The organism is Streptomyces sp. NPDC059003 (genome assembly GCF_042740445.1).
In the GTDB taxonomy this organism is placed as follows: Bacteria; Actinomycetota; Actinomycetes; order Streptomycetales; family Streptomycetaceae; genus Streptomyces.
Window position 1 is genome coordinate 1 of record NZ_JBHYJH010000063.1, and the last position, 49,972, is coordinate 49,972.

The 49,972-nt window shown below is 73.1% G+C and carries 38 protein-coding genes; 18 read left to right on the forward strand and 20 right to left on the reverse strand.

The features are described from left to right. Positions 1-31 precede the first annotated feature (31 nt). The 3 genes from ACFWZ5_RS22210 to ACFWZ5_RS22220 all read right to left on the reverse strand — a co-directional run bounded on the left by ACFWZ5_RS22210 (position 32) and on the right by ACFWZ5_RS22220 (position 4,446). Positions 32-2,908 (reverse strand): peroxidase family protein, encoded by a 2,877-nt coding sequence (locus ACFWZ5_RS22210; protein WP_384803176.1) that lies wholly within the window; start codon positions 2,906-2,908, stop codon positions 32-34. Positions 2,909-3,260: 352 nt separating this feature from the next. Then, positions 3,261-3,671 carry a YchJ family protein gene (locus ACFWZ5_RS22215; RefSeq protein ID WP_384803173.1) on the reverse strand — a complete coding sequence of 137 codons (411 nt, stop codon included), beginning with the start codon at positions 3,669-3,671 and terminating at the stop codon, positions 3,261-3,263. A gap of 73 nt (positions 3,672-3,744) precedes the next feature. After that, entirely contained in the window at positions 3,745-4,446 is a 702-nt protein-coding gene (locus tag ACFWZ5_RS22220; protein ID WP_384803170.1) for a FadR/GntR family transcriptional regulator, read from the reverse strand. Positions 4,447-4,584: 138 nt separating this feature from the next. Between ACFWZ5_RS22220 and ACFWZ5_RS22225 the strand changes: the two genes are divergently transcribed. Together ACFWZ5_RS22225 and ACFWZ5_RS22230 are read left to right on the forward strand one after the other, a co-directional pair. Next, a complete protein-coding gene (locus tag ACFWZ5_RS22225; RefSeq protein WP_384803192.1) occupies positions 4,585-5,106 on the forward strand; it encodes a gluconokinase in 522 nt (173 codons plus the stop codon). A 78-nt stretch (positions 5,107-5,184) separates the two neighbouring features. Next, positions 5,185-6,582 (forward strand): gluconate:H+ symporter, encoded by a 1,398-nt coding sequence (locus ACFWZ5_RS22230; RefSeq protein ID WP_384803167.1) that lies wholly within the window; start codon positions 5,185-5,187, stop codon positions 6,580-6,582. 99 nt (positions 6,583-6,681) lie between these two features. Here ACFWZ5_RS22230 and ACFWZ5_RS22235 read toward each other — a convergent pair whose 3' ends face one another. The 3 genes from ACFWZ5_RS22235 to ACFWZ5_RS22245 all read right to left on the reverse strand — a co-directional run bounded on the left by ACFWZ5_RS22235 (position 6,682) and on the right by ACFWZ5_RS22245 (position 11,102). Beyond that, a complete protein-coding gene (locus ACFWZ5_RS22235; RefSeq protein ID WP_384798851.1) occupies positions 6,682-8,307 on the reverse strand; it encodes an APC family permease in 1,626 nt (541 codons plus the stop codon). A gap of 65 nt (positions 8,308-8,372) precedes the next feature. Beyond that, positions 8,373-9,329 (reverse strand): hypothetical protein, encoded by a 957-nt coding sequence (locus tag ACFWZ5_RS22240; RefSeq protein ID WP_384798854.1) that lies wholly within the window; start codon positions 9,327-9,329, stop codon positions 8,373-8,375. A gap of 117 nt (positions 9,330-9,446) precedes the next feature. After that, positions 9,447-11,102: an FAD-binding dehydrogenase gene (locus ACFWZ5_RS22245; protein ID WP_384798857.1), complete on the reverse strand. Its 1,656-nt coding sequence runs from the start codon at positions 11,100-11,102 to the stop codon at positions 9,447-9,449. A gap of 182 nt (positions 11,103-11,284) precedes the next feature. Between ACFWZ5_RS22245 and ACFWZ5_RS22250 the strand changes: the two genes are divergently transcribed. From ACFWZ5_RS22250 to ACFWZ5_RS22265, 4 genes are all read left to right on the forward strand, one after another. Continuing rightward, positions 11,285-12,169 (forward strand): DMT family transporter, encoded by an 885-nt coding sequence (locus tag ACFWZ5_RS22250; RefSeq protein WP_384798860.1) that lies wholly within the window; start codon positions 11,285-11,287, stop codon positions 12,167-12,169. Positions 12,170-12,344: 175 nt separating this feature from the next. Next, positions 12,345-12,899, forward strand: a complete 555-nt coding sequence (locus ACFWZ5_RS22255; protein ID WP_384798863.1) for an NUDIX hydrolase — start codon at positions 12,345-12,347, stop codon at positions 12,897-12,899. 80 nt (positions 12,900-12,979) lie between these two features. After that, a complete protein-coding gene (locus tag ACFWZ5_RS22260; RefSeq protein WP_384798866.1) occupies positions 12,980-13,372 on the forward strand; it encodes a YidH family protein in 393 nt (130 codons plus the stop codon). Continuing rightward, positions 13,360-13,707, forward strand: a complete 348-nt coding sequence (locus ACFWZ5_RS22265; RefSeq protein ID WP_384798869.1) for a DUF202 domain-containing protein — start codon at positions 13,360-13,362, stop codon at positions 13,705-13,707. Before ACFWZ5_RS22260 ends, ACFWZ5_RS22265 begins: the two co-directional genes overlap by 13 nt. A gap of 20 nt (positions 13,708-13,727) precedes the next feature. Here ACFWZ5_RS22265 and ACFWZ5_RS22270 read toward each other — a convergent pair whose 3' ends face one another. Then, the gene (locus ACFWZ5_RS22270; protein WP_384798872.1) at positions 13,728-14,678 is read right to left on the reverse strand and encodes an NADP-dependent oxidoreductase; all 951 of its coding nucleotides are present in this window, start codon (positions 14,676-14,678) and stop codon (positions 13,728-13,730) included. 138 nt (positions 14,679-14,816) lie between these two features. On the opposite strand from ACFWZ5_RS22270, the gene ACFWZ5_RS22275 reads away from it, so the two are divergent. From ACFWZ5_RS22275 to ACFWZ5_RS22285, 3 genes are all read left to right on the forward strand, one after another. Then, a complete protein-coding gene (locus tag ACFWZ5_RS22275; protein ID WP_384798875.1) occupies positions 14,817-15,113 on the forward strand; it encodes a hypothetical protein in 297 nt (98 codons plus the stop codon). Positions 15,114-15,264: 151 nt separating this feature from the next. Beyond that, positions 15,265-16,299, forward strand: coding sequence for a phosphotransferase family protein (locus ACFWZ5_RS22280; RefSeq protein WP_384798878.1), 1,035 nt, complete (start codon positions 15,265-15,267; stop codon positions 16,297-16,299). A gap of 6 nt (positions 16,300-16,305) precedes the next feature. Next, the gene (locus ACFWZ5_RS22285) at positions 16,306-17,520 is read left to right on the forward strand and encodes an acyl-CoA dehydrogenase family protein (protein WP_384798881.1); all 1,215 of its coding nucleotides are present in this window, start codon (positions 16,306-16,308) and stop codon (positions 17,518-17,520) included. Between the two features lie 148 nt (positions 17,521-17,668). On the opposite strand, the gene ACFWZ5_RS22290 is transcribed toward ACFWZ5_RS22285, so the two are convergent. Together ACFWZ5_RS22290 and ACFWZ5_RS22295 are read right to left on the reverse strand one after the other, a co-directional pair. Then, positions 17,669-18,262 carry a TetR/AcrR family transcriptional regulator gene (locus ACFWZ5_RS22290; protein ID WP_384798884.1) on the reverse strand — a complete coding sequence of 198 codons (594 nt, stop codon included), beginning with the start codon at positions 18,260-18,262 and terminating at the stop codon, positions 17,669-17,671. Between the two features lie 111 nt (positions 18,263-18,373). Further along, entirely contained in the window at positions 18,374-19,141 is a 768-nt protein-coding gene (locus ACFWZ5_RS22295) for an SDR family oxidoreductase (protein WP_384798887.1), read from the reverse strand. Positions 19,142-19,346: 205 nt separating this feature from the next. Between ACFWZ5_RS22295 and ACFWZ5_RS22300 the strand changes: the two genes are divergently transcribed. Then, positions 19,347-20,720 carry an erythromycin esterase family protein gene (locus ACFWZ5_RS22300; RefSeq protein WP_384798890.1) on the forward strand — a complete coding sequence of 458 codons (1,374 nt, stop codon included), beginning with the start codon at positions 19,347-19,349 and terminating at the stop codon, positions 20,718-20,720. Positions 20,721-20,735: 15 nt separating this feature from the next. On the opposite strand, the gene ACFWZ5_RS22305 is transcribed toward ACFWZ5_RS22300, so the two are convergent. Next, positions 20,736-21,755 carry a LysR family transcriptional regulator gene (locus ACFWZ5_RS22305; RefSeq protein WP_384798893.1) on the reverse strand — a complete coding sequence of 340 codons (1,020 nt, stop codon included), beginning with the start codon at positions 21,753-21,755 and terminating at the stop codon, positions 20,736-20,738. A gap of 214 nt (positions 21,756-21,969) precedes the next feature. Here ACFWZ5_RS22305 and ACFWZ5_RS22310 point away from each other — a divergent pair, with 214 nt between their 5' ends. Further along, on the forward strand, positions 21,970-22,602 hold the full coding sequence (locus ACFWZ5_RS22310; protein ID WP_384798896.1) for a hypothetical protein: 633 nt from the start codon (positions 21,970-21,972) through the stop codon (positions 22,600-22,602). Between the two features lie 132 nt (positions 22,603-22,734). Next, a complete protein-coding gene (locus tag ACFWZ5_RS22315) occupies positions 22,735-24,045 on the forward strand; it encodes a serine-threonine protein kinase (RefSeq protein ID WP_384798898.1) in 1,311 nt (436 codons plus the stop codon). 117 nt (positions 24,046-24,162) lie between these two features. Here ACFWZ5_RS22315 and ACFWZ5_RS22320 read toward each other — a convergent pair whose 3' ends face one another. Next, entirely contained in the window at positions 24,163-27,018 is a 2,856-nt protein-coding gene (locus ACFWZ5_RS22320; protein ID WP_384798901.1) for a penicillin acylase family protein, read from the reverse strand. 326 nt (positions 27,019-27,344) lie between these two features. Between ACFWZ5_RS22320 and ACFWZ5_RS22325 the strand changes: the two genes are divergently transcribed. Then, positions 27,345-27,953 carry a hypothetical protein gene (locus ACFWZ5_RS22325; protein ID WP_384798904.1) on the forward strand — a complete coding sequence of 203 codons (609 nt, stop codon included), beginning with the start codon at positions 27,345-27,347 and terminating at the stop codon, positions 27,951-27,953. A gap of 3 nt (positions 27,954-27,956) precedes the next feature. Here ACFWZ5_RS22325 and ACFWZ5_RS22330 read toward each other — a convergent pair whose 3' ends face one another. Continuing rightward, entirely contained in the window at positions 27,957-28,478 is a 522-nt protein-coding gene (locus ACFWZ5_RS22330) for a hypothetical protein (RefSeq protein ID WP_384798907.1), read from the reverse strand. Between the two features lie 463 nt (positions 28,479-28,941). After that, positions 28,942-29,403 carry a redox-sensitive transcriptional activator SoxR gene (gene soxR / locus ACFWZ5_RS22335; protein WP_384799056.1) on the reverse strand — a complete coding sequence of 154 codons (462 nt, stop codon included), beginning with the start codon at positions 29,401-29,403 and terminating at the stop codon, positions 28,942-28,944. Positions 29,404-29,498: 95 nt separating this feature from the next. On the opposite strand from soxR, the gene ACFWZ5_RS22340 reads away from it, so the two are divergent. Further along, positions 29,499-29,963, forward strand: coding sequence for a MaoC family dehydratase (locus ACFWZ5_RS22340; RefSeq protein WP_384799053.1), 465 nt, complete (start codon positions 29,499-29,501; stop codon positions 29,961-29,963). A 44-nt stretch (positions 29,964-30,007) separates the two neighbouring features. Here ACFWZ5_RS22340 and ACFWZ5_RS22345 read toward each other — a convergent pair whose 3' ends face one another. Then, a complete protein-coding gene (locus tag ACFWZ5_RS22345; RefSeq protein ID WP_384799050.1) occupies positions 30,008-30,652 on the reverse strand; it encodes a TetR/AcrR family transcriptional regulator in 645 nt (214 codons plus the stop codon). Between the two features lie 67 nt (positions 30,653-30,719). Continuing rightward, positions 30,720-31,871, reverse strand: coding sequence for an acyl-CoA dehydrogenase family protein (locus tag ACFWZ5_RS22350; RefSeq protein WP_384799047.1), 1,152 nt, complete (start codon positions 31,869-31,871; stop codon positions 30,720-30,722). Between the two features lie 72 nt (positions 31,872-31,943). Here ACFWZ5_RS22350 and ACFWZ5_RS22355 point away from each other — a divergent pair, with 72 nt between their 5' ends. Beyond that, complete coding sequence (locus tag ACFWZ5_RS22355; protein WP_384799044.1) at positions 31,944-32,618, forward strand: TetR/AcrR family transcriptional regulator; 675 nt, start codon at positions 31,944-31,946, stop codon at positions 32,616-32,618. 107 nt (positions 32,619-32,725) lie between these two features. Here ACFWZ5_RS22355 and ACFWZ5_RS22360 read toward each other — a convergent pair whose 3' ends face one another. The 5 genes from ACFWZ5_RS22360 to ACFWZ5_RS22380 form a co-directional block, all read right to left on the reverse strand. Next, a complete protein-coding gene (locus tag ACFWZ5_RS22360) occupies positions 32,726-33,814 on the reverse strand; it encodes a Zn-dependent alcohol dehydrogenase (protein ID WP_384799041.1) in 1,089 nt (362 codons plus the stop codon). 36 nt (positions 33,815-33,850) lie between these two features. Then, positions 33,851-35,248: an aldehyde dehydrogenase family protein gene (locus tag ACFWZ5_RS22365; RefSeq protein WP_384799038.1), complete on the reverse strand. Its 1,398-nt coding sequence runs from the start codon at positions 35,246-35,248 to the stop codon at positions 33,851-33,853. An 18-nt stretch (positions 35,249-35,266) separates the two neighbouring features. Further along, positions 35,267-36,706 (reverse strand): flotillin family protein, encoded by a 1,440-nt coding sequence (locus tag ACFWZ5_RS22370; protein ID WP_384799035.1) that lies wholly within the window; start codon positions 36,704-36,706, stop codon positions 35,267-35,269. A 107-nt stretch (positions 36,707-36,813) separates the two neighbouring features. Continuing rightward, entirely contained in the window at positions 36,814-37,335 is a 522-nt protein-coding gene (locus ACFWZ5_RS22375; RefSeq protein WP_384799032.1) for a hypothetical protein, read from the reverse strand. A 172-nt stretch (positions 37,336-37,507) separates the two neighbouring features. Beyond that, positions 37,508-37,753 carry a response regulator transcription factor gene (locus ACFWZ5_RS22380; RefSeq protein WP_384799029.1) on the reverse strand — a complete coding sequence of 82 codons (246 nt, stop codon included), beginning with the start codon at positions 37,751-37,753 and terminating at the stop codon, positions 37,508-37,510. A 250-nt stretch (positions 37,754-38,003) separates the two neighbouring features. Between ACFWZ5_RS22380 and ACFWZ5_RS22385 the strand changes: the two genes are divergently transcribed. The 3 genes from ACFWZ5_RS22385 to ACFWZ5_RS22395 are packed head-to-tail and all read left to right on the forward strand — an operon-like array spanning position 38,004 to position 49,935. Beyond that, positions 38,004-39,347 carry an MFS transporter gene (locus tag ACFWZ5_RS22385; protein ID WP_384799026.1) on the forward strand — a complete coding sequence of 448 codons (1,344 nt, stop codon included), beginning with the start codon at positions 38,004-38,006 and terminating at the stop codon, positions 39,345-39,347. Continuing rightward, on the forward strand, positions 39,344-42,613 hold the full coding sequence (locus ACFWZ5_RS22390; protein ID WP_384799023.1) for a type I polyketide synthase: 3,270 nt from the start codon (positions 39,344-39,346) through the stop codon (positions 42,611-42,613). The genes ACFWZ5_RS22385 and ACFWZ5_RS22390 overlap by 4 nt, the downstream gene beginning before the upstream one ends. After that, positions 42,610-49,935: a MupA/Atu3671 family FMN-dependent luciferase-like monooxygenase gene (locus ACFWZ5_RS22395; RefSeq protein ID WP_384799020.1), complete on the forward strand. Its 7,326-nt coding sequence runs from the start codon at positions 42,610-42,612 to the stop codon at positions 49,933-49,935. The genes ACFWZ5_RS22390 and ACFWZ5_RS22395 overlap by 4 nt, the downstream gene beginning before the upstream one ends. The last annotated feature ends 37 nt before the right edge of the window (positions 49,936-49,972 follow it).

A 49,972-nucleotide genomic window follows, 5' to 3' on the forward strand; every position in this document is an offset into this window, starting at 1 on the left:
CCCCTTCTTTCCGGCGCTGCGCGCCTCGTCCTCAAACGCCGGACGGGCTGGATTCAGGTCGTACTTCCCGCCAGGGGGCGAAGGCCGTGGTTCCCCGTGGGAGGAGGGCCGCCAAGTCCGGGCAGTGGCGGAGGATTACCTCGTTCATGCCGCTCTTCTGGACCCAGTCGATGCCCAGGGGGGTGTAGATCTCCGGGCGGAAGTCGACGGTGAGGAAGCGGTCGCTCTGGAGGCGCCTCGTGGCCATCAGGATGAAGATGCGGAACGCCGTGTCGCTGAAGCCGAAGCCGGTCGGGGGGTTCTCGGCGAACAGGCCGACCATGGTGTCGATCTCGTCGACGGAGCTGTAGACGTCCCTCAGGCGGGCCACGGTCTCGGCGTCGCCGGTGAGTTCCTCGAAGTCGCGGATGCGCGGCTTGTGCAGGCCCGCGCGGAAGTCGTTGTAGCGCGGGACGCCACGGCGCCGGGTGCGGACCAGGTCCACGACCGACAGGTCGATGATCTCGCCCTCGCGCTCGAACCGCTGGAGCGCGCGCGGGAAGTTGTGCAGCGTGATCGCCCCGGGGTGCGCGATGCCGAAGGAGTACAGGGTGTTCGCCAGGCCCGTCTTGCGGAGGGCGCCCTCGGCCGCGCCGCCGTGGATGTCGAGGAAGCCGACGGTCTCCAGGCGCTGCCCGAAGTGGTGCTCGCGCAGCTCGAAGTCGTCGGGGATGAGCGGGTGCATGCGGTAGACGGTGACGAAGTCCTCGGTGAGGGAGTACGGGGCGCCGTGGTGGTCGGGCAGGGTCTTCGGGATGCCGGTGAGGGCGTGGGACTCGAAGAGCCACAGGCCCAGCTTGTTGAGCCAGTTGGACGGCGGTCCTTCCCAGTTGGTGCGCAGGCCGATGTCGATGGCCTCGGTGGCGAGGATCGCGGGGGTCCACTCCACGGTGTGGATCTTGGCGATCAGGGCGGAGACGACCAGGCGGGCCGTCTGGTAGACGGACTCCTCGCCCATGGACGGGTAGGCGGCGCGCAGCGCTTCGCAGACCGCGTTGTGCTCGCGGGCGAAGAGGGTGTGCATGACGCTGAGGCCGAGCCACCAGTTGTCGGTGAAGCCGCTGAGCGGCACGCCGTTCTGGCCGGCCGGCAGGTGGCCCTGGTCCAGGCGCAGCTGGGCGCTGCCGTCGGGTGCGCGCAGGGACTTCGCGGTCGTCTCGTCGGCGCCGTACACCTCCGAGCCGTCCCACCAGTGGGACGCGGTGTTGCCGAAGAGGACGGGCGGGCGGTCGGCGGGGACGGGCAGCGGTTCGTTCTCGGCGAAGCGCATGACGTTCTCGGCGGGGCCGCCCGGCGTGTTGTGCCAGGCCATGCCGGCGGGCAGCGGCACCTCGACGGACTTGGTGCCGGCCGGGTAGCGGCGGTGGTTGACCCAGTCGTGGACCTGGAACTGGATCCAGGCGGCGGCGAGCACGTTGAGGGACGTCGCGGGCAGGAAGCTCTCGCGCTGCAGGAGCTGGCGGCTGACCGTGACGGGGTTCGGGGTGTCGAAGAGGTCGGGCCGGTAGACCGGTGCGAGGTTGCGCCCGAAGGCGGCGCCGACGGAGCCCATGGCGGGCGCGGACAGGTCGTTGTACGTCCCGTCGTAGGACCGCGCGCCGCGCAGCCGCTCGTCGGCCGGGAGCGGTACGGGGACGGCCTGGGGCGGCGCCTCGTGCACGTCGGTGTCGATGAGGTTGAAGCGGCGCAGCGCCTTGCGCAGGAAGACCAGGTTGAGCAGGCTCGCCGCCAGGGGCAGGCGGTGCCAGGGCACGGTGCGGTTGAGCAGGTGGAAGGCGGCGCCGACGGGGCCGCTCAGGATCCGGTTGCGCAGCGGCTCCTCGGGCAGGAAGCGCAGGCCCTGGCGGTGCGCCGCGCTCGCTTCGTACGCCGCTTTGCGGGCCCGGTTGAGGTTGCCGAGCGGGCGGAAGTCGTCGGTGGTGTACCAGGGGTTGAAGGCGAGGTCCTCCACGCGTCCGGCGGCCGAGCGGGCCTCGGCGGAGTCGAGGTCCTGGCTCGGCACGGTGAGCCGGGCGACGGGCACGGCGGGGGCGACGGCCTCGCGCCACTCGACGGAGCCGTCCTCGATCGGCGTGCGCGTCTCGTCGACGTACCGCTGGACGCACAGGTCGAACGCGACGTCCGCGGTGGCGAGGCGCAGGGAGAGCTCGCGGTGCAGGTGGTTGGGGTCGCGGCGGTCGGGCCGCGGGGCGGGGGCGGCGCCGCCCGCGGGGCGCAGCAGGTAGCGCACGGGTCCCGCGGCGCCCCACAGCAGGGCGCCGCGGCTGAAGTACGTCTCGCTCGCGAGGCTGGTGACGGTGTGCCGGGTGGCGGCCTGGACGTTGCGCCGCATGCGGTTCGCAGTGGCGAGGCCGACGGCGAGCGGGAGCTTGACGAACAGGCCGAAGGCCCGCTCCAGGGGGCTGCGGGCACCCGCGAGTGCCTTGGCGAAGGCGACGAACTCGGTCGCGTCCTTGGCGTGCGACACCGGCCAGTTGGTGGCGAGCAGGTCGTGGCTCTCCTCCGCGGACACGCCGACGCGCACGGCGATGCCGCGCAGGTCGGGGGCGCCGTCGGCCTGCCGGATGCCGCTTGCGTTGGAGAGCCGTACCGTCGCCGGGTACTCGGCGCCGGGCTGCGCGTAGCCGCAGCGCAGGGCTTCGGGCAGGTCGTCGTGGAAGCGCAGGTGCGCGTTCTCGACGCCGAGGGCGGCCTTGGCGTGCTGGGTGCGCGCGAGGGAACCGGCGCCCGCGGCACGCTTGTTGGCCGCCTGGACCTTCATCAGCTCGCGGGCGAGCCGTTCGAAGACGACGCGCTCGGCTTCCGGGCTGCCGCCCAGATAGCGCTCGTAACTCTGCTCGTACCGGGCTGTGGGTGCGGTGTAGGTCATCGGGCGCTTCCCTTCGCACGAGGACGAGGACGCGTACGTCGGCGGGGGGCGTCGAGGCTACTGGCGGCGGTGGGCCGCCGCAGGGGGCGATCCCGCCTATGTACGCGGGGAGCGCGGGGTCGAACTGGCGCGCGGGCCCGGGTGTTCGGGCCCGTCAGGGGCTCGGGCGGGTCGCGTCTGGCCTGGGCCAGGCGTCCCTCGCGGGTCCCCGGTCCCAGGAACCCCACCAGGTGCCCGCCCGGCGGTGGCCGGGTCGCGGCGGTCGTTGGAGCACGGCGGTCGTCGGCGGGGCGCGGCGGCGGTCGGCGGGGCGCGGCGGCAGTTGGTCGGCGTCGGACGCGGTCAGGCGCCGTCAGTCGATGAAGTCGCCGTCCACGTACACCCAGGCGCCGTCGACGCGTTCGAAGCGGCTGCGCTCGTGCAGCGCGTCCGGGCGGCCCCCGTCGGTGTAGCGGGCGCGGAAGGTGACGGTGCCGGTGCTGTGGAACGCCGTGCCGTCGGTGGTGTCCTCGATGTCCAGGCCGGTCCAGCGCAGCGCCGGGTCGAAGGCGACGCGCGGCGGGCGGGTCCGGGGGTGCCAGGTGCGCAGCAGGTACGCCTCGTCCCGTACGGCGAAGGCGCTGTAGCGGGAGCGCATCAGCTCCTCCGGTGTCGCGGCGGCGGCCTCGCTCCGGTGCAGCCTTCCGCAGCACTGGTCGTACGGCAGGGCGTGGCCGCAGGGGCAGGGTTCGGGGCGTGTGGTGCGTGGGGACATGCGGGCCATTGTCTCCGACGCTCCCCCGGCGCGCCCCCGGCCCCGGCGTGTCCTGCCCTGCTCCGCCCCGCCCCTCCCCGGCCTACGGCGCCAGGATGTCCAGCTCCTTCAGCGCGCCCTCGGCGATCTCGCGGGTCAGGGCCTCCGCGCGGGCCGCGTCGCCCTCACGGACCGCCTCGGCCACCCGCACGTGCAGCGTCACGGCCGCCGGGTCCGGGTCCTCGAACATCACGTCGTGGTGCGTGCGGCCGGTGAGGACCTCGGCCACCACGTCGCCGAGCCGCGCGAACATCTCGTTGCCGGAGGCGTTCAGGACGGTGCGGTGGAAGGCGATGTCATGCACGAGGTAGCCCTCGAGCTGGCGGCCCCGTGAGGTGGCGACCATGCCGAGCGCGCACTCCGTGAGGGCGGCGCACTGCTCCGCGCTGGCGTGGCGCGCGGCGAGGCCCGCGGCGGCCGGCTCGATGGCCGAGCGCAGCACGGTCAGGGAGCGCAGCTGGCGCGGGCGGTCGGTGCCCGCGAGGCGCCAGCGGATGACCTGCGGGTCGTAGACGTTCCACTCCTCGGTGGGCCGCACGGTCACGCCGACGCGGCGCCGGGACGCGACCAGGTGCATGGACTCCAGGACGCGCACCGCCTCGCGCATCACCGAGCGTGACACCTCGAAGCGCTGAGCGAGCTCGTCGGTGCGCAACACGCTGCCCGGTGGGTACTCGCCCGCGGTGATGGCGGGCCCGAGGCTGTCCAGTACGCGGGCGTGAAGGCCTCGGGCCTGTGCGGTCATGGGGTCAGCGTACGAGGGGGCACCCTCACCCAAAAAGTCAGACTTTTAAGTCACAGGGTCTTGAATTCGTCTGACCTTATGGGTTTCAGTGACGTGAACGTCGAAGAAGACGAAGAGGACAGCGAGGCAGCAGCAGCGATGAGCACCCCCCACGTCGTCGTAGTGATGGGCGTCGCAGGTACCGGCAAGACCACGGTCGGCGCCCTGCTCGCCGAGCGGCTCGGCGTCCCGTACGCCGAGGGCGACGGCTTCCACCCCGAGGCGAACATCGCGAAGATGTCGGCGGGCACGCCGCTCACCGACGACGACCGGTGGCCCTGGCTCGACGCCATCGGCCGCTGGGCGCACGGCCGGGCCGGGCTCGGCGGTGTGGTCAGCTGCTCGGCGCTGAAGCGGAGCTATCGCGACCGGTTGCTCGCCGCGGCCCCCGGCCTGCTCTTCGTCCATCTCACCGGCGACCGCGAGCTCATCGAGGACCGGATGGCGCACCGCACGGGCCACTTCATGCCGACCGCGCTCCTCGACTCGCAGTTCCGCACGCTCCAGCCACTCGGCCCTGACGAGCCGGGCGTCGCCGTGGACGTCTCGGGCAGCCCCGAGGAGATCACGGAGCGGGCGGCGGCGGCCCTGGCCGAGCTCGTCGGCCGACAGCCGGTCTGACCCGACCCGTCCACGTACGCATCCGTATACGCACCCACACGCACGCCTCACGCCCCCGTACACGCACAAGGAACCACCGTGACCAGTCTCAGCGTCGAGATGCTGGCAGCGGACCCCGTCGAACCGATCACCTCGGCGGGCCATGCCCAGCTCGGGATCGCCGTCCTCGCGGGCATCGCCGTCATCGTCCTGCTCATCACCAAGTTCAAGGTCCATGCCTTCCTGGCCCTGACCATCGGCTCGCTGGCGCTCGGCGCCTTCGCCGGTGCGCCGCTCGACAAGGCGATCAGCAGCTTCACCACCGGGCTCGGCTCCACCGTCGCGGGTGTGGGCGTCCTCATCGCGCTCGGCGCGATCCTCGGCAAGCTCCTCGCGGACTCCGGCGGCGCGGATCAGATCGTGGACACGATCCTGGCGAAGGCGGGCGGGCGCGCCATGCCGTGGGCGATGGTGCTCATCGCCTCGGTGATCGGGCTTCCGCTGTTCTTCGAGGTCGGGATCGTGCTGCTCATCCCGGTCGTCCTGATGGTGGCCAAGCGCGGCAACTACTCGCTGATGCGCATCGGCATCCCCGCCCTCGCCGGGCTCTCCGTGATGCACGGGCTCATCCCGCCGCACCCCGGCCCGCTCGTCGCGATCGACGCGGTGCACGCCAACCTCGGCGTGACCCTCGCGCTCGGCGTCCTCGTCGCGGTCCCCACCGTGATCGTCGCGGGGCCCCTGTTCTCCAAGGTCGCCGCGCGATGGGTGGACGTGGCGCCGCCGGAGAGGATGATTCCGCAGCGCGCGTCCGAGGAGCTCGAGAAGCGGCCGGGGTTCGGTGCGACCGTCGCCACCGTGCTCCTGCCGGTGGTCCTGATGCTCGCCAAGGCCCTCGTCGACATCGTCGTCGACGACCCCGAAGCGGGGGTGCAGCGGGTCTTCGACGTCATCGGGTCGCCGCTGATCGCGCTGCTCGCCGCGGTGCTCGTGGGCATGTTCACGCTCGGGCGGGCGGCTGGGTTCACGAAGGAACGGCTCTCCACGACCGTCGAGAAGTCCCTCGCGCCGATCGCGGGCGTTCTGATGATCGTCGGGGCGGGCGGCGGCTTCAAGCAGACGCTCATCGACGTCGGCGTGGGTCAGATGATCCTGGACTTCTCCGAGGACTGGTCCATTCCCGCGCTGCTGCTCGCCTGGCTGATCGCCGTCGCGATCCGGCTCGCCACCGGGTCCGCGACGGTCGCGACGATTTCCGCGGCAGGGCTTGTCGCGCCGCTCGCCGCCGACATGTCGACGGCGCACACGGCGCTTCTTGTGCTGGCGATCGGGGCCGGGTCGCTGTTCTTCAGCCATGTGAACGATGCCGGGTTCTGGCTGGTGAAGGAGTACTTCGGGCTTGACGTGGGGCAGACGGTCAAGACGTGGTCGGTGATGGAGACGATCATCTCTGTGGTGGCTGGTGGGTTGGTGCTGTTGCTGTCGCTGGTGATTTAGCCCCCACCCCGCCCCTTCCCGAAACCGGGGCTCCGCCCCGGGCCCCGGTTCGGATGGGGCTTCGCCCCTTTCCCCCTTTTGGCGCTTCGCGCCTCGTCCTCAAACGCCGGACGGGCTAGACGCTCCCGCCGCCTTCTCCAGTTGGAAGGCCTCGTTGCCCAGGCCGATCCTCGCGTGGGCCTCCGGCCTGCGGGTGCGCAGGAGGGTGCCGTGGGCGAGGCCCACGGCCGCCGCTGCGGCGATGATGCCCGGGAGGAGCCAGCTCAGGGGAGAGTCGGGGCCCGCGGCCACCAGGACGTCGAAGTCCTTGACCGTGTAGCCCGCGATGGTGAGGAGCGCCGCCGCGGCCAGGGCCGACGCGATGATGCGCCACAGCTGGGCGCGCGCGGCGCCGCGGCGGACGAAGAAGACGATCACGGCGACGGACGCGGTGGCCATGAGCAGCAGGACGCCGAGCGCGCCGACGTTGCCGAGCCAGGTGAACAGGTGCAGGACCGGCGCGGTGGGGTCGCCCGCGGGCTTGTCGTCGGTGACCGCGAAGGCCACGACCACGACGGCGGCCACCACGGTCTGCAGCAGGGAGCCGGTGCCGGGCGCGCCGCTCGCGCCGGTGGTGCGGCCGAACGCTGCGGGCAGCAGCCCCTCGCGGCCCATGGCGAAGGCGTACCGCGCGACGACGTTGTGGAAGCTGAGGACCGCCGCGAACATGCCCGTGACGAAGAGGACGTGGAGCACGTCGGTGAAGGTGCCGCCGAGCCGGGACTCGGTGAGGCCGAACAGCAGGCCCGCGCTCTGCTTCCGCGCGGCGGGGACGATGCCGCCGGGCCCGGCGGCGACGGTGAGCGCCCAGGAGCTGAGCGCGAAGAAGACGGCCACGAATCCGACGGCGAAGAACATCACGCGTGCCACGACGACTTGGGGACGGCTCGTCTCCTCCGCGTACACGGGCGCCTGCTCGAAGCCGGTGAACGCGGCTATGCAGAAGCACAGCGAGGTGGCGACGCCCGCGCCGGTGAGCGTGTCCGGGTTGAAGGCGTGCAGCGACACGCCCTCGGCGGACGGGTCGGAGATCGCGGCGACGTCGAAGACGACGACGAGCGCGACCTCCACGAGCAGCAGCACGCCGAGCACGCGCGCGTTGAGGTCGATCTTCAGCCAGCCGAGCACGGCGACCAGGGCGACGGTGACGAGCGCCGGGATCCACCAGTCGACGGTGAGGTCGAGGTGCTGGTGCAGCAGGCCCGACACCTCGAAGCCGAGCATGCCGTAGAGACCGGCCTGGAGCGCGCTGTACGCGACGAGCGCCACCGCCGACGCGCCCGCGCCCGCGGTGCCGCCGAGGCCGCGTGAGATGTACGCGTAGAAGGCCCCGGCGTTGTGGACGTGGCGGCTCATCTCCGCGTACCCGAAGCTGAACAGGGCCAGGACGACGCCGAGCGCGAGGAAGAGCAGGGGCTGGCCCACGACGCCCATGACGCCGTAGGTCGTGGGCATGACACCCGCGACGACCATGAGCGGACCGGTGGCGGCGAGCACGGAGAGGAGCAGGCCCGCCGTGCCGAGGCGGCCCGCGCGCAGGGCGCGCTCCTGACCCATGTACGTGCTGATCCGGCCGCCTCCGCCCGGCGCGGGCCTGCCCCGGGTCCCCGTGCCGGCGCGCCCGGCGCGTCCGGCGCCGTGTGCGCTCGTACTCGAACTGCCCGTGCTCGAACTGCCCGTCGCCATGGCGCAGTTGTCCTTTCCGCTGGTCGTGCGTCGTCAGCTGTCGGTCCGTACCGGGGGGTACGTCGTCACGCCGTGCCCAAGGTCGCCGCGCGCGCCGCGAAGTACGCCTCGGCCGGATCGCGGTCCGGGTACGACCAGGGCGCCTCGGTCGCGTACCGGCCGATGCGCTGGAACAGGGCCGCGGCCTCGGCGGTCCTGCCCTCGCAGAACGTGGCGTGCGCGAGGAAGTTCAGGTCGACACAGGCCCGCGGGTGGGCCGCGGCGCCCGCTGTCTCCCACTTCAGCCACCAGTCGAAGGAGGCCTTCATCACCTGCCGGGCGCGGCGGCTCGTCCAGTGCCCGGAGGCGACCGGGTCGCGGCTCTCGCTGCCCGCGGTGGCGAGGACGCGGTAGCGCTCGGCGTGCGCGACGACCGGCAGGACCGCGAGCGGCGAGTGGTCCGGGGCCTGTTCGGCCGCCCAGGACGCGAAGTCGTACACCTCGTGCAGGGGGTCCTGGCCCGCGGCGGGGCGCCGCTCGGCGAGGCGCGCGACCATCAGGTAGTGGGCGTGGTGGTGGTCCGGGTGCCGGTGCCTGACCTCGTCGAAGAGCCGGACGACGTCCTCCTCGTGGCCGAGCGTGCGCTCCAGGAGCAGCAGGGCGAGCCACGGCGTCGGGTCGGCGGGGACGCGCGCCGCGGCCTCGCGGCAGGCGGCGCGGGCCTTCTCGGAGCGCTCCTTGCCGCGCAGCGCGCGGTGCACGGCGGCGTACGCGAGCAGCACGGCCGCGTCGGCGCTCTCCGGTTCCGCGAGCGCCCAGTCGCGGGCCCACGCCGTGGTGGTCGGCTCCCGGGCCAGTACGTCGGCCCGATGGCCCCGGCGGTCCCAGTCCGCGCCGGTGGCGGCGAGCAGTTCCCGCACCTCGGTCCAGCGCCCCTGGGCGAGCGCGGCGCGCGCGGCGCCGAGGTCCGCGTCGTCCAGTGCGGCGTCGAAGGCCTGCGCCGCACGTTTGCGGGAGCGACCGAGGGGCGGAGGTGGAGACACCGCGGGACGTCCTCCCCGTCGCGGTAGGCCAGCATGCGATCACGCACAGCCAACCGGTAGGCAACGCTCCGCGTCAAGGCCCGGGCGCGACGGCACCCCACCCCGCAAACGCCCCGGCTACCCCACGGACTTGGCGGCCGCCCGCCCCGCCGCGCGCCCCGAGAAGAGGCAGCCGCCGAGGAAGGTGCCCTCCAGGGACCGGTAGCCGTGCACTCCGCCGCCGCCGAATCCGGCGGCCTCCCCGGCCGCGTACACGCCGGGGAGCGGGGCGCCGTCCTCCTGGAGCACGCGTGAGGACAGGTCGGTCTCCAGGCCGCCGAGGGTCTTGCGGGTGAGGATGTTCAGGCGTACGGCGACGAGCGGGCCCGCCTTGGGGTCGAGCATGCGGTGCGGGGCGGTGGTCCTGATGAGCCGGTCGCCGAGGAACTTGCGGGCGCTGTGGATCGCCGTGATCTGGAGGTCCTTGGTGAAGGGGTTGACGATCTCGCGGTCGCGGGCGGCGAGGGTGCGGTGCAGCGCGGCCGCGTCGATGAGGGGCTCCTTGGTGAGGGCGTTCATGCCCCGCACCAGCGCGTTCAGGTCCTGCTCCACGACGAAGTCGACGCCGTGGTCCATGAACGCCTTGACGGGTCCCGGCACCTCGGACCGCGCCCGGTCGATGACGCCGCGCACGGACCTGCCGGTCAGGTCAGGATTCTGCTCGGACCCCGACAGCGTGAACTCCCTGCCGATGATGCGCTGGTTGAGCACGAACCACGTGTAGTCGTACCCCGTGCCCATGATGTGGCTGAGCGTGCCGAGCGTGTCGAAGCCTGGGAACAGCGGTACGGGCAGGCGGTTGCCGCGCGCGTCCAGCCACAGCGAGGACGGGCCCGGCAGGATGCGGATGCCGTGCCGCTGCCAGATGGGGTTCCAGTTCTCGATGCCCTCGGTGTAGTGCCACATGCGGTCGCGGTTGATGAGCCGCGCGCCCGCGCGCTCGGCGATGCCCAGCATCAGGCCGTCCACGTGCGCGGGCACCCCGGCGAGCATCTTCGCGGGCGGACTGCCCAGGCGCTTCGGCCAGTTGGCGCGTACGAGGTCGTGGTTGCCGCCGATGCCGCCGGAGGTGACGATCACGGCCTGGGCCCGGAACTCGAAGGACCCGGCGACCTCGCGGCTGCTGGCCTTGCCGCGCTCGGCGCCGGACGGCTCAAGGACCTCGCCGGTCACGGTGTCGACGGCGCCGCCCGTGCGCGCGAGCCCCGTCACCCGGTGCCGGAACTTCAGCTGGACCAGGCCGCGGGCGACCCCCTCGCGCACGCGCCGCTCGAAGGGCGCGACGAGGCCGGGCCCCGTCCCCCACGTGATGTGGAAGCGCGGTACGGAGTTCCCGTGCCCCTGCGCGTCGTAGCCGCCGCGCTCGGCCCAGCCCACCACCGGGAAGAACCGCACGCCCATCCCGTGCAGCCACGGCCGCTTCTCCCCCGCCGCGAAGTCCACGTACGCCTCGGCCCACTTGCGCGGCCAGTGGTCCTCCTCGCGGTCGAAGGCGGCGGTGCCCAGCCAGTCCTGGAGGGCGAGCTCCCGGTGGTCCTTGATCCGCATGCGCCGCTGTTCGGGCGAGTCCACGAAGAAGAGGCCGCCGAACGACCAGTGCGCCTGACCCCCGATCGACTGCTCCGGCTCCTGGTCGACGAGGATCACCCGGCGTCCCGCGTCGACGAGTTCGGCGGTCGCGGTGAGCCCGGCGAGCCCCGCGCCGATCACGATGACGTCCGCGTCGTAGGCCATGGCGGCTCTCCCTCTCGGCTCCGGGTGTTACTCGCGAGTCAGGTCCTGGTCAGATCCTGGAGAGCCGCGTGACGCACGTCAACCGGGCGGTACGGACAACTCGCGCGCCGGGTGGCCGGGGTACCGCTATCGTCGGCCGGGTACCCGCTGCCCGACCGCCCCCCAGTCCCGAGGTTCGTCCCGTGTCGGTCCTGGTCCTCCTCCTCGCCGTCGGCGCGGCCTGCTGTCTCGGCGTCGGCTTCGTCCTCCAGCAGAACGCCGCGCAGCACGCCCCGCTCAGCGACTTCCTCTCGCCGCGCCTGCTGCTCGACCTGATGCGGGTGCCGCGGTGGCTCGGCGGCATAGGGCTCATGGTGTGCGGCATGGCGCTCGGGGCGCTGGCCCTCGGCGAGGGCGAGGTCTCCCTCGTCGAACCGCTGCTCGCCACGAATCTGCTGTTCGCGCTCGTGCTCTCGCGGCAGCAGACCAAGCAGCCGCTCGGCCGCCAGGGCTGGGCCGGGCTCGCGCTGCTCGCGGGCGGCGTCACGGCGTTCATCGTCGCGGGCGAGCCGCGCGGCGGGGCGTCGGTCGCCGACCCGCTGCGGCACTGGCTCATCCTCGGCCTGATGGTGGGCGGCGCGCTGCTGCTCACCGGCTACGCCAAGAAGTCCCGGCTCGGCGCCGGGCCCGCGCTCCTCGGGGTGGCGGCGGGGCTGTTGTACGGGGTCCAGGACGCGCTCACCCGGGTGAGCGGGGAGCTGTACGTGGCGGGCGGGTGGCTGCGGCTGCTCGGCGGGTGGGAGCCGTACGCGGTCCTCGTCCTCGGGGTCGCCGGGCTCGTCCTCGTCCAGAGCGCGTTCGAGACGGCGCCGCTGCGGATGTCGTTGCCTGCGCTGACTGCCGCGCAGCCGCTGGCCGGGATCGCTTGTGGGGTCGGGTTCCTGGGGGACCGGTTGCGCACGGATGCGGTCGCCCTTGCGTGGGAGGCGGTGGGGCTTGCCGGCGTGGTCGCCGGGATCGTGCTGCTCGGGCTGCATCCGGCGATGCCGTCCGGCGCGGTCGCGCCGCCGACGGTGGCCCGGCGCTGACGCCGCGCTCTTCCCCCACCCACCCGCCCTTCCCTGTGACCGCGGCCCCAGCCCCCGCGTCCGCATGGGGCTCCGCCCCTTTCCCCCTTCGTCGCCGCTCCGCGGCTCGTCCTCAAACGCCGGACGGGCTGATTTTCCTGCGACCGTCGGAAGGGGGCGCGCGTACCGTGGAGGTATGGGTGCTGCCGCGGGGGATCCCGCCGATGAGGTTCTGGCCGTCGTCGACGAGTACGACAACGTCGTGGGAGAGGCGCCGCGCGGCGAGGTCTACGCCCAAGGACTGCGGCACCGTTGCGTGTTCATCGAGGCCCGCGACCCCCGAGGTCGCGTCTTCGTGCATCGGCGCACCCCGACCAAGCTGGTCTTCCCCTCCCTGTACGACATGTTCGTCGGCGGCGTCGTCGGCGCGGGCGAGTCCTACGACGACGCGGCCCTGCGCGAGGCGCAGGAGGAGCTGGGGGTGAAGGAACTGCCGCGCCCCACCCCCCTGTTCAAGTTCCTGTTCGACGACGGCGCGGGCCGCACCTGGTGGTCGTACCTCTACGAGGTGCGGGTCACGGCCCCGGTGGACCCCCAGGTGGAGGAGGTCGCCTGGCACGGCTTCGTCACGGACGAGGAGCTGAGGCGGCGCGTGGCGGAGTGGGAGTGGGTCCCGGACGGCCTGGACGCGTACCACCGCCTGCGGGCGTTCCGCGCCGGCGACGAGGGCGGGCGCCCGCCCCGGGTGTGAGGCACCTCCGCGTGAGGCACAGCCGTGTGAGGCACAGCCGTGTGAGGCACATCCGTACGACCGGTGCCTAAGGTGCGACGGTGAGCACTTTCGTACGCAGCCTGCGCCTGTGGTTCGCCCCCGACCGCGTCCGGGCGGAGGGCGAGACGCCCGACTACCGCTTCTCGCTGGCCAACGAGCGCACCTTCCTGGCCTGGCTCCGCACCGCGCTCGCCCTGATCGGCGGCGGGTTCGCCGTGGACCAGTTCCTGCCGGACCTGCGCTGGGGCGTGCGCGTGGGCCTCGCGCTCGCGCTGCTCGCCTCCGGTGTGCTGTGCGCGCTGCGCGCCGTGAACCACTGGGTGCGCTGCGAGCGGGCGATGCGGCGGGGCGAGGACCTGCCCGCGACGCGGTTCCCCGCGCTGCTCGGCGTCGCGGTGGCGGTCGTCGCGGTGGCGATGGTGGTGGTCGTCCTGTTCGGGTGGGAGGGGTGACGGGCCGGGCGGCGGCGGCCGGGGATCCGGGGCCTCACCGGGATCCGGGGCTCCAGCCGGAGCGTACGCGGCTCGCGTGGCGGCGTACGACGCTCTCGTGCACGGTCGCCGCGGTGCTCGCGGCGCGGACGGCGCTGCACGACGGCCCGACGGCCGTGGGGCTGGTGGCGTGCGCGCTGTGCCTGCTGCTGTGGCTCGGCTTCCTCGCGGTGGCGCACCGCAGGATCACGGCGCTCGCCCTGGTCCGCCCCCACCCGCTCTCCCGGCGCGCCGCGGCGACGACGGTGCTGTGCACGGCGGCGCTCGCGGTGTGTGCGGTGGCGGTGGTGCTGTGAGCGTTCCGCTGGATTGGCGGTTAGACCTGTGCCGTCTCGTCCGTCCAGTCGACCGTGATGACGATCTTGCCTCGGGTGCGGCCCTGCTCCAGGAGGCGGTAGGCCTCTGCCGCCCGCTCCAGGGGGAACGTGTCGGCGACGTGCACGGTGAGCACGTCCCGCTCGGTGAGTTCCGTGAGGCGGCGCAGGTCGTCGGCGTCGGGGCGGACGAAGCAGTAGCGGCCGCCGAGGCCGATCACGGAGCCGTCGGCGATCGAGGCGAGGCGGCCGCCGGGGGCGAGGAGGTCCGCGGAGACCTTGAGGGTGTCGCCGCCGATCGTGTCGAAGGCGGCGTCGACGCCGTCCGGGACGAGGGCGCGGACCCGCTCGGCCAGGCCGTCGCCGTACGTGACGGGCTCGGCGCCGAGCTCCCGCAGGTAGGCGTGGTTGCGCTCGCTGGCGGTGCCGATGACGCGGGCGCCCGCGTGCCGGGCGAGCTGCACGGCGAACGAGCCGACACCGCCCGCCGCGGCGTGCACCAGGACGACGTCGCCGGCCTTGACGTCGAGCGCCTCGTGGACGACCTGGTAGGCGGTGAGCCCGGCGAGCGGCAGGCCCGCGGCCTCCTCGAAGGTCAGGTTGCGCGGCTTGCGGGCGAGGGTGCGCACGGGCGCCGCCACGTACTCGGCGAGGGTGCCGCGCGAGAGGAAGTCCTCGCGTACGTAGCCGATGACCTCGTCGCCGACGGCGAACTCCGGGACGGCGACGCCCGGCTGGACCACGACGCCCGCCACGTCCCAGCCCGGGACGACCGGGAAGACGGTGTCCAGGACGGCGTCGAGGTGCCCGTCGCGGCACTTGAAGTCGACGGGGTTGAGGGCCGCGGCCCGCACCTTCACGAGGACGCTGTCGGGGCCGACCTTGGGGTCGCGGACGTCGCCGTACTCCAGGACCTCGGGTCCGCCGTACGCGCGGTAGCTGATCGCCTTCATGGGGTCGCCTTACGCAGTCAGAGCACTACCGGCAAAGTATGCATAAAGGGAGCAAAAGGGCACCGAGGGCTAGCCTGAGAGGGTCATCCGGCTCACGAGGGTCACCCAGCACACGGAAAGCAACGGGAGGCAGACGCCATGACCACGCTCCACCAGGAACACCCGGTCCACCCGCACACGCACGGCCCGGCCTGCGGCCACGCCGAGGTCCCGCACGGCGACCACGTCGACTACGCGCACGACGGCCACCTCCACCGCGCCCACGACGGCCACTACGACGAGTGCGAGACGGGCGAGCACGTCGCCCACGACGGGCACGAGCACCGGCACGGCGAGGACTGCGGGCACGCCGCCGTGCCCCACGGGGACCACGTGGACTACGTTCACGACGGGCACCGGCACGCGGAGCACGATGGGCACTGGGACGACCACTGACGCCGTAGCCGCGGCCCGGCGGCGGCCGCCGCGATCCTGATCACGTTCGAGCGCCCCCTCTGGACGACATACCGACTGGTCGGCATCATGAACGCCAGCGTACTGTCCGCCAGTTCGACGACCGCTTGCCCATGATCAGGAGCGACCGCCCATGAGCGCAGACCATCCGCCAGGCCTGGACCTCGACCGGCTGCGGGGCCACCTCGACCGCGAACGCCCGGGGCTGCTCGGCCGGGGCCCGCTCACGGCCCGGCTCATCGAAGGGGGCCGGTCGAACCTCACGTACGCCGTGACGGACGGCACCGACCGCTGGGTCGTACGCCGCCCGCCGCTCGGCCACGTCCTGGCCACCGCGCACGACATGAAGCGCGAGCACCGGGTGATCAGCGCGCTGCACCCCACCGACGTGCCGGTGCCGCGCCCGCTGCTCCTGTGCGAGGACGACGCGGTGCTCGGCGCGCCGTTCTACGTCATGGAGCACATGGACGGCACGCCGTACCGCACGGCGGAGCAGCTCGCTCCGCTCGGGCCCGAGCGCACCCGGAGCGCGGTGCTCGGCCTCGTCGACACGCTCGTGGACCTGCACGCCGTGGACCCGGACGCGGTCGGGCTCGGCGACTTCGGGCGGCCCGACGGCTTCCTCGACCGGCAGCTGCGGCGCTGGGGCAAGCAGCTCGACGCCTCCCGCGGGCGCGACCTCGCCGGGATCGACGAGCTGCACGCGGCGCTCGGCCGCTCGCTGCCCTCCTCGCCCGCGCCCACGGTCGTCCACGGCGACTACCGCCTGGACAACGTGCTGATCGAGTCGGCCGACGGGTCCGACCGCATCACGGCGATCCTCGACTGGGAGATGTCCACGCTCGGCGACCCGCTCACCGACCTGGGCCTGCTCGTGATGTACAGCGTGCGCCTGGAGGTGCCGGACTCCCCCGTCAGCACCACCGCGGGCGCGCCGGGCCACCCCGACCCGGCCGAGCTCGTCGAGCGCTACGCGGCCCGCTCGGGGCGTGACGTGTCGTCCGTCTCCTGGTACACGGCGTTCGCGTGGTTCAAGCTCGCCGTGATCCTGGAGGGCATCCACTACCGCTACACGCTCGGCCGGACCGTCGGCGCGGGCTTCGACCGCATCGGCGAACTGGTGCCCGCGTTCATCGAGCACGGCCTGACCACCCTCCAGGAGAGCTGAGCCCCCATGGACTTCGCCTACGACGCCCGTACCGAAGAGCTGCGCGGGAAGCTGCTCGCCTTCATGGACAGCCACGTCCACCCGGCCGAGCAGGTCGCCGACGAGCAGCGCGCCCGGCTCGCCTCGCCCTGGGACCAGCCCGCCGTCGTCGAGGAGCTGAAGGCCGAGGCCCGCCGCCGGGGTCTGTGGAACCTCTTCCTGCCCGACACCGCGTACGGGGCGGGCCTGACGAACCTCCAGTACGCGCCGCTCGCCGAGATCACGGGCCGCAGCCCGCACCTGGCGCCGACGGCCCTCAACTGCGCGGCGCCCGACACCGGCAACATGGAGGTGCTCGCCCAGTTCGGCACCGACGAGCAGCGCAAGCGGTGGCTCGAACCGCTCCTCGCGGGCGAGATCCGCTCGGCGTTCGCCATGACGGAGCCGGACGTGGCCTCCTCCGACGCCACCAACATCACCACGCACATCCGGCGCGACGGCGACGCGTACGTCATCACGGGCCGCAAGTGGTACATCTCCGGGGCGATGAACCCCGACTGCAAGGTCTTCATCGTCATGGGCAAGACCGACCCGGGCGGCCCCGACATCCGCCGCCAGCAGTCGATGGTGCTCGTGCCGCGTGACACGCCCGGCGTGGAGGTGCGGCGCGCCATGCGGGTGTACGGGTACGAGGACCACGCGCACGGCGGGCACGCGGAGGTGGTCTTCAACGAGGTGCGGGTGCCGGTCTCGCACCTCGTGGGCGAGGAGGGCGGCGGGTTCGCCATCGCGCAGGCGCGGCTCGGGCCCGGCCGCATCCACCACTGCATGCGGCTCATCGGCATGGCCGAGCGCGCCATCGAGCTCATGTGCCGCCGGGCGCTCGCCCGCACCGCCTTCGGCAAGCCGCTCGCGCGGCAGGGCGTGGTGCAGGAGTGGATCGCCGACGCGCGGGTCACGGTCGAGCAGCTGCGGCTCCTCGTCCTGAAGACGGCCTGGCTGATGGACACCGTGGGCAACAAGGGGGCCCACACCGAGATCCAGGCCATCAAGATCGCCACGCCTCGGGCGGTGGTGGGCATCCTGGACGACGCGGTCCAGTTGCACGGCGCGGGCGGGGTCAGCCAGGACTTCCCGCTGGCGGAGCTGTGGGCGGCGGCGCGCACGCTGAGACTGGCCGATGGGCCCGACGAGGTGCACCAGCGGTCGCTGGCGCGACGGGAGCTGTCCCGCTACGCCTAGCCTCCCGGCGGGGGTGGCGGCGTACGGGGTGGCCCCCGTCGGCCCCGCCCCGTACGCCGCCGTGCCCGCCGCTTCGCGGCGGGAATCTCCCACCCGCCCGCCCATACGCTTCCCGCAGTCGCCGACGGCGGGCAACCCCCGCCGGTGACTAGGGGCGGAGGGCGCGGAGGAGGAGGTCGGCCAGGTGGTCGGCCACCTGTTGGGGGGTCAGGGGGCCGTCGGGGCGGTACCACGTGGAGAGGTGGTGGACGGAGCCGAAGTGGTAGTCCACGACCAGGTCCGCCGGCGTCGCCGTGGAGAAGACGCCCGACTCCTGGCCCTCCTCGACGAGCGCCCGGAACCGCTCGTGGTAGCGCCGCCGCTCGGCCCGCACCTGCTTGTGCTTCTCGGGACTCAGATGGTGCATCGACCGGAAGAAGATCGCGGCGTCGTCCAGGTTGGCGATCGTGGTGACCACGACGTCGGCCGCGGCGTCGCGCAGCCGTTGCTCGACGGGCGCGTCCGCGTCGGCGAACGCGTCGAGCCGCTCCTGCTGGACCCGCAGCATGCGCGCGTACACCTCGTGCAGCAGGTCGTCCTTGGAGCCGAAGTAGTGGTACAGCGCGCCCTTGGTGACGCCGGCCGCCTCCACGATCTCCTGTACGGACGTACGGTCGTAGCCGCGGTCGGCGAAGAGCCGGGTGGCGGCGGCGAGCAGCCGCTGGGGGACGGGTGTGCCGTCACCGTCCGTCGTCCTGGCCACTGCCGCCACCTGCCTTCCGAGTTCCGTGATGCGTGATGTGTGCCGCGCGAGGTGCGCCGCGCTGCGTGTGCGTGAACGCGTTCCCGCCGGAGGATCTTCCCATCCGCCCGCCTACGGCCGCGGCGTCGCCTCCCACTTCTGCTGGATGTGGTTCATGTTGGTCAGCCACGCGTCCGGCTCGGCGGCCCGCGCCCGGTAGTACGCGGCGACCTCGGGGTGCGGCAGGATCAGGAACCGGTCGTCGGCCATTCCGGCGAACAGCGCGTCGGCGACGTCCTCCGGCTCGATGGCGGTGGGTGCGAGGACCAGCTCGCCGGCGGACCCCGCGGCGGTGAGCATGTCGGTGCGCACGCCCTGCGGGCAGATCGCGTGGACCTTGATGCCGCGGTGACGGTAGGTCAGGGAGAGCCATTCGGCGAAGGCGTACGCGCCGTGCTTGGTGACGCTGTACGGGGCCGCGCCGATCATCGTGAGGAGCCCGGCGGCGGACACGGTGGACACGAAGCGGCCCTCGCCGCGCTCCAGCCAGCCGGGCAGCAGCGCCTGCGCGGCGCGTACGTGGGCCATGACGTTCACGTCCCACGCGCGGGCCCACACCTCCTCGTCGGCGGCCTCCGTGCCGCCGGACGCGAGCCCGGCGTTGGCGCAGTACACGTCGACGGTGCCGCCGAGCGCGGCGGTCGCGGCGGCCACGACCCCCGACGCGTCGCCCGGCACGGCGGTGCCGCCCACCTCGTCGGCCACGGCGGCGGCCTTGGCGGCGTCCAGGTCGTTGACGACGACGCGGGCCCCGGCCTCGGCGAAGCGGCGGGCCAGGGCGGCGCCGATGCCGCCCCCGGCGCCGGTGACGACAACTCCCTTGCCCTTAAGGCTCTCCACGGGTGGTCTCCTTCGGCCTCGATCACACGGTGACGGCAGACTAACCGGTCGGTATGTGGCGGAGGAAGGGGTGCCTTCGGCTAAACCGGTAGGCGCGCGGTGCGGTGCGCTCCACCCCGTACCGGGGAGCCCGCCGGATGGTTCAGGACGCCGCCGCCCGGGATCGTGATCTGCGGGTTCGAGGGACACGATCCGAGGAGGACACATGGCACGGACGGCACGGACGGCACGGCGGCAGGCTTCGCTGGGACTGGCTTCACGGCGGCGGGCTTCATGGGGGCGGGCTTCCCTGGTCCTGGTCGCGGCGACCGGGACGGGCGCGCTCATCGCCCCGCAGACCGCACAGGCGGCGGCGCCCGCGGACGACCCCGTGCGCGCCATCGAGCGCGCGGCCCACCCCCTGCGCTCCACGGACCCGGGCGGCCCCACGGCCGACCTGCGGCCGCTCGGCCGCATGGTGGGCGGCGCCAAGGTGGTCGGCCTGGGCGAGGCAACGCATGGGTCGCACGAATTCTTCACAATGAAGGATCGGCTATTCCGCTATCTCGTCGAGAAAAAGGGCTTCACCACCTTCGCCCAGGAAATCAGTTGGACGACGGGACTCCGCTTCGACGCGTATGTGCGCGGCGGCAAGGGCGACGTACGGAAACTGGTCCACAAGGAGCTCGGCAGGACGCCGTGGGACACGGATGAGTACGTGGAGTTGCTCACCTGGATGCGGGCGTACAACCAGAAGCACCCGGACCGGCAGGTGCGCTTCATGGGGAATGACCTCAACTACCCGCACCAGGGAATCGAGTTGTTCGACGCGGTGCGGGACTACGTACGCAAGCACGAGCCGGACCTCCTCGCGCGCGTCGACGCGCTGTACGCGCCGCTGCGCCGCCTGACGGACAGCGACACGTTCTGGGGGCTTCCGCTCGCCGAGCGCGCACGGCTCACGAAGAAGGCGGAGCGGGCCCGTGACCTGCTCGATTCCCGTCGACCGGACCAGGGAGGGAAGGCGTTCGACTGGGCGCTGCGGAACGCGGACTCCATCGCCGAGACCGCGAAGATCCTCTCCTACGACGACACGGACCAGGGCATCAAGGACGCCATGCTGTACCGCGACCGCATCATGGCGAGGAACACGGCGTGGTGGCAGCGGTACACCGGCGACAAGGTCCTGCTCTCGGCGCACAACGCCCATGTCGGGTACGAGAGTTACGACAAGCGCTACCCGAAGATGCAGGGCGCCTTCCTGCGCGACGCGCTCGGCAAGCGGTACACGAGCATCGGGTTCACCTTCGACCAGGGCTCCTTCCTGGCGCAGAACCAGACCACGATGAAGTGGCGGCCCCGCACGGTGGGCGCGGCCGCGCCCGGCATGAACGAGCACACGCTCGACAAGGTGCGCCACGACGACTACTTCGTCGACATGCGGACCGCGCCCGCCGCCGCCCGGAAGTGGCTGGGCAAGGGCCGTCTGACGCGCAGCATCGGCACCGCCTACCCCGACGGGCCCTGGCGGATCAGGCTCGGGGCGAGCCACGACATCCTGATCCATCTGCACGACGTCACGGCGGCGCACCGCCAGTGACCCCCGCGCCGGGCCTCAACGGCTGAGCCACCAGCGCTCGTTGTCCTTCGCGAGCGCGTCCCACAGCAGGTTCAGGGGGTGCTGCGCGTCGTACGAGGCGCGGTCGCCGCCGCGGGTGAAGACGCCGACCAGGACCTCGGTGCGCGGGCCGACGTCCCCGACGACGTCGAGGCGGCGCAGGCCCCCGGCTTCGGGGAGGCTGCCGGACTCGGCGGCCTCCCCGATGCCGCGCGTCACCAGCATCGCGCCGCTGACCACGCCGGAGCGCAGGAGCTCGAAGCCGTAGTGCGCGGCCTCTATCTCGGCGGCGATCGTCATCTCCTTGCGGAAGTCGGCGCCGTACCAGGCGGTGAGGAAGCGGGCGATGAGGCCGCCCGCCGAGACCACGAGCGGCAGCCCCGGCAGGTCGCTGGCCTGCACGCTCGGGCCCGGCAGGCGCTCCGGGGGCAGATTCGTCAGGATGGAGAGGCCGCTGCGCCGCCACTCGATGACCTCGTACGGGTCGAGCTCGGCCTCCTGCCCCTGCGTGACGACGACGCTGCCGCACACCAGGTCGAGCTCCTTGGAGTTGAGGCGGGCGAACAGGTCGCCGGTGCGCACGTGCGTGACCTTCAGGTCGACGCCGCGCCGTTCGTAGACGTCGCTGACGCGCTCCACGGCGTCGAGCAGAAAGCCGAGGGTGTACCGGGTCGAGCCGACGGACAGCGTGCGGCCGAGGCGGCGGCGCGCGTCGTGGATGCCGTCCGTCCACGCGCTCAGCGTGCTGCGGGCGAGGTCGACGAGCAGCTCGCCGGTGGCGGTGAACAGGACGTCCTTGCCGCGACCCCGCTTGAGCACCAGGGCCTCGCCGCACAGCGCGCCGAACGTGCGGTTCATCGTGTCCAGTTGCTTCTGCACGCTGGACTGTTCCCTGCCGAGCTGGCGCGCGGCGGCGAGCGCCGTGCCGGTCTCGTGCACGGCGAGCAGTGTCCGCAGCTGATCCATGGTGGTGTCAAGGAGGGCCGCGGGGTACTGCGCGGGACCGTTTAAGGCCATACGAGCTTTCTCTCTCAGCTTCCGGTGGAGGCTTCCGGTGAAGTCCTTTGTGTTTTACGCGCATTGCAGCATAGCCGCCGCGGAAACTGATCCCCGGATCACCCCAAATTATCTGGGGATTTCTTCCGGTAAAAGCTGGATGCGTTCGCCGTACCCATGGAAAGGTCGAGGCAATCCTGATCAACACCGCCGCTCTGCAAGGAGAGTTGTACCCGTGAGTCACTACCAGGTCGCGCCCGCGCCACCCGGCCCCCGCAGCGCGGCCCGCGCCGCCCGCGCGACCAGGCGCCCCGGCTCCCTCACCGCTCTGGTCTGGACCTCTGTCATATCCGTGGTCTCCGCCCTGATCGGCGCGGCGCTCGTCTTCGCCGGCGGCGACGACATGGCCGACGAGAACATCCGGGACGTCATCGACGACCATCCGGACGTCGTGGGCCTTCCGTCGCAGACGACGGCGGCCGACATCAAGCACCTGTCGGGGCCCATCTGGGACGAGCTCGTCAGCGACCGGGCCGGGACGCTGTCGGCCCGTGCCGGTTTCGCGATTTTCACCGCCGTGTGCGTGCTCGTATTCACGCTCTGCGTACGCAGGAACGCGGCGACTTGGGCGCGGGTCCTCATTACCATTTCGGGCGTCATCGCCCTGTTCCCGCATTTCCTCATCTTGGGTGACTACGAACCCGAAACCGTCATGGCGTTCAGTTTCGCGGCGCTGCTCGGGACGCTCGCGGCGATCGTGTGCTGCTGGCTCCCGGGCACGAACCGTTACGCGCGCGAACGCAAGGCACCGACTGCCGCCGCGCCGTCGCAGTACGCGCCGCCGCAGGGGCCCTACCCGCCCATGTGACCCGCGCCCCGCGGTCCCGCGGTGGCCGGTGCGTCCGGGGGACGGCACCGGCCGCCGTGCCTCCGCCGCACCGGTCGCACGCGGCGCGCGCGGCGTCTGGCCAGTGGCTCCGCGCGGCAGGACGATGCGACCATGGAGCCCTACTGGGAACTGACCTTTGACGCCGACGGAGACGTCGACGCCGCACAGCGCGACCGGCTCCTGTCCGGCGCCGAGGACACGCGCATCACCGATCTGCTGGTGTTCGCGCACGGCTGGAACAACGACCAGCGCACCGCCCGCGCCCTCTACCGGCGCTTCCTCGCCCCCTTCGACCGGCTCTCGGGCCCGGATGTGCGCCTCGGCTACGCCGGGGTGCTGTGGCCCGCGATCCGCTTCCCCGACGAGCGGATCCCCGACTTCGAGCCGTCCGCCGCGCCCGCGCCCCTGACGGCGGCCGCGCCCCCGCCCACCCTCGACGAGCAGACCCGCCGCCTCCTCGGCCGCATGTTCCCGGGGCCCGCGCAGGCCGCGCGGCTCGACCGCCTTGCGCTGCTCCTGGAGGAGCGCTCCGAGGTCCGCTCACGGCTCGACGAGTTCGCGCGGCTCGTCCGCGACCTGGTGGCCGTGCGCGAGACCAGCCCCGCCCACGAGTTCGCCGACGACATCGGCGCGGGCGAGCCCGCGATGCTCACCGACGACGCGGTCGGCGTCTGCGAGGTCCTGGTCGCCGCCCTGGAGCAGACGGGGGTGCGGACGGGCCTCGACGCGGGCGAGCAGCCCGGGGCCCCGGAGCTGTTCGGCGGGCTGCGCAAGCGGCTGTGGCACGGCGCGCGGGAGATCCTGCGGCAGGGCTCCTACTACGCCATGAAGCGCCGCGCGGGCGCCGTCGGCCAGCTGGGCCTCGGCCCCGCGCTCGGCCTGCTCGACGGCGACGTACCGGGCCTGCGCGTGCATCTGATCGGGCACAGCTTCGGCGCCCGGCTCGTGGCGTACGCGCTGCGCGGGATGCCCGCCGGGGCGCGCTGTGTGAAGTCGGCGACGCTGCTGCAGGGGGCGTTCTCGCACTACGCGTTCAGTGCGCGCCTGCCGCACGACCGGTCGCGCGGCGGCGCCCTGCGGGGCGTGCCGAAGCGCGTGGACGGCCCGCTCGTCGCGTGCCACTCGCGTCACGACGACGCCCTCGGCATGTTCTACCCACTCGCGTCGAAGCTCGCCGGTGACTCCTCCAGTTTCCTCGGCCTGTTCGAGCGGTGGGGCGCCGTCGGGTACGACGGGATCAAGGCCGTCGACGGCGCGGCTCGCGTGCGGATCGGGGCGGGGCTGCCCGCGCACGGGTGTGTGAGCGTTGACGCTGCCGCTGTGGTGCGGCGGGGTGGTCCGCCCGGTGGGGCGCACGCTGATATTTGTCATGAGGAGTTGGCTCGGGTGGTGTGTGCGGCTGGGCGGATCGATGGGGGCTGAGCGCCGTTGGGGTTGCGGTTTCGCTGTGCGCAGCGGGGCCGTTGTGGCTGAGCGCGCAGTTCCCCGCGCCCCTTCAGGGCGCCCCCCTGCGGGGAGGCGCCCCTCGGGGCACATCTCTCATCGGTGCTGGGGGAACTCCACCACCTGTTGGTACGTCGGGCGGTTCTGCCACTGGATCGGGGTGTGCGTGATGCCGCCCAGCGGGCGGTGGATCACCGCGTCCGCGCACCACTGGTCGCCCGCCGCGCAGCTGCCGTCACCGGGGTAGACCTCTGACGGTGTCCTCGCGGCGGCCTGGCCCAGGGTCTTCAGGAGCGTGTCCCGGCACGCGTCGAGCGCCCCGCCCCCGCAGTACGCCGTCGTGGTCCAGCCCTTGACCGGCTGCCCGAGCACGGTCCGCAGGTCCTTGTCGACGTACCCCCACCAGCCGTACTGGAAGGCCGAGCCCGCGTGTCCCCCGGTCGGCCCGTGGCCCGCCGACGGCGCCTCGTCGATGCCGAGCTGCCCCGTCAGGGCGTCGTACAGGTCCTTGCCGAGCCCGGGTTCGAAGGCGGCCTTGACCAGCAGCGGCCACCAGGCGTCCATGATGCGTACGGCGTCGGGGTGCGCGTAGGCGTGGGAGCCCCGGGCCGTCTGGTTGCGCTGCGCGCCCGCCTTCTGCCAGGCCTCCAACTGCTGTACGGCCTTGGCGAGCTGGGGGTCGTCGACCGGCTTGGCGCGCAGCACCCGCAGCAGCTCCGGCAGGACCTGCTCGCCGCGCAGGTCGGTGACGGCCGCCTCGGCCATGGCCTGCGTCAGTGCGGCCCGGGTGACGCCGCCCCGCTCGACGAGCCTGCCGACGCGGCCGTCGAGCAGGTCGCCGCGGTGCACGGCGCTCATGCCGAAGCCCGCCGCGCTGAAGTCCTTGGCCTGCTTGTTGTTCCAGGAGATGTAGTAGTCCTGGTTGACGGACTGCGGGTGGGCGGCGGCCGGTGTCCGCGCGGAGGTGTTGTCCTTCGGGTCGAAGTCCCGCCACTCGTAGGCCTGCTGGGCGGCGACGGGGAAGGAGGGGTCGACGCCGTCGGCCCGCTCGGGGTTGGCGCCGCTGTTGTAGTACGCGATGTCGCGGGAGTCGGCGTAGAACCAGTTGAAGGCGTACGAGATGTGCTGCGCGGCCTCCTTGAAGGACGCGGCGTCCTTGACGTGCGCCGGGTCGTTGAGCATCTGGAAGCCGATGATCGAGTCGGCCTCGTGGCGGTAGGTGGAGCGCAGCGAGACGTACGCCACGGGCTTGCGGTCGACCGTCGCGCGGTGCGTCACGACGCCGTAGTGCGTGCGGAACACCTGCATGCGGTAGGAGCCCGCGGCCGTGGAGTCGGCGAGGCTGGGCTTCCAGGCGTTCTTGCGCTCCAGCTTCTCCATGGGGGTGCAGGCGCCCCGGTAGCGGTAGTGCGTGGACTGCTTCGTGGGCGCGCCGCCGCCGGGTTCGCACAGCTCGACGGCGTAGGTGTCCGTGATGTCCTGGCCCGCGGAGGTCGCCGACCACGCGTAGTCCTGGCCGCGGCCGAGCTGCACGTACATGCCGACGCCCGCGAAGGAGACGCCGCGCGCGCTGATGCCGGGGCCCTGGAGCTCCTGCTGCATCAGGAGCTGCGGAGCGAAGTACCCGGTCTGCGGACCGAAGACGGCGACGGGGTGGCCGCTCGCGGTGTGCCTGCCGGAGACGAGCAGGGCGTTCGACATGCCCTTGCGGTGCGCCGGGCCGCCGAACAGGTCGGCGGGCAGGACCCCTTGGTCGTGCAGGCCTTGCAGGGGCCGCAGCTTCTTCGGCGCCTCGACGGGGTCCTTGGGGGCGCGGGCCGGGTTCTTCGCGGTGGCCTTCGCGCCGCCCTCGCGGTCGTACACGAGCTGTTCGCGGGTGACCGAGCCCGGGTCGGGCAGGGCGGCGCCGCGCGGCTCGGCGGGCCTGCCCGCGTACGGGAAGCTCGTGCCGTCGTGGATGGTCTGCACGGCCTCCGGGTCGTTGCGGCCGCGGAAGGCCTCCCAGATCTCGGCGCCCTTCTCGACGCCGTACTTCTGCTGGGCGGCGAGCAGCGAGAGCGCCGCGTCGACCTCTCCGCCGCCGCCGTTGCCGAACAGGCCGCCGACCACCGACGCGAGGGCGATCATGTCGGTGACCTTGAACGGCTCGATCTCGCCGACGTTGGTGATCGCGTCGATCTTGCCGGTGAGGACGTACTCGCCGGGGAAGTAGCGGCCGTTCTTGGACTGCGTGCGGTAGGCGTTGAGGCCGTCGATGTAGGCCTGCGCGTCCGCCATGGCCTGCCGGCCGCGCTCGCCCTGGGTGTTCCTGATGTACTCGACCTGCCGCTCCAGGTCCTGTTCGGTGTACGGGGCCTGCGGCCAGAACTGCTGCTCAAGGCCCTGGTTGGCGGGGGCGCCGCCCGCGAACGGCGTCAGCTGGCCGCGCCCGATGTGCCGGAACAGGTCGATGAGCCACAGCCGGTCCTGCCCCGCCGCGTAGCCCGCGCCGAACTCGGTGCCGTAGCGGGTCGTGCCCTCGATGTGCGGGATGCCGTACTTCTTGTCGCGCGTGATCGTCACGTCGTCGCGGGGCCTGGTCACGGAGGCCACCTGGTCCGGCGCGACGCCGAAGGACGCGTCGTTGAAGAACTCGGTCAGCTTGTCGTCGGTGAGCGAGGAGTAGCCGGACGCCAGGGCGTCGTAGGGGCCGAGCTGGTCGTCGGAGTGGGCGGGCTTGGTGCCGAGGACGCGGTGGCTGAGGATCTCGGCGAGCGTGGCGTTGCCGTTGGCGCCCGGCGGCAGGATGTCGGCGCACTGCTTGCCGCAGTGGTCCGTGGCCGACCGCGGCTGGGGTGCGGGCCGCGGTTCGGCCGCGGCCGCGCCGGGGCCCGGCGCGAGCAGCAGGGCGGCCCCGAGGACGAGGGCCGCCGAGCCGGTGAGCGTTCTTAAGCGTGCGCTGCGTGGTCGCATGGGTGCTCCTCCGGGTGGCCGTCGCGGCGGAGGTTACTGCTGGGTTGTCGAACCTGAAAGATGAACAACCGTCGCCTTTTCACAACCGCCACATGCCGTCCCCGCGCCCCCGGCGGGTCCCTTGCCCGCACCACCCACGCATCGTCCACGCAACGTCCACACATCGACGCTGACCTGCGGGGAAGACGCTGAGGGAACGCCCTCGGCAGGCACCGGGGGAACGGCGTCGGAAATCGGATGGCACCAAATCGCGTGTCGATACGTCTACTCGGTGTCCGCTGGGTCCACTGGCGACGTCCGAGAACGTGTGACGGAGGTGCAGGGCGATGGCCGGATTCCGGAGTCTCGCGAGACAGGTGCGCGACCCGCAGAGCGACTTGGCGCTGCGGCGGTACTCACTGCGCAAGTGCCTGGAGAGATTCGCCCCCTACGGCCACCGGGCGACCTGGGACCATCTGTGCTCCCGGGCGGGCTTCGGCCCCGAGGACCGGTCCCCCGACCCCGCGCGGCTCGTGGCCGCGCTCGACGAACTGGAGGCGGCCCGCGACGTGTGGCTCGCCTACGAGGAGAGCTTCGCGCGGCGCCGCCGCAAGGAGAAGCACGACGGCCTGCGGCGGCCCGGCAGCGTCGACGACTGGCACCGCTGCACGTGGGGCGGGCACGGTGTCGCCTGGTGCGACGACCCCGGCGTGCACCCGTCCGCGCCGCTCGCCGAGGTGCTGCGCAGGCTCATCACCGCCCTGGAGCGAGAGCCGGCCGCCGCCTGCCCCGTGTGCGGCGCCCGGTCCCTGGAATGGCGCTACGGCCTGGCGCACGAACCGTCGTCGGGCCCCGTCTGCACGGGCTGCGGCATCGTGGTCCCCGCGCCCGTCCTCACGCACGAGGCGGTCCGGCGGGCCCGGGGCGGCCTGTCACGATCCCTGGTCTCCGCCTGAGGCCTACTGGGGCCTGACGACGTCCGTCTGGATGGCCAGCTTGAACTCGGCCATCATCAGCGGCGCGGCGAGCTTCACGTCGCCCGCGCCGCGCGCGGAGATCTTCAGGCCCACCGGGGTCCCGGGGTGCACGAACATCTGCCACACGTAACTGCGGTACTGCCCGCCCCGGGTGGGCACCGCGTCGGTGGTGGCCGTCGAGTCGTAGCCCGTCGACAGGTTCAGCGGATCGCGCACGAAGCGCGAGCGGTACTCCGTCGGCCTGCCGTCGGGCTCCCAGAAGACCAGCGCCGACAGCGTTCCCCACCCGTCGTGGCTCGGCCAGATGAGCCCCGAGCGGGCGTCGGGGAACCGGGACGGCCTGGTGCCGCCGTGCGCCGGATCGTGCATCTTCCAGGGGTCGTACGCCTCTTCGCCTGCGCCGTACGGAAAGCGCACCAGGTGGTACCCGTCGCTGTCGTACGTGATCCGCTGCGGTCCCGAGCGTTCCGCTTCCCATTTCAACGAACAGATGACCACGCTCATCGGCTCTCCCCGTGTGTGCGACTCCCGGCGTGTGCCGTACGTGTACACCCCACACCCCCGTTCGGATAGAGCCACGGCCCAACCCGACTCTCCCCACCCACCCGCCCTACCCCGGCTCCGCCGCTCGGCTGGGGCTGCGCCCCTTTCCCCCCTCATCGCCGCTCCGCGGCTCGTCCTCAAACGCCGGACGGGCTGGATATCCCCGCCCACCCGCCCCCGGGAGGGGGCGGGTGAGCGGGAGAATGCGAGCGCGGAGCGCGAAGCCACCTCAGCGACGCAAGACGGCCGAACGCGGCGGGGCCCGGGGCGACAGCCCCGGAGAAGGGCGGGTGGGCGGGGTTCTATAGCCCGCCCGGCGTTTGAGGGCGAGGCGCGGAGCGCCGATGAGCGGGGGAGAGGGGCGCAGCCCCAGCCGTGTGCGGGGGCTGGGGCCGCGGCCACAGGAAGGGCGGGTGGGTGGGAGTCAGCGGCGGCGTTCGCTCATGAGGCGGGAGCCGACCATGCGGTCGCCGAAGACGTCGTCCGGGTTGGACAGGACACACGTCTCCAGGGAGAGGCAGCCGCAGCCGATGCAGTCGGTGAGGTGATCCCGCAGCCGGCCAAGGGCCTGAATCCGCGCGTCGAGCTCACTCCGCCACGTCCCCGACAACCGCGCCCAGTCCTCCCGCGTCGGCGTCCGCCCCTCCGGCAGCTCCGCGAGCGCGTCGCGAATCGTGGCGAGCGGGATCCCGACGCGCTGCGCGGCGCGGATGAAGGCGACGCGGCGCAGCGTGTCGCGGTGGTAGCGGCGCTGGTTGCCGGAGGTGCGGCGGCTGCTGATGAGGCCTTTGGTCTCGTAGAAGTGCAGCGCGGACACGGCCGCGCCACTGCGCGCGGAGAGCTGGCCGACGGTGAGCTCGTGGATCTTCTCTGGGATCTGGGGCACCCCTCGAAGCCTACTTGCCACCACGTTGACACCGGTCACCCCACCCAGCATGCTGAGCAAGCGCTTAGTCCACTCTCCGTACGGGAGGCCCGCACATGGCAGAGCCGAGGATCTTCACGTCAGCCGACGAACTGCGCGCCGCGATCGGCGAACAGCTCGGGCACAGCGACTGGCTGGAGGTCGACCAGAAGCGGATCGACCTGTTCGCGGAGGCCACGGGCGACCACCAGTGGATCCACGTGGACCCGGAGAAGGCGGCCGCGGGCCCGTTCGGCTCGACCATCGCGCACGGCTATCTGACCCTGTCGCTGCTGCCGGTCCTCGTACCGCAGGTGCTGCGGGTCGAGGGCATGCGGATGGGCCTCAACTACGGCACGAACAAGGTCCGTTTCCCCTCCCCCGTCCCGGTGGGCTCGCGCGTGCGCGCGAGCGCCGTCCTGACCGGGGTGGAGGAGACGAAGGACGGCGGCGTCCAGGTGACGGCCGCGGTGACGGTGGAGCGCGAGGGCGGCGAGAAGCCGGCGTGCGTGGCGGAGTCGGTCTCGCGCTACTACTTCTGAACCGCTTCCTGAACCGCTTCCTGAACCGCTTCTGAGCGCTGCGGCTACTGCCGCTGATCCGCGGCGGGCGTGCGCGCTCCCACCATCCGCAGCACGAGGTCGGCGTAGAGCGCGCCGACCTCGTCCGGCGTCCGCCGCCCCGCGACGTCGAACCAGCGGGCGACGTCGATGCACAGCGAGAGCACGGCGAGCGTGGTGCCGGGCACGTCGGGCACGTCGAACTCGCCCGCCCGCACACCGTCGTTGATGATCTCCCGTACCGCCGCGTCCGACTGGCGGCGCAGCGCCACGATCTCGGTGCGGTGCTCGGGGCCGAGCGCGTCGAGTTCGTACTGCACGACCCGGGCGGTCATGTGGTGCCCGGCGTGCCAGCGGACGAAGGACCGTACGGCGTCGGAGAGCCGCTCGGCCGCGGTCCCCTCGCCGTCGGCGGCGGCGCGCAGGATGGCGAGGGCCTTGTCGTGGCCGAGCCTGCTGATGCGGTGGAGCAGCTCTTCCTTGGTCTTGTAGTGGATGTAGAGCGCGGCCGGGCTCATGCCGGCGCGGCCCGCGATGTCCCGCGTCGTCGTCGCGTGGTAGCCGCGCTCGGCGAAGGCCTCGACGGCGGCGGCGAGGAGCCGCCTGGCCGCGTCGGGGCTGACCTCGGCCCACGTCTGCTCCTCGCCGAGGGTCTCCTTGGCGGCGCCCATGCGCACTCCTTCCACCGTTCAGGACAGACACCCTACCCTGAAGGTGAGCAAGCGCTTAGGCAAGTGGCTAGAAGGCGGATACGCCGGTGAGGGCCCGCCCGATGACCAGCTTCTGGATCTGGCTCGTGCCCTCGTAGAGGGTCATCACGCGGGCGTCGCGGAGCAGCTTGCCGACCGGGTACTCGTCGATGTAGCCGTAGCCGCCGAAGACCTGGAGGGCGTTGTTCGCGGCGCGCACCGCGGCCTCCGACGCGAACAGCTTGGCCGTGGAGGACTCCGTGGCGAACGGCCGTCCGCGGTCGATGAGGTCGGCGACCCGCCAGGTGAGCAGCCTGGCCGCGTCCACGTCCACCGCGATGTCGCTGAGGAGCTCCTGCACCAGCTGGTGGTGGGCGATGCTCCTGCCGAACTGCTCGCGCTCGGTCGCGTACGCCACGGCGGCGTCGAGCGCGGCCTGCGCGATGCCCACGCACCCGGCGGCCACCGACATCCGCCCCTTGGCGAGGGCCGACATGGCCACCGAGAACCCCTTGCCCTCCGGCGCGAGCATCGCGTCCGCGGGGACGCGCACGTCCTCGAGGACGAGCTCGGCGGTGGCCTGGCCGCGCAGGCCGAGCTTGCCGCGCACGGGGCGGCGGGTCAGGCCGGGGCTGTCGGCGGGCACCAGGAAGGCGGAGACGCCCTTGTGCCCGGGGGCGTCGTTGGTGCGCGCGAAGAGCAGGACGACGTCGGCCCAGGTGCCGTTCGTGATGAACATCTTGGCGCCGTTGACGACGTACGCGTCGCCGTCGCGCACGGCCTTCGTCGTCAGGTTCCCCGCGTCGGATCCGGTGCCCGGCTCGGTGAGCCCGAAGCAGCCGACGTACCGGCCGGAGGTGAGCCCCGGCAGCCAGCGCCGCTTCTGCTCCTCGCTCCCCCACGCCGCGATGGACTTGGCGACCAGGCCGAGCGACACCGACACGATGCCGCGCACCGACGAGTCACCGCGGCCGAGCTCCTCGGTCACCAGACAGTACGCGAGGTGGTCGCCGCCCGAGCCGCCGTACTCCTCGTCGACGGTCAGGCCGAGGAACCCGACCTCGCCGAGCTTGCCGACGATCGACCTGTCGACGTTCTCGGCGCGGTCCCACGCGGCGACGTACGGGGTGACCTCGCGCTCCACGAAGTCCTTCGCGAGCCGCCGTACGGCGGTCTGCTCCTCGCTGAGCTCCAGGTTCATCGCGGGCTCCCCACGGTCCGTCCCTATAAATTAGCGCTGCTAGTTTCTGGTGGCAGCCCTACTATGTGCCGCATGGCCCGACCGCGCAAGCCCCTCCTCAGCCGGGAACGCATCGTCGACGCGGCGCGCGCCCTCGTCGACGCCGAGGGGCTCGCCGCCGTCTCCACGCGCCGCCTCGCCGCCGAGCTCGGCGTCAGCGGTCCCTCCCTCTACAACCACTTCCGCACCAAGGACCAGATCCTCGAGGCCGTCGCGGACTCGGTGAGCGCGCAGGTCGATCTGTCGATGTTCGAGGATGGGCGCGACTGGCGGGCCGCGCTGCACGACTGGGCCGTCTCCTACCGGGCCGCGCTCACCCTGCATCCGAACATCGTCCCCGTGCTCGCCCGCGGGCCCGGGCGGCGGCCCGCGGGGCTTCGGCTCGCGGACGCGATGTTCGGGGCGATGGTCGAGGCGGGGTGGCCGCCGGCCCAGGCCACGTCGGTGGGGGCGCTGATGCGGTACTTCATCATGGGGTCGGCGCTCGGGTCCTTCGCGGGGGGATTCGTCGATGACGAGGCCGCGTACGATCCTGCGGACTATCCGCATCTGGGGCAGGCGCATCTCCTTGCGGAGCGGCAGGAGCTGGTGGATGAGCGGGCCTTCGAGGTGGGGCTCGCGGCGTTGCTGGACGGGTTGGCGTTGCAGTTCGAGCGGGTCGGGGGGCCTTCGCGGGGGCGCCCCAGTCCCACCCCTTCCCGAAACTAGGGGCTCCGCCCCTAGGACCCCTTTTATCCGGCGCTGCGCGCCTCGTCCTCAAACGCCGGACGGGCTGAATTCTCCGGCAGATCTGGGGCGCCCCCGCGACGGACCGTTTACGTGAACACCACCAGCGCCCGCCCACCCTTCCCCGCCTCCATGTTGGCGAAGGCGGACGGGATGTCGGCGAGGGTGATGCGGTCGGTGACGAGGGCCGTGAGGTCGAGGGCGCCCGTGCGGATGTGGGCGGCGAGGACGGGGAGGTCGGCGGCCGGGTCGCAGTTGCCGTAGACGCAGCCGGACAGGGTGCGCCCCCAGTGGAAGAGCTCCAGCGCGTTGAAGGTGACCTTCTGGTCCTTGCCGCCGATGCCGACCACCGTCGCACGGCCGCCACGCCGCGTGGCGTCCCATGCCGCGCGGATGGTCACGGCACGCCCCACGCACTCGACGGCCACGTCGACCCCCTGCCCGCCGGTGAGCTCGCGGACGTCGCGGGCGGTGCCGTCCGAGGCGAGGACGAAGTCCGTGGCGCCCGCGGCGCGGGCCAGGGCCTCCTTCTCCGGCGACACGTCGACGGCGATCAGCCGGGACGCCCCGGCGATCCGGGCCGCCTGGAGGGTGGCGAGCCCGACCCCGCCGACGCCGAACACGGCGACGGTCTCCCCCTCGCGCACCCGCGCGGAGTGGTGCACCGCCCCGTACCCGGTGAGGACGGCGCACCCGAGGAGGGCGGCCTCGGTGAGGGGGATGCCGTCGGGGGCGGGCAGGACGCAGGACGCGGCGACCACCGTCTCCTCCGCGAACGCGGCGACGTTCAGACCGGGGTGCAGATCCGTGCCGTCGGCGCGGCGGGCGTACACGGCCCCCGCGCCGGTGAGCGCGTCGGCGCACAGCCAGACCTCGCCGCGGGCGCAGGCGGGGCAACGGCCGCAGGACGGCGCCCAGTTCAGGACGACGCCGTCGCCGGGCGCGACATGGGTGACGCCCTCGCCGACGGAGACGACCGTGCCCGCGCCCTCGTGACCGAGCACCGCAGGGACCGGCACCCGCATGGTGCCGTTGGCGAGGGACAGGTCGGAGTGGCAGACCCCGGCGGCCGCCAGGCGCACCCGCACCTGGCCGGGCCCGGGATCGGGCAGGTCGATCTCGGTGACCTCCAGGGGCGAGCCGACGGCGGGCAGGACGGCGGCGCGGACGCGAGCCACGGTGGCGTACTCCTCAACTCGGAACAGCGGGGAAGGTCAGAACTGCAGGGACTTGGTGTGCAGGTACTCCGCGAGGCCGTGCGTGCCGAGCTCGCGGCCCACGCCCGACTGCTTGTACCCGCCGAACGGCGCGAGCGGGTTGAACGAGCCGCCGTTGATGTCGACCTGCCCGGTGTCGAGGCGGCGGGCGAAGGCGACGGCCTCCGCGTCGTCCGCCGCCCACACGGCGCCCGCGAGGCCGTACGCGGTGCCGTTGGCGATCCTCTCGGCGTCGGCCTCGTCCTCGTACCGGATGAGCGAGAGGACCGGGCCGAAGATCTCCTCCTGGGCGATCGTCATGTCCGGGGTGACGTCGGCGAAGACGGTGGGGCGGACGTAGTAGCCGCGCTCGCGCGGCGCGTCGGGGCCGCCCGCGACCAGGCGCGCGCCCTCCTCGACGCCCCGCTCGATGTAGCCGCGCACGCGGTCCCGCTGCGCGGCGCTGACGACGGGCCCGATGCGGTCGCCGTACTTGGCGGCGGCCCCGGCGGCGAGCTCCACCGCCTCGTCGTACTGGGAGGCGTGCACGAGCATGCGGGTCCAGGCGCTGCACGTCTGGCCGGAGTTGGCCATGACGTTGGCGACGCCGACGTTCACGGCCTTCGCGAGGTCGGCGCTCGGCAGGATGACGTTGGCGGACTTGCCGCCGAGTTCGAGCGCGACGCGCTTGACGGCCGCGCCCGCCGCCGCGCCGATCCTCCTGCCGACCGCCGTGGAGCCGGTGAAGGAGACCAGGTCCACGCCGTCGTGCTCGGCGAGCGCCCGGCCCGCGACCGGGCCGAGCCCCGTGACCAGGTTGAACACCCCGGCGGGCAGGCCCGCCTCGTGGACGATGTCGGCGAAGAGCTGTGCCGTCAGGGGCGTGTCCTCGGCCGGTTTGAGGACGACCGTGCAGCCCGCGGCGAGGGCCGGGGCGACCTTCGCGACGATCTGGTGCAGCGGGTAGTTCCAGGGCGTGATCGCGCCGACGACGCCCACGGGCTCGGCGTACACCGTGGAGTTGCCGACCTTCTCCTCGAACGCGTACGTCGCCGCGAGCTCCGCGTACGAGCCCGCGACCAGGATCGGCACGCCCGCGTGCACCGCCTCCGCGAACTTCACCGGCGCGCCCAGCTCGGCGGAGACGGTCGCGGCGATCTCGTCCTTGCGGGCCACGAGGCCGTCGCGTATCGCGGCTATGCGCTCCGCACGGCGCTCCGGCGGGGTCGCCGACCAGGCCGGAAGCGCCGTGCGGGCGGCGTGCACCGCGGCGTCCACGTCGGCGGCGGTGCCCGCCGGGACGTGCGCGATGACCTCTTCGTCCGCGGGGTTCACCACCGGGGTGGTGCCGGTGGTGCCGGTGGTGGTGGCGGGGCGCCAGGCGCCCGCGATGTACATGGCGTCATGGGCCTTCATGCCCCCAAACTAGCGCCGTTAGTTTTCCGGCGCCAGGGTCACTTTCTCCACCCGGGGCACGTCCTTGCCCGGTGCGGCCTGCGCGCCCGCGAGGCCGCCGGTCACCTGCTTCAGGAGCGCCGTCAGGTCGACTCCGGTGGTGGATCCGAGGAGTTCGACGCCCTGGGCGACGTTGTCGGTGACGGTGCGCGTGAGGCGGCTCGCGCCGTCCGTGGAGATCACCGTCATCTTGTCCACGGCGCCGAGCGGCTCGGACGCCTTGGCGACGACCTGGGGCAGCACCTCGACCAGCATCTGCAGCATGGCCGCGTCGCCGTACTGCGCGAAGGCGTCGGCCTTCTTCCGCATCGCCTCGGCCTCGGCGGCACCCTTCGCGGCGGTCGCGGCGGCCTCCGCCTCGCCCTCCAGGCGTACCGCCCCGGCGAGCGCGGCACGCTGCGCCTTCTCGCCCTCACCGGTGAGCCGGGCCCGCTCCGCCTCCGCCTCGGCCTCCTTGACCAGGGCGATGCGCCGGGCCTCGGCCTCCTGCTCGGCCCGGTAGCGGGCGGCGTCCGCGGGCTTGCGGACCTGGGTGTCCAGCTCGCGGTCGGTCAGGGCCGCCTGGCGCTGGGCCACCTTCTCCTGCTCGGAGAGGACCTCCTGCCGCCGCGCCGCCTCGGCGAGCGGGCCCGCGGCGCCGGCGCGCGCCGCGGCCTCGTCCGTCTCGGCCTTGATCTCGGCCTGCTTGAGCGCGAACGTCCGCTGCGCGACGGCGATCTCCTCCTCGGCCTTAAGGCGGGCCTGCTCGGCGGCGCGGCGCGCCACGGCCTCGGCGATGTCGGCCTCCTGCTTGGCGCGGGCGGCCTCGGGGCGGCCCAGGTCCTCCAGGTACGAGCCCTCGGTGGTGATGTCCTGGATCTGAAAGGCGTCCAGGACCAGGCCCTGCCCGGACAGGCTGGCCTCCGCCTCCTCGGCGACCTGCCCGGCGAACGCGGCCCGGTCCCGGATGATGTCCTCCACCGACATCCGGCCGACGATGGAGCGCAGGGCGCCGGAGAGCACCTCCTGCGTGAAGCCGACGATGCCGTCCTGCTGGACCAGGAAGCGCTGGGCGGCGGCGCGGATGGAGTCCTCGGTGCCGCCGACCTTCACGATGGCGACGCCTTCGAGGTGCGCCTTCACCCCGCGCAGGGTGACCGCGCCGCGCACCGCGATCGGGATGTGCCGCGACGACAGGTCGAGGGTGAACTTCTGCTGCACGAACGGCACCACGAAGACACCGCCGCCGACCACGACCTTCTGTCCGCTGTTGTCGGTGACGACGCGGCCGGTGTCCGGGTCGGTGGAGCGCTTGCCGCGGCGCCCGGTGACGATGAAGGCCTCGCTCGGCCCGGCGACCTTGTAGCGCGTGATGACGACGAGGGCGAGCAGGACGAGGAGTACGACGACGCCGATGACGGCGGTGAGGACGGGACTCATAGGGCTTCTTCCTGGTGAAACGGTGATGAGGGGCGCCCAGAAGGGGCGCGGGGAACTGCGCGCCCAGCCACAACGGCGCAGCAGCCGAAAGACGACCCACGCGGCAATCAGCGCTCGACGGCGCGCACCGCGACCGACGTGGGCGACAGGGTTTCCTCGACCCACACCTCGGTGCCGCGCGCGAGGGCGACTCCGCTCTTCGCGGCGAACTTCACCGGCTGGCCCGCGAGGCGCAGCAGCACCTCGCCGTAGCCGTCGGCCGGGATCGCGGTGACCACGGACCCGGCGCTGCCGAGCAGGTCGTCGCCGCGCGGTGTGACGGCGGTCTGGTCGCGCATCAGGACCCGGGTGAACTTCCAGGTGAGCAGGCCTGCTCCGACACCGGCGCCCACGCCCACGAGCGCGGCGGGCCCGGTGTCGAGCCCCGCGGCGCCGAGGGCGAGCGCGCCGCCGAAGCCCAGCATGGACAGGAAGCCGGCGATCACCGGCAGCGAGAGCAGGCCGTCGAGGAACCCGCCGAGGGCCCCGCCGAGGGCCCCGCCGAAGAGCCCTTCGAGGACGCCGTCGAAGACGAGCGCGAGGACGAGCAGGACGATCCCCGCGATGCCGAGTCCAAGAAACAACTCCATCGCGCGCTCGCCTCCCGCTTTCCCCCGCATGCCCTGTGACCTTGCGTTATGGCAAGCCTGCCACGCGGGGGCCGCTCCGGGCACTGCCGGAATCCGGCAGTCTTAACGCGTTCTTAATGCCTGCTCGGCGCGGGTCGTACGCGTACATGAGGATGACCGGGGCAGCCCGGGATCAGCCGCAGTCCTCGGTCGCGCTCAGGTGGATCAGATGCGCCACGGTCGGCGCCGTGCGCTTGCCGCGGATGCGGCGCAGATACGTGCCGACGGTGTGCACGCTGATGCCGAGGCGGCGCGCGATCTGCTTGTGCGAGAGTCCGGCCGCGATGTGGGCGAGGACCTGACGCTCCCGCGGTGACAGGGCCGGAAGACCGCCGGAGAGGTCCCCTCGGGACTTCCTGCCGGTGTCTGTTCTCCGCACGGGACTCTCAACTCCACGGCTACCGCGACCCACCTTTGGATCTAACCATGGCCTCGGCGAAAAACAAGGAGGAGGGGCATCGTCCGAGGACATCGGCCTAGGTCAGCCTCTCCGGGCTGTCAAGTCACCAATTCCAGTGACTCCAGGCGTCGTTCGAAGCGGGTGATGGTGAAGGCGTCGTCCTCCGGATCACCCGATCGGTGCTCAACCCGGGGGAAGAGTGCGGGAGTTGTGGAAACAGGGGGAGCCCTTGCGGCACTTTCGTCTGCTCGTCATCGGCAACGCGGTCTCGGCGTACGGCAGTTACCTGAACATGGTGGCGCTGAACGTCTTCATCTACCAGGAGACGGACAGCGCTCTCGCCGCCGGGCTCTTCATGGCCGTACGCCTCCTGGTGAGCGTGGCGTCCGGCTTCGTGAGCGGGCGGCTCGTGTCGCGGTACGACCGCAAGCTGCTGATGGTGGGCGCCGATCTCACCCAGTGCGTCGCTCTCCTCGCCCTCCTGGCCGCGCCCGACGGCGCGCGCGTGGGCCTGCTGTACGCGCTCGCGGTCGTGACCGGGTCCTGCTCGACGCTCTCGGGCGTCGCCCTGCGCAGCAGCGTCCCGGAGATCGTCGGCGCGGACCTGCGGACGCGGGCCAACGCGCTGCTCGCGACGGGCCGTTCCCTCGCGATGATCACCGGCTTCGCCTCGGCGGGCGTCGTCGTCGCGCAGCTGGGCTACACCGCCGCGCTCGGCCTGGACGCGGCCACCTTCGTGGTCTCGGCGAGCGTGCTGTTCTCGCTGCCGATCCGCACGCGGGCGGAGCAGCCCGACGAGGCGGGAGCGGAGACACCGGACCAGGCGGGAGTGGAGACACCGGACCAGGCCGCCGCGCGCGCCCGCACCACCACCCTCCTGCTCCTCCGCGCCGCCCCCGTACTCGCCGTCATGATCCTGGTCCGGGCCGTCGACGGCCTCGGCTCCTCCTCGCACAACGTCGCCCTGCCGGTCTACTCCAGCGACCTCGACCCCGACCACCCGGCCACGTTCATCAGCCAGTTCTGGGCGACCTGGGCGATCGGCAACATCGTGGCGCAGCAGGTGTGCGCGCGGTGGAGCGGGCGCGGCGGGCGGCACGGGCCGGGGGAACGGGCCTTCGCGATCGGTTCGATGGTGATGTCGGCCGCGTTCATCGTGGTCTTCACCGGCCTTCCCACGCCGCTGGCCGTCGTGGCCGCCCTGGTCGCGGGCATGGCGGACGGGCTCACCGAGATCGCGTACGTCTCCCGCCTCCAGGCGGCGCCCGACGAGCAGCGCGGCCGCCTCTTCGGGGTCTCCGCTTCGGCCGAGAACACCGGGTTCGGCCTCGGCATGCTGGTCAGCGGCGCGCTCCTGGACGCCCTGAGTCCGCTCCAGGTCACGGGCCTCCTGCACGGCCTCGCGATCGTGCTGTGCGCCGGGCTGCTCGCCGTCCTCGTACGCCACGCCCGTCGACAGCACACCCCCGAGCCGCCCCCGTCGCAGCAGTCACCTCAGTCATCGCAGTCACCGCAGTTACCGCAGTTACCGCAGTCACCAAAGTCTCAGCAGTCCCCGCAGGAGAGCCGATGACCGCCGCCCGCAGCGCCGCCGTCGCCGTCGCCGTCGTCGGCCTGTCCTTCCGCTTCCCCGGCGCGGACACGCCGGACGAGTTCTGGCGCACCATCCGCACCGGGGCCAGCCGCATCCGCCGCTTCACGGACGCCGAACTCGCGGCCGCGGGCGTGCCCGAGGAGCAGCGCCGCGCGCCCGGCTTCGTCGGGGCGAGCGGCGTGCTCGACGACATCACCGGCTTCGACGCGGGCTTCTTCGGGATGAGCGCGCGCGAGGCACAGCTCACCGACCCGCAGCAGCGCCTTTTCCTGGAGTGTGTGCACCACGCCCTGGAGGACGCCGGCTACGCCGGAACGCCGGGCCGCGGCCAGGACATCGGCGTCTACGCCAGCACCGGCTACCACCTGTACTGCCTGCAGACGTACCTCCAGAACAACGTCCTGCCCAGCGGCGCCGTCGAGGACTGGGTCACCGGGCTCCAGGTCTCGATCGGCAGCTCCGCCGACTTCACGGCCACCCGCGTCGCGTACCGCCTCGGCCTGACGGGGCCCGCGATCAGCGTGCAGACCGCCTGCTCCAGCTCACTGACCGCCGTCCAGCTCGCCGCGCAGGCCGTCGCGTACGAGGAGTGCGGCCTCGCAGTCGCCGGGGCCACCGCCGTCCACGTACCGCAGGTGCTCGGCTACCCGTACGTGAAGGGTTCGATCCTCTCCAAGAGCGGCCGGATCCGGCCCTTCGACGCGGCCGCCGACGGCACGGTCGGCGGCACCGGCGTCGCCGCCGTCGTCCTCAAGCGCCTGGACCGGGCGCTCGCGGACGGCGACCACATCCACGGCGTGATCCGCGGCTGGGGCGTCAACAACGACGGCGCGGGCAAGCGGACGTACACCGCGCCCAGCGCGGACGGCCAGCGCCAGGCCGTCCGGCGGGCCCTCGCGCGGGCGGGCGTCACCGCGGACAGCATCGGCTACCTGGAGACGCACGGCACCGGCACCCTCAAGGGCGACCCCATCGAGCTGGCCGGTGCCACGGCGGCGTTCCGCGAGGACACCGAGCGCTCCGGCTACTGCGCCCTCGGCTCGGTGAAGGCCAACATCGGCCATCTCGACGTCTGTTCGGGCCTGGCGAGCCTGATCAAGGCGCTCCTCGTGCTGCGGCACGGCGTCATTCCGCCGCTCGCGGGCTACGAGCGGCCGAACCCGGCGCTCGACCTGGCGGCCGGTCCCTTCTACGTTCCCGACACCGCCCGCCCCTGGCCGGACGGCGACGTGCCGCGCCGGGCCGGTGTCAGTTCGTTCGGCGTCGGCGGCACGAACGTCCACGTCGTCCTGGAGCAGGCCCCCGCGCCGCTGCCTCGCCCTATCGACGTCCCGCCCCCGCCGGGCGTCCTCCTCGTCTCCGGGCACACCGGACCGGCCCTGACCGACAACGCCCGCGCCCTGCGCGACCACCTGCGCGCGCACCCCCGTACCGACCTGGCCGACCTCGTCACCACGACGGCGCTCGGCCGGGCGCACGGCCGGCACCGGATCGCGCTGCGCGGCGACAGCGTCGCGGCGCTCACGGGCGCGCTCGACACCTGGCTCACGGACGGGAGCGCCAGGGGCACGGGGGGCGGGGACACGGAAGCCGTCGGCGTCGGCTTCCTGTTCGCCGGGCAGGGCAGCACCTACCGGGGCATGGCGCGGCCCCTCTACGAGCGCTTCCCCGTCGTGCGCGACGTCCTGGACTCCTGCGCGCAGCAGTACCGCGACCTCGGCGGCGACGACCGCCTCCTGGACCGGCTGCTCCACGAGAGTGGGGACGGGGACGACCCGTGGCCCACCGAACTCGCGCAGCCGGGGCTCTTCGCCTTCCAGTGCGCCCTGGTGGAGCTGTGGCGCGCGGCGGGGATCACGCCGGGCGCGGTGGCCGGGCACAGCGTGGGCGAGTACGCGGCGCTGTACGCGGCCGGGGCGCTGTCCCGGGAGGACGGCCTGCGCCTCACGGCCGAGCGCGGGCGGCTCATGCGCGCGCACTGCGCTCCGGGGGCGATGGCCGCCGTACGGACCACGGCACGGGAGGCGGCGGAGCTGGCCGCCGAGGTGCCGGGCGTGGAGCTCGCCGTCACCAACGGCGCCGAGCACCAGGTGCTCGCCGGACCGGTGGACGCCATGGGCAGGCTGACGGAACTGCTGTCCGCGCGTGGTCTGTCGGTACGCACCCTGCCGGTGCGGCACGCGTTCCACACGGCGCTGATGGCCCCCGTGCTCGGCGCGCTGCGCGACCTGGCCGGGCGGGTGACGCCGCGCCCCGTCGACGTGCCGTTCGTGAGCGGCCTCGACGGACGCACCCGGCCGCCGGGCTGGCGCCCCGACGCCGACTACTTCGTACGGCAGGCGCGCGAGCCGGTGCGGTTCGCCGACGCCCTGGCCGAACTGGGGCGCGGGGCGGGCGAGTCCGGCCTCGGCGCCCTGGTGGAGATCGGCCCGCACACGACGCTGACCGGGCTCGCCCGGCGGGCGCTGCCGGGGCTCGCGGCGCATCCGACGCTGCGGCGCGGCGCCGGGCTCGCACCGCTGTGGGACGCGGCCGCCGGGCTCCACCGGGCCGGGGCGGCCGTCGACTGGCGGGCCCTGACGGGCGGGGCGGGGCGCAGGATCCCCCTGCCCGGCTATCGATTCCAGCACAAGCACTACTGGACAGGCCCGGAGAACCACCTTCTCCGGGCCGCAGAACCGGCAAGAGAACCGGCAAGAGATGGGGATGACGTGGCACAGGACGAGGCAGCGGCGGTCGACCGGGTACTCCGGCACGTCATCAAGGTGATCGCGGAGCACCTCAGCTACGACACGAGCGAGCTGACCCCGGACGCCTCCTTCTTCGACCTCGGCGCGGACTCACTGCAGATGATCGGCGCCCTGCGCGAACTGGAGGACGAGCACCGGGTCAAGGTGTCGATGCGGGAGCTCTTCGAGGAGGCGGGCACGGCCCGCAAGCTCGCACGGATCATCGTGCGCAAGGCGGGGCGGGAGCCTTCGTACGAGGGGACGGCGGAGCCCGCGTACGACGACTCCGACGTCTACGAGGACAGCGTGCGGCCCGCGTACGAGACCAAGGCCGAACCCGCATACGCGCGCCGCGAGGAACCCGTCTACGCGACCCGCGAGGAGGTCGCCGACCTCGCCCGGCAGATCAAGCAGCTGTCGCAGATGCAGCTCCAGTTGATGGGCCGGCTCTCCCAGCTGCTCGCCGCGCAGGCCCCCGCGGGGAGCGCCGCCGTCAACGGAAGGGTGGCCCCGTGACCGAGCTCGGCACGGTCTCCGCGGCGGTCGACCAGGACCTCGCCGCGATGGCCGAACTCTCGCAGCGCATCGCCCAGCAGATGGGCACGGCGCCGGACGCGCCCGCCCCGGAGAACCCCCAGCCGCCGACGACGCAGCACGGCCCGCGCATGACCGTCTCCCGCGCGTCCGGCATGGTCCGCGGCGGCGCGTCCGACCGCCAGCGGGCCCATCTGGACGACCTCGTGGCCCGCTACACCGCCAGGACCCCCACGTCCAAGCGCGTCGCCCAGCGCTACCGCCGGGTGCTCGCCGACAGCCGGGCCGCCGTCGGCTTCCGCAGCAGCACCAAGGAGATGCTGTACCCGATCGCGGGACGGCGGGCGAGCGGCTCCTGGCTCGAGGACATCGACGGGAATCGCTATGTCGACATCACCATGGGCTTCGGGGTGCTGCTCTTCGGGCACGAGCCCGCGTTCGTGGCGGAGGCGGTGCGCGAGCACCTGTCGCGCGGCATCCAGCTCGGGCCGCGCACCGTGGAGACCGGTGAGGCGGCCGAGCTGCTCGCCGAGCTGACCGGCATGGAGCGGGTCGCCTTCGCGAACTCCGGCACGGAGGCCAACTCCGCCGCCATCCGCCTCGCCCGCGCCGCCACCGGGCGCGGCCGCATCGTCACCTTCGAGGGCGCCTACCACGGCCACGCCGACAACGTCCTCGGCCGGTCGCCCGGACGTGACGCCGCCGCCACGGTCCCGATGTCCGCGGGCATCCCGGCGGGCGCCGTCGCCGATCTGCTCGTCCTGCCGTACGGCAGCGAGGAGAGCCTCGCGGTCATCGAACGGCAGGCGGCCGACATCGCGGCGGTCGTGGTCGAGCCGGTGCAGAGCCGCCACCCCGGCCTGCGCCCGGCCGCGTTCGTGCGCAGGCTCCGCGAGCTGACGCGGCGGCACGGCATCGTGCTGTTCTTCGACGAGATGCTCACCGGCTTCCGCCCCGCGCCGCGCGGCGCGCAGGAGCTGTACGGCGTCACGCCCGACCTGGCCACCTACGGCAAGCTGCTCGGCGGCGGCTTCCCCATCGGGGCCATCGCCGGGCGCGCCGACATCATGGACGGCGTGGACGGCGGCCACTGGCGTTACGGGGACGACAGCTACCCGCAGGCCGACACCACCTTCTTCGGCGGTACGTACATCCAGCACCCGGTGTCGATGGTCGCGGCCCGTGCCGTGCTCGGCCACCTCAAGGAGCACAGCCCGCGCCTCCAGGAACGCCTCAACGCGCGCACCGACGAGCTCGCCGCCACCCTCAACTCCTTCTTCGAGGACGAGGGGTTCGCCCTGCGGATGCGCCACTTCGGCTCGATGTTCCGCTTCGAGCACCGCGCGGACATGGAGCTGCTCTACCACCACCTCATGCTGCGCGGCGTGCACGTCTGGGAGTGGCGCAACTTCTTCCTGTCGACCGAACACTCCGACGGTGACTGCGAGTTCATCGCGGACGCGGTGCGGGGGTCGCTGCGGGAGCTGCGGGACGCGGGGTTCTTCCCGGAGCGGGCGAAGCCGACGCCCGCACCCAAGCCGAAGCCGGAGCCGACTCCCGAGCCCACGCCGGAGCCCGCGTCCCGGCCGGAGCCCGCCGCCCTGCCCCGGCCCATCGCCTTGAACGCCACGGCGCAGGCCGAGGAGCCCGCCCGTACCCCCGCCCGTACGCCGGACTTCGGCGTCTACTTCTTCGGCGACTACCCCCAGGACGACGCGGGCGACGCGGACGGCGCGGGCGGCGCGGGCGGCGGGACCGCGGCGGGCCCCGGCAAGTACGACCTGCTCCTGGAGACGGCCCGGTTCGCCGACCGCAACGGCTTCTCGTCGCTCTGGGTCCCCGAGCGGCACTTCCACTCCTTCGGCGGCCTCTTCCCGAACCCGGCCGTGCTCGCCGCGGCCCTCGCCCGCGAGACCGGGCGGATCCGGATCAACGCGGGCTCCGTCGTGCTTCCGCTGCACGATCCGATCCGGGTCGCCGAGGAGTGGTCGATGGTCGACAACCTCTCCGGCGGCCGGATCGGCATCGGCTGCGCGAGCGGCTGGAACGCCAACGACTTCGTCTTCTTCCCCGAGCGCTTCGGCTCCCACAAGGAGGCGATGTACGAGCAGCTCGCGCAGGTGCGGGCGCTGTGGCGCGGCGAGAGCGTGCGGCGGACCACCGGGGACGGCGAGCACGACGTGCGTCTCTTCCCGCGCCCCGTCCAGGACGCCCCGCCGATGTACACGGCGGTCGTCGGCAACCCGGCGTCGTACGCCCTTGCGGCCCGGCACGACCTCGGCATCGTCACCAACCTGATGGCGCAGTCGGTCGAGCAGCTCCGCGACAACATCGCGCTGTACCGCCGCACGCGCGCCGAGCACGGCCTCGACCCGGCGGCGGGCCGCGTCGCCGTCCTCCTGCACACCTATCTCGCCGCCGACCACGCGGCGGCCCGCGCCGAGGCCCGCGATCCGCTGTCGCGGTACATGCGCGCCTCGCTCTCCCTGTTCGGCACCGTGGCCAACAGCCTGGGCCACCGCGTCGACCTGTCCCAGCTCAGCGAGGACGACCTCGACGTGGTCTTCCGGCGCGCCTACGACCGCTACTGCGACCAGCGGGCCCTGATAGGCAGCCCCGAGAGCGTGACGCCGGTCGTGGACGGGGTGAGCGCCGCCGGGGCCGACGAGGTCATCGCGCTCGTCGACTTCGGCGTCCGGCCGGAGTCACTGCGCGCGGGCCTCACGCACCTGGCCGCGCTGCGCCGCGACTATCGCCCGGGGGCAGACACACCCGAACGCCCGGAGGCAGACACACCCGAACCGGCCCCGCTCACGGAGGCCGATCACGGCGCGCCGCTGTCCCCCGGGCAGGAGCGCATCTGGTTCCTGGAGCAGATGCTGCCCGGCCGCACCGCGTACAACGAGACCAAGGCCGTCGCGCTCGAAGGACCCCTCGACGTGCCCGCGCTGCGTGCCGCCCTGGCCGACCTCGTCGCGCGGCACGAGAGCCTGCGCACCGTCTTCCGTGAAGTGGCGGGCGCGCCGCGGCAGTTCGTCCGGGCCCCGGGGGCCGCCGACTGCGTCGACGTCGCCGTGGTCGACGGCACGGGGCCGGGGGACGCGGTGGCCGCCGCGCTGCGGGAGGGCAGCGAGCGCCGCTTCGACCTCGCGCGGGGCCCGCTGTTCGTGGCGCGGCTGGTGCGGCTCGGCGCCGAGCGCCACGTCCTCGTCCTGTCCCTGCACCACATCGTGATGGACGCGGCGTCGGCCGCCGTGCTCGCCCGTGACGTGTCGGCCCTGTACCGCGCGCGGACGACGGGCGCGCCGGCCGGCCTGCCGCCGCTCCCGCGCACCTACGCCGACCACGCCCGCGAGCGGCTCACCGCCCTCGACGGCGAGCGGGCGGCCGCGGACCTCGCGTACTGGACCAAGGTCCTCGACGGCGAGCTGCCCGTGCTCGCGCTCCCCGCCGACCGGCCGCGGCCCGCCGTGATGACGTCGAACGGCCGCGCCCTGTTCCGCACGCTGGACCCGGAGCTGTCCGCCCGGGTGCGGGCGTTCAGCCGGGAGCGGCGCGGCACCCTCTTCATGACCCTGCTCGCCGGGTACGCGGCCGCGCTGCACCGCGTCACCGGGCAGGACGACCTCGTCATCGGCACCCCGATGTCGGACCGGCCGCGCGGCTTCGAGGACGTGATCGGGTTCTTCGTCAACACCCTGGCGCTGCGCGTCGACCTGTCCGGGTCCCCGGACTTCGACACGCTCCTCGACCGGGTGCGCGGGGTGGCCCTGGACGCGTACGACCACGCCGACGTGCCGTTCGAGGCGGTCGTGCGGAAGCTGGCGCCGCCGCGCGCCCTCGACCGCACCCCGGTCTTCCAGACGCTCGCCGAGTTCGAGTCCGGCGACCCGTTCCGCTTCGACCTGCCCGGGGTGCGCGCGACGCCGCTCGACTCGGGCCCCGACAAGGCCCTGACGGACCTCAGCGTGTACTTCACCGACCAGGCGGACGGCATCCGCTGTCACCTGGAGTACAGCACCGACCTGTTCGACGAGGCGACGGTCGACGCGCTCTTCGGGACGCTGCGGGACGTGCTGGCCGACGCGGTGGGCCACGGCGCGGCGCCGCGGCGGGAGGGCGCCGTTCCCGTCCCTGCGGGCCGGGGGCGCGGTCCGGTGAAGGAGCGCACGCGCCGCACCGTCGACGCCCTGGTCGCGCGGTGGGCGGTCAGCACCCCGGACCGCACCGCCGTCGAGAGCGGGACGACGACCCTGACGTACCGGGACCTCGACGAGCGGGCGGAGCGGCTCGCGGACGTCCTGCGCTCGCGGGGCGCGGCGGACGGCGCCCCGGTCGCCCTGTGGCTGCCGCGCGGCGCGGACCTGGTCGTCGCCATGCTCGCGGCCCTCAAGTCGGGCCAGGGATACGTCCCGTTGGACCCGGCGCTCGGCCGGGCCCGTGCCACGACCGTGCTCGCGGAGTGCGGCGCCCGGGTCCTGGTGACGCGGGACGGGGCGGACGACGCGCCGACACCACCCGGCGGCATCACGGTCGTCGAGGTGAACTCCCGGGCACCGCACGGGAGTCGGAAGCGGGCCGCGACCGACCCCGAGTCCCTGTGCTGCGCCCTCTACACGTCCGGCAGCACGGGCACGCCCAAGGGCGTGGCGATCCCGCACCGGGCCGTCGTGGACCTGTGCCAGTGGCACCACGAGCGCTTCGGGTTCACGGCCGACGACCGCGGCGCGGCCGTGTGCAGCCAGGGCTTCGACGCCGCCGTCCTGGAGATCTGGCCGACGCTCACCGCGGGCGCCACGGTGGTCGTGGCCGACGACACCGAGGAGGACGTGCGCCGCGACCCGGCCGCGCTCGCCCGGTGGTACCGCGACCGGCGGATCACGTTCACCATCCTGCCGACGGCGCTCGGCGAAGCGGTACTCACACTGCCTGAGCCCCAACAGCCGCCACTGCGGCACCTGTTGATCGGCGGCGACGTGCTGCGCACCCGGCCGCGCCCCGGCGCCCCGTACGAGACGGTGAACGTCTACGGGCCCACCGAGACGACGGTCCTGTGCACGACCGCGACGGTGCCGCCCGCGGAGCCGGGTGCCGACCAGGCCCCGATCCCGATCGGCCGCCCCGTGGACAACGTCGCGCTCCGCGTCCTGACGCCGGGCGGCGCCGAGGCCGGGGTCGGCGAGGTGGGGGAACTGTACGTCGGCGGCCCCGGTGTGGCCCTCGGCTACCTGGGGCGCCCGGACCTGACGGCGGAGCGCTTCGTGGCCGGACCCGAGGGCGGCGGACGCTGGTACCGCACCGGCGACCTGGTGTGCTGGACGGAGGACGGCTCGCTCGCCTTCCACGGCCGGGCCGACGACCAGGTGAAGATCCGGGGCTTCCGCGTGGAGCCCGAGGAGGCCGCGCACGCCCTCAACGGCCTGCCGGAGATCCGGGCGGCCGTCGTCCTCGCCCACCGCGACCGGCGGGGCGACGCGCGCCTCGCCGCGTACGTGGTGCCCGCGGGGCCCGCGCCCGACGAGCGGGAGTTCGCGGACCGCATGACCCGCGCCCTGGCCGGACGCCTCCCGGACCACCTCGTCCCGCACGCCTGGGCGGTGCTGCCCCGCCTCCCGCTGTCCACGAACGGCAAGGTGGACCGCACGGCGCTGCCGCCCGCGTCCCTGGTGACCGCGACGACCGCACCGACGACCACACCGGCGGGCACCCGGCCCGTCACCGAGCACGGCGGTCCACCCATCCCGGCGGACACCGAGGCGCGCCTGCGCCGCCTGTGGGCCGAGGAGTTCGACACGCCCGCGGAGACACTCGACCCCGACGCCACCTTCTACGACCTCGGGGGCCACTCGATCAAGGCGATGCGCCTGGCCAACGCCGTACGCGAGGAGTTCGGCGTCGACTATCCCGTCGCGCACCTGTACCAAGGGCCGACGCTGCGCGCGATGGCGGCGTACCTCCGGGGCACCGACGAGCCGGTGGCCGGGCGGGCGCCCGCCACCAAGCAGCAGACGATGTTCCTCAACCGGCACGGCACCCACCCCCATCCGCAGATCTACAACGTGGCCCTGCGCCTCACCCTCACCGGCGACCTGGACGTACCGGCCCTGCGCACGGCCCTGTCCCAGCTCGTGGCCCGGCACGAGTCGCTGCGCACCCGCTTCGTACGCGAGGACGAGGAGTGGTGGCAGGAGCCCGTGCCCCCACGCCCGGTGGAACTGCCGGAGGAGGACCTGCGAACCCACCAAGGCCCGACCGCCCGCACCAAGACAGAGACACAGACAGAGACGGAGGCGGAGACGGAGACGGAGGCGGCGCGCATCGCGGCCCGGACTGCCGCGACGCCCTTCTCGCTCGACGGCGCCCTGACCCCCGTACTGCGACTCCTGCGCACGGGCGACGACCGCTGGGCGCTGCTCTTCGTCCTGCACCACGCCATGTGCGACGGCTGGGCGGTGAGCGTCCTGCTGCGCGAACTGGCCGCGCTGTACCGGGCGGCGGTCACCGGAGAGCCGCACGGCCTGCCCGGGAACGTGCCGCAGCCGCGCGACTTCGCGCACTGGCAGCGCGAGCACGCCAAGCCGCGCGGCCCGCTGCTCGACCACTGGGCGCGCGAGCTCGACGGCGCCTCGTTCAGGCCCGCGCTGCCCCTGGACCGGCCGCGCCCGCAGGAGTTGAGCGGCGCGGGCGACGTGGTGGTGTTCACGGTGCCCGCGGCGGTGCGCGCCGGGGTGGAGGCACTGGCGCGCCGGCACCGTACGACGCCGTTCGCGGTGACCGCCGCCGCCCTCGGGAAACTGGTCGGGGACCTGTCGGGCGAGCCGGACGTGCTGATCGCGGTCGCGTACGCCAACCGTGAGCTGCGCGCGTTCGAGTCGCTCGTGTCCGCGACGGTCTCGAACTTCACGCTACGGGTACGCGGCGGCGAAGCCGAGTCCTTCGGGGCGCTCGTGGACCAGGTGGCCCGTACGTCCGTGGCGGCCATCGACCACGTGGCGCCCCTGCGCGACCTCGCGCCGGAGCTCGGCGAGCGCCTCGGCACGGAGGTGCCCGACCGGATGCCGCTGGCCTTCCAGTACCAGAACTCCCTGGAGACGGACATCGACCTGCCGGGGTTGACCACGGCAGTGGACGACCTCCCGATAGCCGCCGCCCGCTCCGAGCTCAACCTGGGCCTGATACCCAGCGGCGACGCGCTCTCGGGCTACGTGGAGTTCTCAGCCGACCTGTGGGACCGCGAGACGATCGAAGCCTGGACAAGGGCATACGTCGACCTGCTGAAACGATCAAGCCCGTCCGGCGTTTGAGGACGAGCGCGAAGCGCGGATAAAAGGGGGGTCCAGG

Excerpts from the sequence above, each read along its gene's own strand:
- ACFWZ5_RS22220 (WP_384803170.1), bottom strand. The coding sequence starts at position 4,446 with ATGACCGCACAGGCCCGAGGCCTTCACGCCCGCGTACTGGACAGCCTC.
- ACFWZ5_RS22275 (WP_384798875.1), top strand. The coding sequence starts at position 14,817 with ATGACCACGCTCCACCAGGAACACCCGGTCCACCCGCACACGCACGGC.
- ACFWZ5_RS22375 (WP_384799032.1), bottom strand. The coding sequence starts at position 37,335 with ATGGAGTTGTTTCTTGGACTCGGCATCGCGGGGATCGTCCTGCTCGTC.
- ACFWZ5_RS22350 (WP_384799047.1), bottom strand. The coding sequence starts at position 31,871 with ATGAACCTGGAGCTCAGCGAGGAGCAGACCGCCGTACGGCGGCTCGCG.
- ACFWZ5_RS22300 (WP_384798890.1), top strand. The coding sequence starts at position 19,347 with ATGGCACGGACGGCACGGACGGCACGGCGGCAGGCTTCGCTGGGACTG.
- ACFWZ5_RS22320 (WP_384798901.1), bottom strand. The coding sequence starts at position 27,018 with ATGCGACCACGCAGCGCACGCTTAAGAACGCTCACCGGCTCGGCGGCC.
- ACFWZ5_RS22330 (WP_384798907.1), bottom strand. The coding sequence starts at position 28,478 with ATGAGCGTGGTCATCTGTTCGTTGAAATGGGAAGCGGAACGCTCGGGA.
- ACFWZ5_RS22370 (WP_384799035.1), bottom strand. The coding sequence starts at position 36,706 with ATGAGTCCCGTCCTCACCGCCGTCATCGGCGTCGTCGTACTCCTCGTC.
- ACFWZ5_RS22390 (WP_384799023.1), top strand. The coding sequence starts at position 39,344 with ATGACCGCCGCCCGCAGCGCCGCCGTCGCCGTCGCCGTCGTCGGCCTG.
- ACFWZ5_RS22270 (WP_384798872.1), bottom strand. The coding sequence starts at position 14,678 with ATGAAGGCGATCAGCTACCGCGCGTACGGCGGACCCGAGGTCCTGGAG.
- ACFWZ5_RS22210 (WP_384803176.1), bottom strand. The coding sequence starts at position 2,908 with ATGACCTACACCGCACCCACAGCCCGGTACGAGCAGAGTTACGAGCGC.
- ACFWZ5_RS22365 (WP_384799038.1), bottom strand. The coding sequence starts at position 35,248 with ATGAAGGCCCATGACGCCATGTACATCGCGGGCGCCTGGCGCCCCGCC.
- ACFWZ5_RS22215 (WP_384803173.1), bottom strand. The coding sequence starts at position 3,671 with ATGGCCCGCATGTCCCCACGCACCACACGCCCCGAACCCTGCCCCTGC.
- ACFWZ5_RS22280 (WP_384798878.1), top strand. The coding sequence starts at position 15,265 with ATGAGCGCAGACCATCCGCCAGGCCTGGACCTCGACCGGCTGCGGGGC.
- ACFWZ5_RS22225 (WP_384803192.1), top strand. The coding sequence starts at position 4,585 with ATGAGCACCCCCCACGTCGTCGTAGTGATGGGCGTCGCAGGTACCGGC.
- ACFWZ5_RS22285 (WP_384798881.1), top strand. The coding sequence starts at position 16,306 with ATGGACTTCGCCTACGACGCCCGTACCGAAGAGCTGCGCGGGAAGCTG.
- ACFWZ5_RS22235 (WP_384798851.1), bottom strand. The coding sequence starts at position 8,307 with ATGGCGACGGGCAGTTCGAGCACGGGCAGTTCGAGTACGAGCGCACAC.
- ACFWZ5_RS22245 (WP_384798857.1), bottom strand. The coding sequence starts at position 11,102 with ATGGCCTACGACGCGGACGTCATCGTGATCGGCGCGGGGCTCGCCGGG.
- ACFWZ5_RS22345 (WP_384799050.1), bottom strand. The coding sequence starts at position 30,652 with ATGGGCGCCGCCAAGGAGACCCTCGGCGAGGAGCAGACGTGGGCCGAG.
- ACFWZ5_RS22325 (WP_384798904.1), top strand. The coding sequence starts at position 27,345 with ATGGCCGGATTCCGGAGTCTCGCGAGACAGGTGCGCGACCCGCAGAGC.
- ACFWZ5_RS22315 (WP_384798898.1), top strand. The coding sequence starts at position 22,735 with ATGGAGCCCTACTGGGAACTGACCTTTGACGCCGACGGAGACGTCGAC.
- ACFWZ5_RS22340 (WP_384799053.1), top strand. The coding sequence starts at position 29,499 with ATGGCAGAGCCGAGGATCTTCACGTCAGCCGACGAACTGCGCGCCGCG.
- ACFWZ5_RS22305 (WP_384798893.1), bottom strand. The coding sequence starts at position 21,755 with ATGGCCTTAAACGGTCCCGCGCAGTACCCCGCGGCCCTCCTTGACACC.
- ACFWZ5_RS22255 (WP_384798863.1), top strand. The coding sequence starts at position 12,345 with ATGGGTGCTGCCGCGGGGGATCCCGCCGATGAGGTTCTGGCCGTCGTC.
- ACFWZ5_RS22355 (WP_384799044.1), top strand. The coding sequence starts at position 31,944 with ATGGCCCGACCGCGCAAGCCCCTCCTCAGCCGGGAACGCATCGTCGAC.